48 protein-coding genes and 2 tRNA genes are annotated in these 55,386 nt (G+C 72.0%); 22 read left to right on the top strand and 28 right to left on the bottom strand.

Annotation, left to right across the window (positions count from 1 at the left end; translation table 11 throughout):
• Window positions 1-231 precede the first annotated feature (231 nt).
• Window positions 232-4,074 (top strand): S8 family serine peptidase, encoded by a 3,843-nt coding sequence (locus tag ACE3O1_RS02035; protein ID WP_374311916.1) that lies wholly within the window; start codon window positions 232-234, stop codon window positions 4,072-4,074.
• A 63-nt stretch (window positions 4,075-4,137) separates the two neighbouring features.
• Here the strand turns inward: ACE3O1_RS02035 and ACE3O1_RS02040 are convergent, their stop codons facing one another.
• The 7 genes from ACE3O1_RS02040 to ACE3O1_RS02070 are packed head-to-tail and all read right to left on the bottom strand — an operon-like array spanning window position 4,138 to window position 8,611.
• On the bottom strand, window positions 4,138-4,587 hold the full coding sequence (locus tag ACE3O1_RS02040; RefSeq protein WP_374311918.1) for a pilus assembly protein TadG-related protein: 450 nt from the start codon (window positions 4,585-4,587) through the stop codon (window positions 4,138-4,140).
• A complete protein-coding gene (locus ACE3O1_RS02045) occupies window positions 4,584-5,033 on the bottom strand; it encodes a TadE/TadG family type IV pilus assembly protein (RefSeq protein ID WP_374311920.1) in 450 nt (149 codons plus the stop codon). Before ACE3O1_RS02045 ends, ACE3O1_RS02040 begins: the two co-directional genes overlap by 4 nt.
• 4 nt (window positions 5,034-5,037) lie before the next feature.
• Entirely contained in the window at window positions 5,038-5,448 is a 411-nt protein-coding gene (locus ACE3O1_RS02050) for a TadE/TadG family type IV pilus assembly protein (protein WP_374311922.1), read from the bottom strand.
• A gap of 3 nt (window positions 5,449-5,451) precedes the next feature.
• Window positions 5,452-5,655: a hypothetical protein gene (locus ACE3O1_RS02055; protein ID WP_374311924.1), complete on the bottom strand. Its 204-nt coding sequence runs from the start codon at window positions 5,653-5,655 to the stop codon at window positions 5,452-5,454.
• 21 nt (window positions 5,656-5,676) lie between these two features.
• Window positions 5,677-6,609: a type II secretion system F family protein gene (locus ACE3O1_RS02060; protein WP_374311926.1), complete on the bottom strand. Its 933-nt coding sequence runs from the start codon at window positions 6,607-6,609 to the stop codon at window positions 5,677-5,679.
• The gene (locus ACE3O1_RS02065) at window positions 6,606-7,463 is read right to left on the bottom strand and encodes a type II secretion system F family protein (protein WP_374311928.1); all 858 of its coding nucleotides are present in this window, start codon (window positions 7,461-7,463) and stop codon (window positions 6,606-6,608) included. Before ACE3O1_RS02065 ends, ACE3O1_RS02060 begins: the two co-directional genes overlap by 4 nt.
• Window positions 7,460-8,611 carry a CpaF family protein gene (locus ACE3O1_RS02070; protein WP_374311930.1) on the bottom strand — a complete coding sequence of 384 codons (1,152 nt, stop codon included), beginning with the start codon at window positions 8,609-8,611 and terminating at the stop codon, window positions 7,460-7,462. The genes ACE3O1_RS02065 and ACE3O1_RS02070 overlap by 4 nt, the downstream gene beginning before the upstream one ends.
• A 130-nt stretch (window positions 8,612-8,741) precedes the next feature.
• Here ACE3O1_RS02070 and ACE3O1_RS02075 point away from each other — a divergent pair, with 130 nt between their 5' ends.
• The 3 genes from ACE3O1_RS02075 (at window position 8,742) to ACE3O1_RS02085 (ending at window position 9,963) form a co-directional block, all read left to right on the top strand.
• Window positions 8,742-8,954, top strand: a complete 213-nt coding sequence (locus ACE3O1_RS02075) for a PLDc N-terminal domain-containing protein (RefSeq protein ID WP_374311932.1) — start codon at window positions 8,742-8,744, stop codon at window positions 8,952-8,954.
• A 72-nt stretch (window positions 8,955-9,026) separates the two neighbouring features.
• Window positions 9,027-9,108 (top strand) — tRNA-Leu (locus ACE3O1_RS02080).
• 54 nt (window positions 9,109-9,162) lie between these two features.
• The gene (locus ACE3O1_RS02085) at window positions 9,163-9,963 is read left to right on the top strand and encodes a DedA family protein (protein ID WP_374311934.1); all 801 of its coding nucleotides are present in this window, start codon (window positions 9,163-9,165) and stop codon (window positions 9,961-9,963) included.
• A 6-nt stretch (window positions 9,964-9,969) separates the two neighbouring features.
• Here the strand turns inward: ACE3O1_RS02085 and ACE3O1_RS02090 are convergent, their stop codons facing one another.
• Complete coding sequence (locus ACE3O1_RS02090) at window positions 9,970-10,917, bottom strand: Ku protein (protein ID WP_374311936.1); 948 nt, start codon at window positions 10,915-10,917, stop codon at window positions 9,970-9,972.
• Between the two features lie 46 nt (window positions 10,918-10,963).
• Between ACE3O1_RS02090 and ligD the strand changes: the two genes are divergently transcribed.
• On the top strand, window positions 10,964-13,723 hold the full coding sequence (ligD, locus tag ACE3O1_RS02095; RefSeq protein ID WP_374311938.1) for a non-homologous end-joining DNA ligase: 2,760 nt from the start codon (window positions 10,964-10,966) through the stop codon (window positions 13,721-13,723).
• An 11-nt stretch (window positions 13,724-13,734) separates the two neighbouring features.
• Here the strand turns inward: ligD and ACE3O1_RS02100 are convergent, their stop codons facing one another.
• The 4 genes from ACE3O1_RS02100 to murI all read right to left on the bottom strand — a co-directional run bounded on the left by ACE3O1_RS02100 (window position 13,735) and on the right by murI (window position 16,970).
• Window positions 13,735-14,649 (bottom strand): cation diffusion facilitator family transporter, encoded by a 915-nt coding sequence (locus ACE3O1_RS02100; protein WP_374311940.1) that lies wholly within the window; start codon window positions 14,647-14,649, stop codon window positions 13,735-13,737.
• Window positions 14,650-14,733: 84 nt separating this feature from the next.
• Complete coding sequence (gene rdgB, locus ACE3O1_RS02105) at window positions 14,734-15,336, bottom strand: RdgB/HAM1 family non-canonical purine NTP pyrophosphatase (RefSeq protein WP_374312008.1); 603 nt, start codon at window positions 15,334-15,336, stop codon at window positions 14,734-14,736.
• Window positions 15,337-15,344: 8 nt separating this feature from the next.
• On the bottom strand, window positions 15,345-16,097 hold the full coding sequence (gene rph, locus ACE3O1_RS02110) for a ribonuclease PH (RefSeq protein ID WP_374311942.1): 753 nt from the start codon (window positions 16,095-16,097) through the stop codon (window positions 15,345-15,347).
• Between the two features lie 45 nt (window positions 16,098-16,142).
• Entirely contained in the window at window positions 16,143-16,970 is an 828-nt protein-coding gene (gene murI, locus ACE3O1_RS02115) for a glutamate racemase (protein ID WP_374311944.1), read from the bottom strand.
• Window positions 16,971-17,010: 40 nt separating this feature from the next.
• Here murI and ACE3O1_RS02120 point away from each other — a divergent pair, with 40 nt between their 5' ends.
• Window positions 17,011-18,330: a nicotinate phosphoribosyltransferase gene (locus tag ACE3O1_RS02120; protein WP_374311946.1), complete on the top strand. Its 1,320-nt coding sequence runs from the start codon at window positions 17,011-17,013 to the stop codon at window positions 18,328-18,330.
• A gap of 3 nt (window positions 18,331-18,333) precedes the next feature.
• On the opposite strand, the gene ACE3O1_RS02125 is transcribed toward ACE3O1_RS02120, so the two are convergent.
• Genes ACE3O1_RS02125 through ACE3O1_RS02135 form a run of 3 tightly spaced genes read right to left on the bottom strand, consistent with a single transcriptional unit; the run spans window position 18,334 to window position 21,434 of the window.
• Entirely contained in the window at window positions 18,334-18,600 is a 267-nt protein-coding gene (locus ACE3O1_RS02125) for a DUF3039 domain-containing protein (RefSeq protein ID WP_374311948.1), read from the bottom strand.
• Window positions 18,601-18,642: 42 nt separating this feature from the next.
• Window positions 18,643-20,211, bottom strand: a complete 1,569-nt coding sequence (locus tag ACE3O1_RS02130) for a hypothetical protein (RefSeq protein ID WP_374311950.1) — start codon at window positions 20,209-20,211, stop codon at window positions 18,643-18,645.
• Complete coding sequence (locus ACE3O1_RS02135) at window positions 20,187-21,434, bottom strand: ATP-binding cassette domain-containing protein (protein WP_374311952.1); 1,248 nt, start codon at window positions 21,432-21,434, stop codon at window positions 20,187-20,189. Before ACE3O1_RS02135 ends, ACE3O1_RS02130 begins: the two co-directional genes overlap by 25 nt.
• 209 nt (window positions 21,435-21,643) lie before the next feature.
• Here ACE3O1_RS02135 and ACE3O1_RS02140 point away from each other — a divergent pair, with 209 nt between their 5' ends.
• From ACE3O1_RS02140 to ACE3O1_RS02155, 4 genes are all read left to right on the top strand, one after another.
• Window positions 21,644-22,336 (top strand): NTP transferase domain-containing protein, encoded by a 693-nt coding sequence (locus ACE3O1_RS02140; RefSeq protein WP_374311954.1) that lies wholly within the window; start codon window positions 21,644-21,646, stop codon window positions 22,334-22,336.
• A gap of 64 nt (window positions 22,337-22,400) precedes the next feature.
• The gene (locus ACE3O1_RS02145) at window positions 22,401-23,363 is read left to right on the top strand and encodes a hypothetical protein (protein WP_374311956.1); all 963 of its coding nucleotides are present in this window, start codon (window positions 22,401-22,403) and stop codon (window positions 23,361-23,363) included.
• A 76-nt stretch (window positions 23,364-23,439) separates the two neighbouring features.
• The gene (locus tag ACE3O1_RS02150) at window positions 23,440-23,679 is read left to right on the top strand and encodes a hypothetical protein (RefSeq protein WP_374311958.1); all 240 of its coding nucleotides are present in this window, start codon (window positions 23,440-23,442) and stop codon (window positions 23,677-23,679) included.
• 37 nt (window positions 23,680-23,716) lie between these two features.
• Window positions 23,717-25,093, top strand: a complete 1,377-nt coding sequence (locus tag ACE3O1_RS02155; RefSeq protein ID WP_374311960.1) for a phosphotransferase — start codon at window positions 23,717-23,719, stop codon at window positions 25,091-25,093.
• 5 nt (window positions 25,094-25,098) lie between these two features.
• Here the strand turns inward: ACE3O1_RS02155 and ACE3O1_RS02160 are convergent, their stop codons facing one another.
• Complete coding sequence (locus ACE3O1_RS02160; RefSeq protein ID WP_374311962.1) at window positions 25,099-26,376, bottom strand: CDP-glycerol glycerophosphotransferase family protein; 1,278 nt, start codon at window positions 26,374-26,376, stop codon at window positions 25,099-25,101.
• 109 nt (window positions 26,377-26,485) lie between these two features.
• Here ACE3O1_RS02160 and ACE3O1_RS02165 point away from each other — a divergent pair, with 109 nt between their 5' ends.
• Window positions 26,486-27,511 (top strand): glycosyltransferase, encoded by a 1,026-nt coding sequence (locus tag ACE3O1_RS02165; RefSeq protein WP_374312010.1) that lies wholly within the window; start codon window positions 26,486-26,488, stop codon window positions 27,509-27,511.
• Between the two features lie 9 nt (window positions 27,512-27,520).
• On the opposite strand, the gene ACE3O1_RS02170 is transcribed toward ACE3O1_RS02165, so the two are convergent.
• The 3 genes from ACE3O1_RS02170 to ACE3O1_RS02180 form a co-directional block, all read right to left on the bottom strand.
• Window positions 27,521-28,969, bottom strand: a complete 1,449-nt coding sequence (locus ACE3O1_RS02170) for a CDP-glycerol glycerophosphotransferase family protein (protein WP_374311964.1) — start codon at window positions 28,967-28,969, stop codon at window positions 27,521-27,523.
• Window positions 28,966-30,246 (bottom strand): CDP-glycerol glycerophosphotransferase family protein, encoded by a 1,281-nt coding sequence (locus ACE3O1_RS02175; RefSeq protein WP_374311966.1) that lies wholly within the window; start codon window positions 30,244-30,246, stop codon window positions 28,966-28,968. Before ACE3O1_RS02175 ends, ACE3O1_RS02170 begins: the two co-directional genes overlap by 4 nt.
• Window positions 30,247-30,339: 93 nt before the next feature.
• Window positions 30,340-31,905: a S1C family serine protease gene (locus tag ACE3O1_RS02180; protein WP_374311968.1), complete on the bottom strand. Its 1,566-nt coding sequence runs from the start codon at window positions 31,903-31,905 to the stop codon at window positions 30,340-30,342.
• Window positions 31,906-32,022: 117 nt separating this feature from the next.
• On the opposite strand from ACE3O1_RS02180, the gene ACE3O1_RS02185 reads away from it, so the two are divergent.
• A complete protein-coding gene (locus ACE3O1_RS02185) occupies window positions 32,023-33,249 on the top strand; it encodes an aminotransferase class I/II-fold pyridoxal phosphate-dependent enzyme (protein ID WP_374311970.1) in 1,227 nt (408 codons plus the stop codon).
• Here ACE3O1_RS02185 and ACE3O1_RS02190 read toward each other — a convergent pair.
• Both ACE3O1_RS02190 and ACE3O1_RS02195 read right to left on the bottom strand, forming a co-directional pair.
• A complete protein-coding gene (locus tag ACE3O1_RS02190; RefSeq protein ID WP_374311972.1) occupies window positions 33,230-34,045 on the bottom strand; it encodes a carbon-nitrogen hydrolase family protein in 816 nt (271 codons plus the stop codon). The two genes, ACE3O1_RS02185 and ACE3O1_RS02190, sit on opposite strands and share 20 nt — an antisense overlap.
• Window positions 34,042-34,569, bottom strand: coding sequence for a DUF6328 family protein (locus tag ACE3O1_RS02195; protein WP_374311974.1), 528 nt, complete (start codon window positions 34,567-34,569; stop codon window positions 34,042-34,044). Before ACE3O1_RS02195 ends, ACE3O1_RS02190 begins: the two co-directional genes overlap by 4 nt.
• 94 nt (window positions 34,570-34,663) lie before the next feature.
• Between ACE3O1_RS02195 and ACE3O1_RS02200 the strand changes: the two genes are divergently transcribed.
• Window positions 34,664-34,737: transfer RNA gene (locus ACE3O1_RS02200), tRNA-Met, on the top strand.
• A 39-nt stretch (window positions 34,738-34,776) separates the two neighbouring features.
• On the opposite strand, the gene ACE3O1_RS02205 is transcribed toward ACE3O1_RS02200, so the two are convergent.
• Entirely contained in the window at window positions 34,777-35,244 is a 468-nt protein-coding gene (locus tag ACE3O1_RS02205; protein WP_374311976.1) for a MarR family winged helix-turn-helix transcriptional regulator, read from the bottom strand.
• Between the two features lie 83 nt (window positions 35,245-35,327).
• Here ACE3O1_RS02205 and idi point away from each other — a divergent pair, with 83 nt between their 5' ends.
• Genes idi through ACE3O1_RS02240 form a run of 7 tightly spaced genes read left to right on the top strand, consistent with a single transcriptional unit; the run spans window position 35,328 to window position 40,918 of the window.
• Window positions 35,328-35,879, top strand: coding sequence for an isopentenyl-diphosphate Delta-isomerase (gene idi / locus ACE3O1_RS02210; RefSeq protein ID WP_374311978.1), 552 nt, complete (start codon window positions 35,328-35,330; stop codon window positions 35,877-35,879).
• Complete coding sequence (locus ACE3O1_RS02215; protein WP_374311980.1) at window positions 35,876-36,931, top strand: polyprenyl synthetase family protein; 1,056 nt, start codon at window positions 35,876-35,878, stop codon at window positions 36,929-36,931. Before idi ends, ACE3O1_RS02215 begins: the two co-directional genes overlap by 4 nt.
• Window positions 36,928-37,812 carry a phytoene/squalene synthase family protein gene (locus tag ACE3O1_RS02220; protein ID WP_374311982.1) on the top strand — a complete coding sequence of 295 codons (885 nt, stop codon included), beginning with the start codon at window positions 36,928-36,930 and terminating at the stop codon, window positions 37,810-37,812. The genes ACE3O1_RS02215 and ACE3O1_RS02220 overlap by 4 nt, the downstream gene beginning before the upstream one ends.
• A complete protein-coding gene (gene crtI / locus ACE3O1_RS02225) occupies window positions 37,809-39,380 on the top strand; it encodes a phytoene desaturase family protein (protein ID WP_374311984.1) in 1,572 nt (523 codons plus the stop codon). Before ACE3O1_RS02220 ends, crtI begins: the two co-directional genes overlap by 4 nt.
• 1 nt (window position 39,381) lies before the next feature.
• Window positions 39,382-39,714 (top strand): lycopene cyclase domain-containing protein, encoded by a 333-nt coding sequence (locus ACE3O1_RS02230; RefSeq protein WP_374311986.1) that lies wholly within the window; start codon window positions 39,382-39,384, stop codon window positions 39,712-39,714.
• Window positions 39,711-40,028, top strand: coding sequence for a lycopene cyclase domain-containing protein (locus tag ACE3O1_RS02235; RefSeq protein WP_374311988.1), 318 nt, complete (start codon window positions 39,711-39,713; stop codon window positions 40,026-40,028). Before ACE3O1_RS02230 ends, ACE3O1_RS02235 begins: the two co-directional genes overlap by 4 nt.
• The gene (locus ACE3O1_RS02240; protein WP_374311990.1) at window positions 40,025-40,918 is read left to right on the top strand and encodes a prenyltransferase; all 894 of its coding nucleotides are present in this window, start codon (window positions 40,025-40,027) and stop codon (window positions 40,916-40,918) included. Before ACE3O1_RS02235 ends, ACE3O1_RS02240 begins: the two co-directional genes overlap by 4 nt.
• A gap of 42 nt (window positions 40,919-40,960) precedes the next feature.
• Here the strand turns inward: ACE3O1_RS02240 and ACE3O1_RS02245 are convergent, their stop codons facing one another.
• Together ACE3O1_RS02245 and ACE3O1_RS02250 are read right to left on the bottom strand one after the other, a co-directional pair.
• Window positions 40,961-43,864 (bottom strand): UPF0182 family protein, encoded by a 2,904-nt coding sequence (locus tag ACE3O1_RS02245; RefSeq protein ID WP_374311992.1) that lies wholly within the window; start codon window positions 43,862-43,864, stop codon window positions 40,961-40,963.
• A gap of 79 nt (window positions 43,865-43,943) precedes the next feature.
• Window positions 43,944-45,071, bottom strand: a complete 1,128-nt coding sequence (locus ACE3O1_RS02250) for a PDZ domain-containing protein (RefSeq protein WP_374311994.1) — start codon at window positions 45,069-45,071, stop codon at window positions 43,944-43,946.
• Between the two features lie 125 nt (window positions 45,072-45,196).
• On the opposite strand from ACE3O1_RS02250, the gene ACE3O1_RS02255 reads away from it, so the two are divergent.
• Complete coding sequence (locus ACE3O1_RS02255) at window positions 45,197-46,618, top strand: zinc-dependent metalloprotease (protein ID WP_374311996.1); 1,422 nt, start codon at window positions 45,197-45,199, stop codon at window positions 46,616-46,618.
• 758 nt (window positions 46,619-47,376) lie between these two features.
• Here ACE3O1_RS02255 and ACE3O1_RS02260 read toward each other — a convergent pair.
• Both ACE3O1_RS02260 and nudC read right to left on the bottom strand, forming a co-directional pair.
• Complete coding sequence (locus ACE3O1_RS02260) at window positions 47,377-49,143, bottom strand: ATP-dependent helicase (protein WP_374311998.1); 1,767 nt, start codon at window positions 49,141-49,143, stop codon at window positions 47,377-47,379.
• Complete coding sequence (gene nudC, locus ACE3O1_RS02265) at window positions 49,140-50,054, bottom strand: NAD(+) diphosphatase (protein WP_374312000.1); 915 nt, start codon at window positions 50,052-50,054, stop codon at window positions 49,140-49,142. The genes ACE3O1_RS02260 and nudC overlap by 4 nt, the downstream gene beginning before the upstream one ends.
• A gap of 81 nt (window positions 50,055-50,135) precedes the next feature.
• Between nudC and ACE3O1_RS02270 the strand changes: the two genes are divergently transcribed.
• On the top strand, window positions 50,136-51,464 hold the full coding sequence (locus tag ACE3O1_RS02270; protein WP_374312002.1) for a phosphotransferase: 1,329 nt from the start codon (window positions 50,136-50,138) through the stop codon (window positions 51,462-51,464).
• 24 nt (window positions 51,465-51,488) lie between these two features.
• On the opposite strand, the gene ACE3O1_RS02275 is transcribed toward ACE3O1_RS02270, so the two are convergent.
• Together ACE3O1_RS02275 and ACE3O1_RS02280 are read right to left on the bottom strand one after the other, a co-directional pair.
• Complete coding sequence (locus ACE3O1_RS02275) at window positions 51,489-54,812, bottom strand: UvrD-helicase domain-containing protein (protein ID WP_374312004.1); 3,324 nt, start codon at window positions 54,810-54,812, stop codon at window positions 51,489-51,491.
• Window positions 54,809-55,386: RecB family exonuclease (locus tag ACE3O1_RS02280; RefSeq protein ID WP_374312006.1), on the bottom strand; the 578-nt coding region annotated here is incomplete at its 5' end. The genes ACE3O1_RS02275 and ACE3O1_RS02280, both read right to left, overlap by 4 nt.

Here is a 55,386-nt window from a genome sequence, read left to right on the forward strand (position 1 = left end):
GAGCGCGGCCGCGATCTCGGGCAGTGACGCCGAGGACTGCTGCAGGACGAACCGGTAGACGGCGGTGTGCGCCTCGTCCAGTCCGAGCACGTCGAGCATGGCGGCCTTCCCATGTCATCGCCGCCGCCCGCTCAGTGGCGGATGGTGGCCATGTCGCTTCTCCGCCACCACTCTAGGCGAGCGGGCATGTGAGGCTTCCAAACGGATCCCCTACCCCCGAGAGGTTCACGCATGTCACGACCCCAGTCCCCACGCCGCGCTCTGCGCCCGATCGTCGCCGCCACGAGCGGCCTGGCGATCGGCATCGCGGGCATCGGCCTCACCCACCTGCCGGCCGCCGCCGACTCCGTCGACGATCCCCCCGCCCGTCACGCGGCCGCCGGCAGTTCCCACACCGTCACCCTCATCACCGGCGATCAGGTGACGGTGACCGGCCTTCCCGGAGGCACGCGCACGGTGGAGGTCGACACCGCCGTCGAGGGCGCCGGCGTGCGCACGTACGAAGTGGGCGACGAACTCCACGTGATCCCCGACGCCGCCATGCCCTACCTCGCGTCGGGAGCGCTGGACCAGGACCTGTTCAACGTCTCGCTCCTCATCGACTACGGCTACGACGACGCCTCCGTCGACGCGACGCCGATCATCGTGGAGCAGGACGGCGCGGCGGCGCGCTCGTACGCCGCCCCGGTTCCGGGCCTCGACGTGCAGACCGAGCTGGAGAGCATCGGCGCCGCGGCAGCGACGCTCGGCCACGCCGACGCGGCATCCGCGTGGCAGACCCTCACTGCACCTGACGCCCGCAGCTTCTCGGCGTCACCGCAGCTCGCCGCTGGCATCGAGGCCATCCACCTCGACGGCAAGGTGCAGGCGACGCTCGACTCGAGCGTGGACTACATCGACGCGCCCGAGGCGTGGGCCGACGGCTACACCGGCGAGGGCGTCACCGTCGCCGTCCTCGACACCGGGTACGACGACACCCACCCCGACCTGCAGGGTCGTGTGCTCGACGGCTCGAAGAGCTTCGTGCCGGGCGAGGACGTCGACGCCGACCCGAACGGCCACGGAACCCACGTCGCGTCGACGATCGCGGGCACGGGCGCGGCGAGCGACGGCACGCACCGCGGCGTCGCCGACGGTGCCGACCTCCTCGTCGGCAAGGTGCTCGGCGCCGACGGCTCCGGGCAGGACTCGTGGATCATCGAGGCGATGGAGTGGGCCGGTCAGAACGCTCCGATCGTGTCGATGAGCCTGGGCTCGCGGGAGGCGTCGGACGGCACCGACCTCATGGCCGCGTCGCTCAACGCGATCGCCGAGGAGACCGGCGCCCTGTTCGTAGTCGCGGCCGGCAACGCCGGTGCGGCCGAGACGATCGGCGCCCCCGGCTCCGCCGTCGAGGCGTTCACGGTCGGCTCGGTCGACGACCCGTCGGGCGCGCTGTCCTACTTCACCAGTCAGGGTCCGCTGTCCCGCTCGGGCGCCCTCAAGCCCGACGTCACCGGACCGGGCGCCGACGTCACCGCTGCCCGCTCCGCCGACAGCGGCGGTGAGGGCGCCTACGTCGCGATGAGCGGCACGTCGATGGCCACGCCGCACGTCGCCGGTGCCGCCGCGCTCCTTCTGGACGCGAACCCCGACCTCACGACCGACCAGCTCAAGGCGGCGCTCGCGAGCACCGCGACCGACGTCGGCTACACCGCCTACCAGGGCGGCACCGGCGTCATCGACGTCGACGCCGCGCTCGAGGCGCCCGTGGTGGCGTCCGGATCGGGCGACTTCGGCATGCTGATGTGGGGCGAGGAGCCGACTCCCGTCGAGCGGGTGGTCGAGTTCACGAACCGGACGGATGCCGAGATCACGGTGACCCTCGACGCGACGCTCGCCGACACCACGCCCGGCGCGGCCGGACCCGGCGCGCCCCCGACCGGCATCGCGTTCGACGCCCTCACGATCGACGCGGACTCCCTCACGATCGCGGCCGGCGAGACCGTCTCGGCGACGATGACCGTCGACCCGGCGAGGATCCCCGCAGGCACGCAGCTGTCGGGCGCGCTGGTCGGCTCGGTGGACGGAACCGCGGTCACGCGCACCGCCCTCGGCACGATCGCCGAGTCCGAGCGCTACGACCTCACGCTCACGGCGATCGACTTCGCAGGAGAGCCCACCTCCGCGTACGCGATGCTGTGGGATCCCGCGACGCGCTTCGCCGAGATGGTCTACGTCGAGGGCGAGACGACGCTGCGCCTGCGGGAGGGCGACTACACGGTGATGTCGTACCTCGAGCTCAACCGCACGCCCGACACGATCGCGACGGTGCTCACGGGTGACCCGACGGTCACGCTCGATCAGAACCGATCGGTCGTCTTCGACGCCCGCACGGCTGAGCAGGTCACGGTCGACGTGAATCGCGATGGACTGGCGGCGGCATACTCCCGCATGGACGTCACGGTGAACGACTTCTCCGCCAGCTACACGATGCCGGTGTGGAACGACGAGCTGTGGGCGCAGCCCATGACCGTCGACGACGCCGACTTCGGGTTCACGGCGCGCTGGCGCCTGCAGAAGCCGCTCCTGGCGGTCACCGCCGGCAAGACCTCGCTCGACCTGATCGAGCAGATCGGCGGCACCTTCGGCGACCTCGAACTGAAGACGACCGCGGTCGCGGCCGGACTCGGCAGCGCCGACGACTTCGCGAAGGTCGACGTCAAGGGCAAGGTGGCCGTGGTCACCCGATCGGCCGAGGTCTCGGCATCCGATCGCACGGCCAACGCGGCAGCGGCGGGCGCGAAGCTCCTCGTCGTCGTCAACGACGCGGACGGCGAGTTCAACGAGTGGGTCGGAGCGGCGGACTACTCGGCCTCCGCGCCGATCCCCGTCGCCGGCATCAGCGGCGTGGAGGGCCGGGCGCTGCTCGAGCAGCTCGCCCGCAAGAAGATGCCGATCTCGGCGATCGGCGTGGCCGCCAGCGACGTGCTCTACGACATCGCCGAGTACGCGGAAGGCGAGATCCCCGCCGACCTCGCCTTCGCGCCGACGGACCTGGCGCGGATCGACACGCGCTTCCACGGCCAGAAGGAGGACATGGGCGAGTTCCGCTACGACTTCGTCCCCGGCGCCACCAGCGGCAACGGCATCCCGTACCGCACCCAGCGCGGCATGGACCGCGAGGAGTGGGTCAACACCGACGGGATCCGCTGGAACCAGTGGGTCGGCATCGACTCGGTCCGGTGGGAGATGCGCGACAAGATCCGCAGCTACCAAGCCGGCGAGCGCACCGCGACGGAGTACTTCGGCGGCATCGTGCGCCCGAACATCGGCGTCGGATTCTGGGTGCCGTATCGCACGTCGGACTGGGCGCAGATCAACGTGCCGAGCTGGGCGGACGGCGGCAACGGCGACCGCACCGGCACCTTCGACACGTGGGCCGAGCCGGCGCCGGTGCAGCAGCTGACCGACATCTACATCGACGGTGAGCTGATCGCGCAGCGCGAGCGCCAGGGAGCGAACGTCTACGACCTGCCGGACGGCGAGAACCAGCTGTGGCGCGTGGTGAGCACCGCGACCCACGACGGCTCGCACCTCGCCGGGTCGACCAGGACGGTCACCGACTGGTCGTTCCGCTCCTCCGGAAAGCTCGGCGACTGGACGAACCGCCTGCTCCCGATGATCACCGCCTACTACGACGTCGACGTCAACGCCGACAACAAGGCGGGCGAGGGTCGCAAGAAGGGCTCCGGCGTCCCACTGGGTCTCGAAGTCGGCCACGTGGCCGGCACGGCTCCGGCCGGTGCGATCACCGAGGCGACGCTCGAGGCCCGCACCGCGGGCGGCGAATGGAAGAAGATCACCCTGAAGAGCGCCACGACGGATGCCCCGACCGGCGCCGTCGAGGGCGACGGGTTCATCTTCACGCCGTCGCGCGCCTGGGTGAGCGGCTTCTCGGCGCAGATCCCGGTGTCCGACAAGGGCGGCTGGGTCGACCTGCGGGTCACCGCGAAGGATGCCGAGGGCAACACGTTCTCCCAGGAGATCGAGAAGGCCTTCCAGGCGACGGCCGCCAAGGGCGTCAAGCCCTGACCTGAGAACCCCGGGAAGGCCCCCGCCCGCTCTTCAGCGGCGGGGGCCTTTCCGGTGCGGTGGTCAGCGCAGGGCCGTGCGGCTCGTGGCCGTGGCCGCGAGGGCGACCCCGTCGGGCACGAACAGCGTGAAGACCGGCGGATGCCACGTCCCGGCCACCGTCACACGCGCAGAGACCCCGTCCGGCGTCGATGCGGACACGAGCACCGTCTCTCCCCCGACCTCCGCGACGATCGCCTCCGCCTGATCGCGGACGCCGGCATCCGTGAGCACCGCCACCGCCTCGGCGCCTCGGACGTCGAACGCGAAGCCGTCCGCCGCCGCCAGCGCCGCGGCATCCGCCACTGCGTCGATGCGCTTCTGCGCGAGGTACAGGCTCGTCGCGTCCACGCACACGAAGACGGCGACGAGCGCCAGCACGGCGTAGCCGAGCGTGAGGATGAGGACGCTGCCCTCGTCGTCCGCGTTGCGCCGGTGCGTGCACCGGCACACCCGCGGGGTCGGGCGCGTCATCCGAGCCCCCACACTCGCGACACCTTCTGCAGCGCGGACGCCTCGACCGGGATGCTCGCAATGCCGTCGAGGCCAGGGATGAGGGGCACCAGCGGCAGCGCCACGGCGGTGTGCAGCGTGACGACCACCGTCGCGCCCGGACTCGGGCACGGCACCCCGGCCGGACGGCACGTCGTCGTCAGCGCGACGGCGCCGGCGTCGAGGCCGTACTCCTCGACGACGGAGGCGAGCACGAGTTCGGCCTTGCGGGCGGCGTCGTCGGCGCCTTCGGCCGTCGCGATCGCCCGGGCGATGTGCCGCGCACCCGCCTCGGCACCGAGCGACTGGCCCTGGATGGATCCGAGCGCGACGATCAGGTAGACGAGGGGAACCAGCATCAGCAGCCCGACGAAAATGAACTCGAGAGCGGCCGACCCTCGCTCGGCGCCGTCGGACGGCGGCGGCACCGGATCAGTCGAACGACTCGACGGGAGCACGAGCGGTCACCTCCAGCGCACGGGCCGGACCGAGGAGGCCCAGGAGCGGAAGCACCGCGCGCACGCGCACCTCGACGGACGGATGCCCGAGTGCGTCCGTCTCTCCCACGGTGATGTCGGCCGCGTACTCGGCGCCGACGGTGCGAGCCACGATCTCGCGCGTGCGATCCGCCCCCTCCGCGAGCGACGTGTCGGCGAGCGCCGCGTGATAGGCGCCCTCGACGGCCGCATCGTGGACGACGTTGCGCACGTACACCGCGAACCCGAACTGCAGCACGCCCACGGTCAGCACCGTGAGCAGTGCGCCGACGAGCACGAACTCCACGGGGCTGGAGCCCTCCTCACCCGACAGTGCAGCCGCCGCCCGGGGACGAATGCCGGGCATGACCTAGAAACCGGCGACGCGCGAGATGGCCTGCTCGAAGAGCGACGCGAGAGCCGGACCGGCGAGCGCCCAGATCACGACCACGAGCCCCGCGGTCATGAGCGTGATGAGGACCCAGCCGGGCACGTCGCCCCGCTCATCGTCGTGAAGGTCATGGCTGAGCGCGTGAACCCGGGCAACGGCGCGGTGGAAGGGTCGACGGATCATTTCTCTCCTTGTGGGACGGACTCAGCCCAAGCCGAGTCGGAGCATGAAGACTCCGGGGAAGACCGCGAACAGCACGCTGAGCGGGAGGATGAGGAACACCAGCGGGACGAGCATGTAGATCTCCTTGCGCCCGGCGCGCTCGATGAGCGTGCGCTTGGCGTCCTCTCGGGCGTCGAGCGCCTGGGAGTGGAGCACGTGCGACAGCGGAGCGCCGCGTTCGATCGCGGCGGCCACCTGATCGATGGCGCGCGACAGCGCGGGGATCTGGAGTCGGTCCGACAGCTTGCCGAGCGCTTCGGGCAGGGGCGTCCCGGTTCCCACGGCGACCACCACTCCGCGCAGCTCGCCGGTCAGCTCCCCCGCGCCGATGTCGCTGACCCGGCGGAGGGAATCGAGGATGCCCTCCCCCGCCGACAGGCAGAGCGCGACGAACTCGAGCACGGTCGGCAGCTCCTCCTGGATCCTCGTCACCCGCGCGCGAGCAGCGTGCGACAGCCACGCGTCCCCGCACAGCACGGCCACGACCGCGCACAGCGGCGGCAGGAGCGCGGTGGATGTCGGGGCGCGACCGAGCATCACGGCCACCACGACGATCACCCCGCCCAGCGCCAGGCCCGCGATCGCCCATGCCAGCTGACGACCGCGGAACGCTGCGGCATCCGTCGATCGTCCCGCCTGCCGCAGGCGACGGGTGACGGATGCCTCGCCGCCGAGGAGCCCGGCGAACCGCCGCTGGGCCGCGCGCCACGTGAACGACACGTCAGGGGGCGCGGCCGCGACAGGAAGCCCCGTGCCGAGCGGATCGGTGACGTCGCGGACGTACGGCGCGATGCGGCGAGCGAGCGACGGGGCGCCCCAGCGCGGCGCGCGCGAGAGGGTGAGGCACACCCCGGCGCCGAGGGCCGACCCCAGCACCACGGCGGACGCGAGGTCGTCGACCTCAAAGGGAGTCATCCGAACCACCGCCGGGGTTCGGGAAGGCGTCCGAGGCGGAGCATCACGCGATACGCGACGAACGACACCACCGCGCCGACGAGGACGAGGACGACACCTTCGGGGCTGCCGTAGGCGCGCGCCCCCTCGGGCCGCATCGCCAGCAGGGCGAGGATCACCCACGGCGCCGCGACCCCGAGCACCGCCGCCCCGCGCACCCAGGACTGCCGGGACTCCACCTCGGCGCGCAGCGCGGCATCCGCCCGCACCGACCCCGCGAGCGCCCGGAGCACCGGCGTGAGCTCGGTTCCCCCGACCTGTCGCGCCATGCGGAGCGTCTCGACGATGCGGTCGGCCACCGGATCGGACAGCGCGACCTTGAGCCGCTGGGCGCTGGAGTCGAAGTGGCCCGACGCGGCGATGTCGCGAGCGAACCCGGCGAAGGCCGGGCGCAGTTCTGCGGGCGCGGAGTCCGCGAGACTCGCGACGGCGTCGGGGAGCGACATCCCCGCGCGCACCGATGCGATGAGCAGATCGCACACGTCCGGCCACAGCCCACGGCGAGTGCGGAGCAGCCTCGAGCGCCGCGCGCGCAGCCAGACAGCGGGAGCGGATGCCGCCGCCACACCCGCGATGAGGCTCAGTGCCGGCACCGGCACGACGAGCCACGCCACCGCGGCCGCCACGACGCCGCAGCAGGCGGCGACGATCACCACCGACACGGGAGCCACCCGCGGAAGGCCGGCCGACGCCAGGAGCCGCTCCAGGCGGCCCGGCTCGGACGCCCGCACCCCCTGAGCGCGCGTAGGCCACAGCCACGGCGACACGACGAGAAGCACGCCGGCGGCGAGCACTGCACCCCACACGAACGTCACGGCACGCCCCGGTACAGCGTGCGAGCGGTGATCACGCCGTCGTCGACGCCGCTCGGCGCGGCGATCTCGGCCACCCGGCGGCGGCCGGCGGCATCCCGTTCGCAGTGCACGACGAGGTCGACGGATGCCGCGACCGCCGGCAGCACGAACGCCGCGTCGATGTTCCGCCCGGCCAGCAGCGGCAGCGCCGCCAGCTTCGCGAGCGCCTCGCGCGCGGAGTTCGCATGGATCGTGCCCGCTCCCGGCACCCCGGTGTTGAGCGCGAGCAGGAGATCGAGCGCTTCCGCGTCGCGGACCTCCCCGACCACGAGCCGGTCGGGACGCATCCGCAGCGCCTCTTTCACCAGCCGGCGGAGCGTGACCTCGCCTGTGCCTTCCAGGCTCGGCTGACGCCCCTGGAGGGCGACGAGGTCGGGGAGGGCGACGGCGAGCTCGAAGGTCTCCTCGACCGTCACGATGCGATGCTCGGGTGGACATGCGGCGATGAGCGCGCCCAGCAGGGTCGTCTTGCCGGTGTGGGTGGCGCCGGACACGAGCACGGACGAGCCGTCGGCCATGGCCGCGCGCAGCAGCTCCGCCGCGGCAGGCGTGAGCGAACCTGCTCGCACCAGCCGGTCGAGATCGCGGAACGCCGGCAGGAACTTGCGGACATTGACGGCCCAGTGGCGCCGCGTGATGTCGGGGATCACGACGTGCAGGCGCGATCCGTCGGGCAGCGAGGCATCGACGAAGGGCTGACTCAGGTCGACACGGCGCCCGCTGGACTGCAGCATCCGCTCGACGAGGTCGCGCACCGCCGAATCGGAGAGGGTCAGCGGCGTGCGCTCGGGCACACCTCCCCGAGCGACGAAGATGCGGTCGGGAGCGTTGATCCACAGCTCCTCGACCGACGGATCGTCGAGGTACGGCTGCAGCGGTCCGAACCCCGCGACCGAGGCGAGCACCTCGCGCACGCACGCGGCCTCGTCGTCGACGGGAGCCAGCCCCCGCGCGAGCGCGAAGTCGTTGTGGCGCCGCACCTCCGCCCGCGCCAGCTGCGCGGCGAACTCGGGATCGCGAGCCGGATCCGCCCGCTCGGCCCGCAGGCGCTCGCGCACACGCTCGGCGACGAGCACGGCGGGTGCGGCAGGTGCGGCGGATCCGGACACGCAAGCATCCTTGCAAGCCGGTCAGACGGCATCCCGAAGTTATCCACAGGTGCTGGAGGCAGCGCTCTCGCCCGCCCGGTGCGCCCACGCGCCCGGCAGGGCAGGATGGACAAAGACGGAAGGAGCAGAGATGACGCACACCAAGAAGGAGATCTCGCCTGCGGGCCAGGCCGCGCTGGGGGTGCTCGGCCTCGTCCAGGCCGCGTTCGCCTTCCTCGCCTTCTGGGACCTCGCCCACCGGAACGCCGCGGAGGTGCGCGGCCCGAAGCCGCTGTGGATCCCGGCCATCCTCGTCAACTGGATCGGACCGGCGAGCTACTTCCTCTTCGGCATCCGTCGCTGATCCGCGCCGCCGTCCAGCCGGGGGCCAGCCCCACAGCCCGCGTCCAGGGCCGTCAGTAGACTGAACCCACTCGCGGGAGTGGTGAAACTGGCAGACACGCAGGATTTAGGTTCCTGTGCCTCCGGGCGTGTGGGTTCAAGTCCCACCTTCCGCACGCGGCTCAGTACCACAGACACCTCGCCGACCGCCTCCAACGACGGGAACGACCTTGCACTCCATCGCCCTCATCCCCTGGCTCGACCCCGCCGCGATCATCGAATGGGCCGGGCCGTGGGCGCTCGTCGTCGTGTGCTTCATCGTCTTCGCCGAGACCGGCCTCCTCGTGGGCTTCCTGCTCCCCGGCGACACGCTGCTCGTCATCGCGGGACTGCTGTCGCACCCGCAGGATTACGCGCCGAACGGCGTCTTCGGCCTCAGCGTCTGGTGGGTCGCGCTCCTCATCGGCCTGTCCGCCTTCATCGGCGGTGAGGTCGGGTACTACATCGGCCACAAGGGCGGACCCGCCGTCTTCGAGAAGCGGGAGTCGGGCCTGTTCAGCGTCAAGAACGTGGAGCGGACGAACGCGTTCTTCGACCGGTTCGGCGGCCTGACGATCATCCTCGCCCGCTTCGTGCCGATCGTGCGCACGTTCGCCCCGGTCGCGGCCGGCGTCGGCCACATGAACAAGTGGAAGTACACGCTCTACAACTTCATCGGCGCCGTCATCTGGGGCTTCGGCCTCACGATGTTCGGCTACGCGATCGGGTTCATCCCGCCGGTCGCCGACTTCGTCGAGAACTACATCGACCTCATCCTGCTCGTCGCCGTCGGCGGCACCGCGATCGTGACGCTGTGGCACTACCTCCGCGAGCGCAGCAAGGCCAAGAAGGCCGCGGCCGCAGGCGAGGACGTCGTCACCGACCACGAGGAGGCCGAGGCGCTCGTGCTCGACGCCGAGGTGTTCGAGCGCGGCCCCGAGGGCGGTCACCACGAGGGCGGCCACCACGAGGGCGACGCCCCGCGCGCCTGATCGGCGTCAGGAGGCCTTCGCGGTCTTCTTCTTCGCCGCTGGCTTCTTCGCCTCGCCCTTGGCGGCGGGCTTGGCTGCTGACTTCCCTGTGGCCTTCGCCGGGGACTTCTTGGCTGCCGGCTTGGCGGCGGGCGCGGCATCCGCACCGGCCGACGTGCCCTCGCGCGCGGCGCGCGACTTCTCGACGCTGGCGCGCAGCGCAGCCATGAGGTCGATGACCTCGCCGCCGGACTCCTGCTCCTCCTGCTCGCCGAACGTCTCGGACGTGTCCAGCGCGTCGCCCTTCTCGAGCTTCGCGTCGATGAGGGTGCGCAGCTCCTCCTGGTACTCGTCGGCGAACTCCGACGGATCGAAGTCGCTGGCGAAGCTCTCGACGAGGGATGCCGACAGCTCGAGTTCCTTCGCCGAGATCCGCACCGACTCGTCGAGCGAGGGGAAGGTGGCCTCGCGCACCTCGTCGGCCCAGAGGAGCGTCTGGAGCACGAGCACGTCGCCCCGCACGCGCAGCGCGGCCAGGCGGGTCTTCTGCCTCAGCGAGAACCGGACGATCGCCGTGCGATCGGTCTGCTCGAGCGTCTTGCGCAGCAGCACGTACGCTTTCGGCGAGGCGGAGTCGGGCTCGAGGTAGTAGGCCTTGTCGAGAGTGAGCAGGTCGACCTGGTCGCTCGGGACGAACTCGACGACGTCGATCTCCCGACTCTTCTCGGACGGCAGCGACGCGAGGTCCTCCTTGGTGAGCACCACCGTCTTCTCGCCGTCGTCGTAAGCCTTGTCGATGTCCTGGTAGGGGACGACCTCGCCGTCGATCTCGCATATCCGCTGGTACCGGATGCGGCCCCCGTCCGTGGCGTGCACCTGGTGCAGCGACACGTCGTGGTCCTCAGTCGCCGAATACACCTTGACCGGGACGTTGACCAGCCCGAACGTCAGCGCACCCTTCCAGATCGCTCTCATCCCCCCAGTACACACCGGCCACGCCCGTCACGGCTAGCCTGAACCCATGTCAGGGGGTCCCAGCGTGGTGAGCATCGGCGGCCGGCGCCTGCGCATCACCAACCTCGACAAGGTGCTCTACCCCGAGACCGGCACGACCAAGGGCGAGGTGATCGACTACTACACCCGCGTCGCCCCGCTGCTCATCCCCCACGTGATCGGCCGCCCCGTGACCCGCAAGCGCTGGCCGGAGGGCGTGGGGACCGAGGACGATCCGGGCATGGTGTTCTTCGCGAAGGACCTCGAGCGCGGTGCGCCCTCCTGGGTGAAGCGGATGCCGATCCCCCACTCCACCGGCACCAAGGAGTATCCCCTGGTCGGCGACATCCCGACCCTCGTCTACCTCGCGCAGGTCGCGAGCCTCGAGCTGCACGTCCCGCAGTGGCGCTTCACGCCCACGGGCGAGCGCGGATCCGCCGACCGGCTCGTGCTCGACCTCGACCCCGGTCCCGGCGCCGGGCTGCCCGAGTGCGCGCTCGTGGCGGGCTGGGCCCGCGGCATCCTGTCGGACATGGGACTGGAGCCGTACCCGGTGACCAGCGGCAGCAAGGGCATCCACCTCTACACGGCGCTGCCGGAAGGACAGAGTCCCGAGCAGGCGTCCGCGATCGCGAAGGAGCTCGCCCGGGCGATCGAGGCGGATCACCCCGACCTCGTGGTCAGCAGCATGAAGAAGGCGGAGCGCCACGGTCGCGTGCTCATCGACTGGAGCCAGAACAACGGGTCGAAGACGACCATCGCCCCGTACTCCCTGCGCGGCCGCATGCAGCCCACCGTCGCGGCGCCCCGTACGTGGGACGAACTCGACGATCCGGGCCTGCGCCACCTGCGATTCGAGGAGGTGCTCGACCGCATGGAGCGGATCGGCGATCCGCTCCATGCGCTCGGGTTCCATGCCGGCGGCCGCGGGGGCGAGTCCGGACCGCTGGCCGCCTACATCGCCAAGCGCAGCGCCGCCAAGACACCCGAGCCGGTGCCGGACAATCCGCTGGGTGCGACCCCTCACGGGGACCGCCCGATGTTCGTCATCCAGGAGCACCACGCCAGCCGCCTGCACTGGGACTTCCGCCTCGAGCACGACGGCGTGCTGGTGAGCTGGGCGGTGCCCCGGGGCGTGCCGCACAGCTACAAGCGCAACAACCTCGCGGTGATGACCGAGGACCATCCGATGGAGTACGGGACGTTCGAGGGCACGATCCCCGCGGGCGAGTACGGCGGCGGCACGGTGACGATCTGGGACGACGGCCGCTACGACCTCGAGAAATGGCGCGACGACGAGATCATCGCAACCCTCGAGGGGCGCCCCGGCGGGCCGCTCGGCCGCGTGCGCCTCGCGCTCATCCGCACCGAGGGCGAGGGCGAGAAGTCGTCCTGGCTGCTCCACCGCATGAAGACGGATGCCGCGGGCCGCCCGCAGCCCGACGGCGAGCCCGTCGAACCCAGCCCGCAGGCCGACGAGCCGTCCGGCGGCGAGACCCGAGGCGAGTCCGGCCGTGAGTCCCGCGCTGAGTCCCGCGCTGAGTCCCGCGCAGACGCGGATCCCGCTGTCGTCGACCCCGTCCGGAAAACTCATGTGAGTTCACGCTCACATACCCCCGTTGCCCGGCCCGGCCAGCGTGTGAACGCGAATTCACATGAACCCGGGGCCAAGCCCGCCCGGCGTGTGAACGCGAACTCACATGCCCCGCGCGCGCAACCCGTCAAGCGTGTGAACACGAACTCACATACGAAAACCAGCAACGGGCCGCCCGCAACGCCCGCAGCCGCAGCCGCCGCCCCGGCCCCGGCCCCGACCCCAGAGCAATGGCGCCCCATGCTCGCAACCTCGTCCACGCCCGCCCTCGCCCGACAGGCAGCCGCCCGGTGGCCCGCCCCCTGGGTCGAGGGGAAGTGGGACGGAATCCGCGCGGTAGGCCTCTGGGACGGCGAGCGCCTGCGCCTCTACGCCCGCAGCGGGAATGACATCACGCACCGCTACCCGGAGCTCACCGAGGCCGACGCCGGCTTCGGCGACGCGCCGGCCGTCGTCGACGGCGAACTCGTCGCCCTCGAACCCACAGGGCGCCCGAGCTTCCCGCTCCTGCAGAACCGCATGAACCTCGAGCGCCCCGGCGACATCGCCCGTGAAGCGCGCCGCACGCCCGTGCGCTACTACCTCTTCGACGTCCTCGCCCACGACGGCCGCGACCTCACCGGACTGCCGCTCGCCGAGCGCCGCGACATCCTCGAGTCGTTCACGATGGAATCGATCGCGCCGATCACCGTGCCGCCGGTGTTCGACGACCTCGATGCCGCCCTCGAGGCGAGCGAGCGACTGCGGCTCGAGGGTGTCGTCGTGAAGGACCCCGCGTCGCGCTACCTGCGCGGCGCCCGCTCCGAGTCGTGGCTGAAGGTCAAGCACACCCGCACGCAGGAGGTCGTGATCGCGGGCATCCGCCCCGGCAACGGCGGCCGCGCCGGCACGTTCGGCTCGCTCCTGCTCGGCATCCCGGACGAGGACGGACTCCGCTACGCCGGACGCGTCGGCACCGGGTTCAGCGACAAGACACTCGCGTCCCTGCTGCGCGTGCTGACGCCTCTGCGAACGGATGAGAATCCGCTCGTCGGCGTGCCGGCGCTCGATGCCCGAGACGCGCTCTGGGTGCGGCCCGAGCTGGTCGCCGAGGTCGAGTACGGCGAGTTCACGCCCGGCGGCATCCTTCGGCATCCCCGGTGGCGGGGCCTCCGTCCCGACAAGAGCCCGGCCGAGGTGCGGCGCGAGGATTGACGACGCACCGGCTAGGCGTGCGCGTCGTGCTCGACGTGACCGGCGGGCTCGAGCTGGAACGTCGAGTGCTCCACGTCGAAATGCTGCGAGAGACAGGACTGCAGCTGACTCAGGATGCCGCTGGCCCGCCCGTCGGCCAGCGCCGCGCCGTCGACCACGACGTGGGCCGTGAACACCGGCGCGCCGCGCGTGAGCTGCCACACATGCACGTCGTGCACGTCGACCACCCCCGGCGTCTGGAGGATGTGCTCGCGGATGTCGCGCACATGCGTTCCCGCGGGAACCGACTCCGACAGCACCGACACGACCTCGCGCAGCAGGCCGATCGCCCGCGGCACGATCATCGCCGCGATCAGCAGCGAGGCGACGGCATCCGCCTGCACCCATCCCGTCACCAGGATCACGACGGCCGCCACGATCACGGCTGCCGAGCCGATCAGGTCGCCCAGCACCTCGACGTAGGCACCACGCACGTTCATGCTGCGGCGCTGCGCCGAACTGAGCAGCCACATCGCGACGGCGTTGGCCACCAGTCCCACGACGGCGACGACCAGCATCAGCCCGCCCGCCACTTCCACCGTTCCCGGATTCAGCAGCCGCTGCACGCCCTCGACCGCGATCCAGACCGACAGCACGATCAGCACCACGCCGTTGACGAGGGCGCCGAACACCTCGGCGCGCTGATACCCGAACGTGCGGCGGTCGTTCGCCGGCCGCGCGGCGACCACGGCCGCCACGAGCGCGATCACGAGCGCCGCGGCATCCGTGAACATGTGCACGGCGTCGGCGAGCAGCGCGAGCGATCCCGACAGCCACGCGCCGACGACCTGCACGATCATCACGACGCTCGTGATCGCGAGCGACGTCGCGAGCAGACGCCGGTTGCTCGCCCCGCGGATGCCGCCCTCGGGCGCGTGGTCGTGCATGAGCCCAGGGTAAGCCCGTGCCCGCCCCCGACGCCGCCGATCGCGCTAGTCGGGAATGAGTGTGATTCTCACTCCCACCGGCCGTCAGAGCTCGGTGAGCAGGGGCGCGAGCTGCGCGAAGGCGCGGGCGCGATGCGATGAGCGGTTCTTCTCGGCCGCGCTCCACTCGGCGACGGTGCGCTCGGCACCCTCGGGCTGGCCGTCGGGCACGAACACCGGGTCGTATCCGAAGCCGCCCGCGCCCGCCGCGGCCGACGCGAGACGGCCCGGCCACACGCCCTCGACGATCTGCTCACTCGAGGCGTCGCCGGGAACGACCAGCGCGATCGTCGAGACGAACTGCGCGGTTCGGTGGGGATCGCGGATGTCGGACAGCTGGTCGAGCAGCAGATTCAGGTTGGCCGCGGCATCCTTCGCATGCCCCGCCCAATACGCGGAGAAGACTCCCGGAGCCCCGCCGAGCACGTCGACGCAGATCCCCGAGTCGTCGGCGAGGGCGGGAAGCCCCGTGTGCGCGGCGGCCGCCCGCGCCTTGATGAGCGCGTTCTCGGCGAACGTCACGCCGTCCTCGACGGGCTCGGGCCCGTCGTACGCGATCACCTGGAGATCCGGCCGCGTCTCGGCGACGATCGCCTGGAACTCCTCGACCTTGTGCGGGTTGTGCGTCGCCAGGACGATCTTGCGCAGAACGTCGGTCACTGCTGTGCGCCGTCCGCCGGGGTGAGCGCGACGAGCTGCTGCTCGCGCAGCGACGCGCAGCCGGCGACGCCGAGCTCGAGCAGCGCATCGAGCTCGCGCTTGTCGAACGGCGCGCCCTCGGCTGTTCCCTGCACCTCGACGAACAGGCCGCGGCCGGTGACGACGACGTTCATGTCGGTCTCGGCGCGCACATCCTCGACATAGGCGAGATCGAGCAGCGGCTCCCCGTCGACGATTCCCACCGAGACCGCAGCAACCGAGTCCAGCAGCACCTGGGAGCGCTGACCGATGAACTTCTTCTCGCGGCCCCACTCGATCGCATCCGCCAGCGCGACGTAGGCTCCGGTGATCGCCGCGGTGCGGGTGCCGCCGTCGGCCTGCAGCACGTCGCAGTCGATGACGATGGTGTTCTCCCCCAGCGCCTTGGTGTCGACCACGGCGCGCAGGGCGCGGCCGATGAGCCGCGAGATCTCGTGAGTGCGGCCGCCGATCTTCCCCTTGACGCTCTCGCGGTCGTTGCGGCTGTTCGTCGCGCGCGGGAGCATCGCGTACTCCGCCGTGACCCAGCCCTTGCCCTTGCCGGTCAGCCAGCGCGGGACGCCGTTCGTGAACGACGCGGTGCACAGCACCTTCGTCCCGCCGAACGAGATGAGCGCCGAGCCCTCGGCCTGGCTGCTCCACCCCCGCTCGATCGTGACGGGACGCAGCTGGTCGGCGGATCGGCCGTCGGCGCGGACGGAATCGGTCATCGAGGAACTCCTCAGTTCAGGGTGCGGATCAGCTCGGAGGTGGGGTCAACTCTGCCGGGTGGGGAGGTCGATCGCGCCCGTCTGCACCAGACGGACGTCGGTCACCTCGCGGCCCATGAGGCGGTGCGCCAGGCGCAGGAAGTCGTCGGCCGAGGCGCCGGTGGCCTCGTACTCGTGGCGGGACGAGGCATCCGGCCCCGCCAGCAGGTCGCGGGAGACCAGCTGACGATAGACGTCCTTCGCCGTCTCGGTGTCGCTCGAGACCAGCGATACCTCGGAGCCCATCACGTAGCTGATCGCGCCCTCCAGGAAGGGATAGTGCGTGCAGCCGAGAACGAGGGTGTCGACCCCGGCGAGCCGCAGCGGTGCGAGGTACTCCTCAGCGACGGCGAGCACTTCCGGGGAGTCGGTCACGCCGGCCTCGACGAACTCGACGAAGCGCGGGCACGCCTGCGCGAACACGGTCAGGCGTTCGTTGACCTCGAGCATGTCCTGGTACGCGCCGGAAGAGATCGTGCCCGCCGTGCCGATCACGCCGATGCGGCCGTTGCGGGTCGTCGACATCGCGGTGCGCACGGCCGGTCCGATGACCTCGACGACCGGAACGTCGTAGCGCTCGCGGGCATCGCGCAGCATGGCGGCCGATGCCGTGTTGCATGCGATCACGAGCATCTTCACGCCCTGGTCGACGAGCGTGTCGAGGATCTCCAGCGAGTAACGGCGCACATCGGCGATCGGCTTCGGACCGTACGGCGAGCGCGCCGTGTCGCCGATGTAGAGGATCGATTCCCGCGGCAGCTGGGCCGAGACGGCACGGGCCACGGTGAGTCCGCCGACACCGGAGTCGAAGATTCCGATGGGCGCGTCGTTCACGATGGTCCAGCCTACGCCAGCCCTCAGTAGGCTGACCCGCATGAGCACGGCACTGCACACGGACCGCTACGAGCTCACGATGCTGGACGCGGCCCTCCGCGACGGCACGGCCGACCGCCGGTGCGTCTTCGAGCTCTTCGGACGCCGCCTTTCCGGCGGCCGTCGATTCGGGGTCGTCGCCGGGACCGGGCGCCTTCTCGGCCTCCTGCGCGACTTCCGATTCGGTCCGGACGAGCTGCGCTGGCTGCGCGACGAGAAGGTGGTGGATGCCGCGACCCTCGACTACCTGGAGGGCTACCGCTTCACCGGATCGATCACCGGCTACCGCGAGGGCGAGCTCTACTTCCCGGGCTCCCCGATCCTCACCGTGGAGGGCACCTTCGCGGAGGCCGTGGTGCTCGAGACGCTCGCGCTGAGCGTCCTCAACCACGACTCGGCCGTCGCCACTGCGGCTGCCCGCATGAGCGTGGCAGCCGGCGATCGCCCGCTGGCGGAGATGGGCTCACGTCGCGCCGGTGAGTCGTCGGCGATCGCCGCAGCCCGCGCGGCGTACATCGCCGGCTTCGGCGCGACGTCGAACCTCGAGGCCGGCCGCGCGTGGGGCATCCCGACCATGGGCACCGCGGCGCACGCCTGGACGCTGCTGCACGACACCGAGGAGGACGCGTTCCGCTCGCAGATCGACGCGCTCGGCGTGGACACCACGCTGCTCGTCGACACGTACGACACGCGGGCCGGCGTCGAGACCGCCGTCCGGGTGGCCGGCACCGGCCTCGGCGGCGTCCGCATCGACTCCGGCGACCTCCCGCTCGTGGCGGCCGAGGTGCGCGCGCAACTGGACGAGCTCGGGGCCACCGCGACGCGGATCACCGTCACGAGCGACCTCGACGAGTACGCGATCGCGGCGCTCGCGGCATCCCCCGTCGACGCCTACGGTGTGGGGACGTCCGTCGTCACCGGATCGGGCACGCCCACCGCCGGCATGGTCTACAAGCTCGTCGCCCGGCAGGACGACGCAGGCGGCTGGGTCGCCGTCGCGAAGGCCTCGGCCGACAAAGGCTCCAAGGGAGGACGCAAGGCCGCCTTCCGGACGCTCGACCGGGGAACAGCGACCAGCGAGCTGATCGTGGTGTCGGACGGATTCGAAGCCGTCGACACGGCCAGCGCCCACCCTGAGGCGCGGGCGCTGCAGGTGACGCTCGTCACCGACGGCGAACCTGATGCCGCGTACGAAGGCCGCGCGGGCGTGGAGGCCGCACGCGAGCACCACGCCCTGGCGCGTGAGGAGCTGCCGGTGCGGGGACTCGCACTGAGCAAGTCCGACCCCGCCATCCCGACCGTCTACCGCGACGCGTCGTGACCCTCAGCCCGCAAGGGACTCGTAGATCTCCTTGCACGTGGGGCACACCGGGAACTTGTCGGGATCGCGTCCCGGGGTCCACTTCTTTCCGCACAGCGCGCGCACCGGCTTCCCGGTGAGCGCCGACTCGAGGATCTTGTCCTTCTTCACGTAGTGCGCGAAGCGCTCGTGGTCGCCGGGCTCGATGTTCTCTTCGCGGATGAGCTCTTCGAGCTCTCGGTCGAGGGTGGCCAGGCCGCCCTGGTCCGGGCCTTCGAGAGGGGTGCTCATGGGACCTCAGTTTAGCCCGCCGATCGAATGCCGGCTCGGGTGTCAGGTCGACTCCGCGAACTCCATGAGGCGGCCGCCGCGGCGCGTGAAGATCATCGACCCGGCGGTGACGCCGATCAGCAGCACACCGAAGCCCGCCGCGAGCCCGGCCCACAGCGCGGGCAGGGCGGCGTCGATGTCGCGCGTGAGGGCGATCCACCCGCTCCACAGTGCCGGGACGCTGACGGCCACCGCCCCCAGCAAGACCAGGCTCTGCGCGATCGCGCCTCCCGAGCCGGTGCGCTGCGGCTGCCGGAAGGGACTCTCGCCCGGAGGCGACACCGGGTAGGGCGCGACGACCGACGACACGCTCGACAGGCCGAGACCCGCGAAGAAGAGCGAAAAGCACACGCCCGCCATGGCCGGGAGGAGCGCCCACCGTCCGTGGATCGAGATCGCCACGGGCACGGCGACGGCCAGGAGCGCGATCCCGATGATCAGCACGGGGACGAGACGACCGACGCGGTCCGACACCCCCTTCATCCCGCTGGCGATGTGCATCCACACCGCGGTCGAGTCGTAGGCCAGGTCGTTGTGGGGAAGCCAGCCGAGCAGCAGCGCGGCGAACGGCACCGGCACGAGCACCGCGAGCTCGAGGGGCACGCCCGCGATCACCAGCGGCACGACCGTGAAGACGGCCGCGAACGGGATCACGAGGACGTTGACGATGTAGCGGCGGTCGCGGAACCAGTACACGAGGCTGCGCGCGGCCACGGCACCGCCCGGGGTGCCCGGCGCGACGGCGAACCAACCGAGTCCGGCGCGCTCGCGCACGGTGAGGGGGCGCTCGGTCGTGGTGAGGAGCCGCTTGACGACCCAGACCCAGAGCAGGGCGAGCACCGCGAGGGTCGCGAGCGCGACGAGGAGCGACATCCCCGCAGCCGCCGCATCCCGCGCGAAGAGACCGGGGAACGCCCACGCCGCCCCGATCGGGGTCAGCGCCAGCGCCGAGACGGCCTCGCCGAGCTGCGTCGGAACGGTGCCCGCCCACTCGAGCGATGCGAGGAAGACCCCGACGGGAACGACCACGACCACGATCGCGAGGAGGAACAGCCCTGACAGCTCCCGCGATCGGCGCTCGCGCAGGAACAGCGACGCGAGCGCCATGCAGACCCGCGCGAGCAGGGCGCACGTGAGCACGCCGAGGAGCACTCCTCCGGCGGCGGCCGGCCATGACACGCCATGCTCACCCCACACGACGGCAGCGGTGACGGCGATGGCGAGGAGGGCGAAGATCGGCACGCTGATGAGGCCGGCGACCGCGAGCACGGCGGTCAGCGGAAGCCGCGGCAGCGGCACGAGCGCGAAGCGGCGCGGGTCGAGGGGGTCGTCGGCGGCGCCGATGAGCGGTGCGAGCGCGAAGCCCAGCGTGACGGCCGAGCCGCCGAGCACCGTGACGGCGAGCACGACATCGGTCTCGGCATCCCCCAGCGTCAGCAGGGCGACGCACGCAGCGGTCGTCGCCGCCGCCACGGCGACCAGGGCGAGCACCGTGCGCACCACGTGGCCGCGATCGCCGCGGAGGGCGCCGACCAGCAGCGCGATCCTCAGTCGGAGAACGTGTGCAACCACTCGAGGCCCTCCACGTCGCTGAGTCCGCCGGCGAGCTCGATGAACCGCTGCTCGAGACTCAGCTCGCCGCGCACCTCGTCGACGGTTCCCTCCGCGAGGACCTGGCCCGCCACGATGACCGCGACGCGCGAGCAGACCCGCTCGACCAGTTCCATCCCGTGGCTGGACAGGATCACGGTGCCGCCGTGGGCGACGTAGGTGGAGAGGATGTCGAGGATGATCGCGCTCGAGACCGGGTCGACGGCCTCGAACGGCTCGTCCAGCACCAGCACCCGCGGAGAGTGGATGAGCGCGCCCGCGAGCATGACCTTCTTGACCATGCCGGCGGAGTAGTCCGACACCACTCGACCGAGCGCGTCGGTGAGGTCGAAGGCGCGGGCGAGGTCCGCGGTGCGGCTCTCGACCACGGCGGGCGCGAGCCCGCGCAGCACGCCGTAGTAGTAGAGGAGCTGGCGGCCGGTCAGCCGGTCGAACGTGCGCAGACGGTCGGGCAGGACGCCCATGAGCCGCTTGGCGGCCACGGGATCGGATGCCGCGTCCACGTCACCCACCCGGATCGACCCGCGATCGGGCTCGAGCAGACCCGCGATCATCGAGAGCGTCGTGGTCTTGCCGGCGCCGTTGGGGCCGACGAGACCGTAGAACGTGCCGGCCGGGACGGTGAGGTCGATGCCGTCGACGGCGTGCGTGTCTCCGAAGCGCTTGGAGACGCCGCGCAGCACCAGCACATCGCCGGCCGCGACCGGCGGGGCGAGCACCGAGGGCGGCGGGGCAGTCTCGTTCGCCGGCTCGGGTGCGATTTCGGGCTGGAGCGCGACCTCGGGCTCGGGCGTGATCTCGGGCTCCGGCGCGACCTGGGGTGCGATCTCGGGCTCCGGCTCGGGCTCGGTCGCGATCTCGGGTGCGACCTCGGGCTCGGCTTCGCCCTGGGCTTCGCCCTCATCGGGCAGCGGAGGCTTGGGCGGGATGACGAGATCGACGGCCGCGCGCTCGGCGGTCTCGAGATCGGACAGCGGTGGCGGCGCGGCCGGATCGTCCGCCGCATCGGACTGGAGCGCGGGCTCGCCCGTGGGCTCGGGTGCGGCCTTCCGGGGCTTGCGGGCGGGCGTCTTTCCGCCGCGCGGCGGAGGCGGGCTCGCCGGCAATGCCACGACGGACGCACCCTCGTGACGGTCCGGCTCTTCCGGATCGATGTCGTTCGACACCGGGAGGGAGGCTGTCACCGGTCCAACGTATCAAGCGCTCACGCCCACCGGGGAAACGCGCGGCGGGGCTTGACACAACCGGTACACCGCGCGGCGCCATTGTCACGAAACGGCAACGGGCGGCCGTCTTCCTGCACGTTCCCAGGTGCTCTCGCTACCATGGTCCCGGCACGAAGGGGTGTCGAGTCGGTGAACCGACAGTGAATCACGCACTTCAGGAGCAGACCTTGACCCTTCAGACCGTCATCCTCGCAGCCGGCATGGGCTCGCGCCTCGGCCGCAGCCTGCCCAAGCCGCTGACCGAGCTCGGCGACGGCCGCAGCATCATGCAGCAGCAGCACGACAACATCCGCGCGGCGTTCGGCGACGAGGCGAAGATCACCACCGTCGTGGGCTACCGGGCCGAGACCATCGTCGAGGCGTTCCCGTCGGTCGACTACGTCTACAACGACCGCTACGACCAGACCAACACCTCCAAGAGCCTCCTGCGCGCCCTGAACAAGACCGGCAAGGGCGGCGTCCTCTGGATGAACGGCGACGTCGTCTTCGACCCACGCGTGCTCGGCCGCGCCATCGAGCTCATCGAGCGCGACCAGTCGTTCGTCACCGTCAACACCTCCAAGGTGAGCGACGAAGAGGTCAAGTACACCGTCACGTCCGAAGGCTTCATCGACGAGCTGTCCAAGACGGTCGCGGGCGGCATCGGCGAGGCCGTCGGCATCAACTTCATCTCGAGCCGCGACAAGAAGGCGTTCATCCGCCAGCTCACGCGCGTCGACGACCAGGACTACTTCGAGCGCGGCCTCGAGCTCGCGATCGCCGAGGACGGCGTCCTGCTCGAGCCGCTCGACATCTCCGACCTGTACGCGGTCGAGGTCGACTTCGCCGAGGACCTCGAGCGGGCCAACCTCTTCGTCTGACTCCCGGCGACCGTCCTGTCAACCCGGAGCACTCCCCCAGGGTCGGCCGCATAGGATCGGCCCGATGGTCGAGAAGGTGCACCGCATTCACTCCCTGCCCGGGGACTCCCCGTGGCAGGGTGGTCTGCCGCCCGCCGGGTCGGACGAGCATCCGACCACGATCCGTGCGCTCGACCGCGTGCTCGCGATCCAGCGCCCCGTGGTGCTCGCGCATCTGCGGAGCATCCGACTGCGGCATCCGGATGCCTCGCCCGCCGAGATCGTCCGCATCCTCGAGCGCCGCTACCTCGCCGCGGTGACGACGGGCGGTGCCGCCGTCGGTGCGACGGCCGTCGTCCCGGGCATCGGCACGGGCGTGACTCTCGCCCTCAGCGGCGTCGAGACGCTCGGCTTCCTCGAGGCGACGACGCTCTTCGCGCAGTCGGTCGCCGAGGTCCACGGCGTCGCCGTCGCCGATCCGGACCGCGCGCGGGCGCTCGTGCTCACGCTGATGCTGGGCAAGGAGGGCGTCGACCTGGTGTCGCAGCTCGCCCGTCAAGCCGTCGGACGCGGACCGACCCGCGACCGCTACTGGGGCGAGCTCGTCACCAAGACGATCCCCCGCGCGGCGATGGGACCGATCGTCGACCGGCTGAAGGCGACGTTCATCCACCAGTTCGCCGTGCGCGGCGGCGCGTCGTGGATCGGCAAGGCCCTGCCCTTCGGGATCGGCGCCGCGATCGGCGGTGCGGGAAACAACATCCTGGGCCGCCGCGTGCTCGTGAACTCGCGCCGGGCGTTCGGTCAGCCGCCCGCCACGCTGCCCGCGGAGCTCGAGCCCCGCCCGGGCGCGACACCGCTCGAACGGGCCGCGACCCGCACGATCCGGCGCGCCGGCAGCGCCATCGTCGGCGGCGTGGCGCGCGGCGCGTCGACCGTCGGCGGAGCCGCTCGCCGCGTCAGCACCCGTCGCAAAGCCATCGAACCCGCGCCGGGCACGGCCGACGACGCGGCGGACCACCTCGCCGGCGACATCGGCGACGACTGACGCGCGCGCTCGCGGAGCGCGTGACCTCGGCCGCTCCGACGAGAGATCTGGGGGCGTTCGGGCGCACAATGGTGCGATGGGAATGTTCATGCAGCGCCCCGAGCAGAACGAGGAGTGGGCCGGCCTGCCGTCCGAGCCCGCGCGTCCCGAGGCCGAGGCCGAACGCCTCGCGGACGCCGCACCGGCGGTCGATGCCCTCGGCTTCGGCGCCGCGGAGTCCATCGTGATCCCGATCGCCCCGACGGTCGAGGTCGCGCAGCCCGCGCAGTCCGACGCCGACCCCGAACCAGGCCCGGACACCTCCCCCGCGCCCTGATCGACACGCCGGCGCGCGGGGGCCTACGCTCAGTCTCATGGACAGCACCCTGGCGTGCCTGGCGGCGTGGATGCCCCGGCAGCGGTGGTACGCCGCGAAGGGGCGACCGCCCAGCCTGCGACTGGTCTCGTGGTGGGACCTGCCGGCGACGGAAGAGGACCGCGGCGCCCGTATCCGCACGTTCCTCGTGGCCGATGAGGGATCCCTGCCCGCGGTGCTGTACCAGCTGCCGGTCGTCTCGCGCGCGACGGAGACGGTGGATGCCGCCCCCGACGACATCATCGGCAGCCCGGAGCCCGGCACCACGTTCATCGACGGTCCCCGCGATCCCGCCTACACCAGGGCGCTGTACGAGCTGGTCACGGTGGGCGGCCGCGGCGAGGGACCGCAGACGATCGCGAGAGGCCGCCCCGGCCGCCGCGCTCCGCGCTCCGCCGCGCCGCGGGCGACGGTGATGAGCGGCGAGCAGTCCAACACCTCGCTCATCTACCGCGCCGAGGGTATGCCGGTGATCTGCAAGGTGTACCGGCAGCTGCACGCCGGGCTCAACCCCGACATCGAGCTGCCCACCGCGCTGGCCGAGGCGGGCTCGGTGCACGTGCCGCGCGCCGTCGGCTGGGTCGAGGGTACGTGGCCCGACCTCGCGACCGCGCAGGGCACGGTGACGGGCTCACTCGCGTCCGCCCAGGAGTTCCTCCCCGGGGTCGAGGATGCGTGGCGCGTGGCGCTGCACGCCGCCGCGCGCGGTGAGGACTTCCGCGGCCCCGCCCGCGCGCTGGGCGCCGCGACCGCCGAGGTGCACGTGTCGCTGGCCGAACTGTTCCCCACGCGCCAGACGGCGGCGGAAGACCGCGAGGCGACCGCGTCGTCGTGGCGGCGCCGCCTCACCATCGCGATCGCCGAGGTGCCCGAGATCGCGGAGCGGCGGGAGGCGATCGAGAGCGTCTACGCCCGCGCGGCCGACGCGCCGTGGCCGGACCAGCAGCGCATCCACGGCGACTACCACCTCGGCCAGGTCATCCACGTGCCGGGTCGCGGCTGGGTGCTGCTGGACTTCGAGGGCGAGCCGCTGCGTCCCATGAACGAGCGCACCCGCGCCGACCTCGCCCTGCGCGACGTCGCCGGCATGCTGCGCTCGTTCGACTACGTCGCGGGATCGATCCGGCTCGACGATCCCGAGCGTTCCCCGCAGGCGGCCGGCGATTGGGCGCGCGCCGCGCGCGAGGGCTTCCTCGAGGGCTACGCCATGGCCTCGGGCGCCGACCTCGATGCCGAGGGTGCCGTCCTCGCTGCTCTCGAGCTCGACAAGGCCGTCTACGAGGCGATCTACGAAGCGCGCAACCGCCCGACGTGGGTCACCATCCCGCTGCGCGCCATCACGCGACTGGTCGAGCGACCCGCGCCCGTCGCCTGACGCCGTCAGGCTTCCTCGGCATCGTCGAGCTCGGCCTCTTCCGGCTCGTCGGTCTCCTCGATCGACCGCGCGTACCAGCGGTCCCATTCCTCCATCAGGTGACGGATCGCGGCGTGGAAGCGCGCCGTCGCCGCCCCGGGCGCCGCGTCGCCGAAGTAGTGCCGGACCCACTGGTCGAGCCGCGTGACCGCCTCGGGATCGCCGAGGACGCGCTCGGTCTCGGCGACGATCGAGCCGGCAGCCGAGGCATCCAGCCATTCGCATGCCGACAGATAGCCGTGCGTGTCGATGGCGGCGGCGGGGTCGGACGGACGCGTGATCAGGAGGGGCTTGTCGGCGGCGAGCCGGTCGTAGACCATCGCGGAGATGTCGACGACCGCCACGTCGGCCGCCGAGAGCTGCCACCCGAGGTCGGGCCCGCCGTCGTAGACGTGGCGGGCTGCAGGGTCGGCGGCGTTGGCGGCGGCGATCGCGGCGATGATCCGGCGGTTCGCCGCGCCGTACTCCGGGTTCACCACGCCGGAGCGGGGATGCGGCCGGTAGATCAGGCGATGCCGCGGCGAGGCGAGCAGCGCGCGCGCGAGTGCCTCGCCGTGGGAGATCACCGAGCCGTAGTGCGCCGAGGGCCGGTCGCCTTCCCACGTCGGCGCGTAGAGCACGACCGTCCGGTCGTCCGGCGTGTACGGCAGCGTGCCCGAGTAGTGATCGGCCTGCGGGCGGCCGATGGAGATCGCGCGGTGGTCGAGGTCGTAGTCCCACAGCACCCGCGACAGGCGCTCGCGCGCGGCGTCGCCCGCGATGAACGCGAAGTCGTACGCCTTGTACTGGTTCGTCGTCATGTACATCTTGTCGGACTCGCCGTGGTTGATGAACACGTGCCACCGGCGCCCGTAGCGGAACATCTGGAAGTTGCGGGTGTTCTGGTTCACGTACAGCACGACGCGGATGTCCTGGGTCGCGAGGAAGCCCTCCAGGTCCCGCACCGTGGGAACGAAGGCCACCGGCGGAGCGTCCTCGGCCAGCAGCGCCCGCGCGCCCGTCGCGGCACGGCTGAGCACCACGACCGGCCACGTCTTGGCGAGCTCCGCCAGCGGCTTGTACCACTGCCGCATCTGGTACATGTTCACCTCGCCGTCGGCGAAGTACACGGCCACCCGGTAGTGGAAACGGGGATGCTGCGGCCCGGCCGCGAGGGTGCGCCGGACGTCGCTCGCGGCGCGCCGGTTCCTGACGGCCTTGCCGATCAGCGCGACGGCCTTCTTCCCATCCGAGACCAGACCCACGCTTCCAGAGTACCCAGCCGACCCGTGACATGATCGACGCGTGCAGGTCGATCAGCGCGAGCGCAGGGACGCTCCGGATGTCCCTCCCCGCGCCGGGGTGACCTTCGTGATGCCCGTCCTCAACGAGGTCGACTACCTGGAGCGGGCGGTCGAGACGGTGCTCGCACAGGACGTGGACGGTCCGACCGAGCTCATCCTGGCGCTCGCGCCGTCGACGGACGGCACGACCGAGCTCGCGCGACGCCTGTCCGCCGGGGATGACCGCATCGTGCTGGTCGACAATCCTCGCGCCGACATCCCGGTGGGTCTCAATCTGGCCATCCGAGCCGGGCGCTACCCCACGATCGTGCGCGTCGACGCGCACTCCGAGCTGGAGACGGACTACGCGCGCCGCGCGCTGACCACGCTCGAGCGCGTACGGGCGGCGAACGTGGGCGGCGTGATGAGGGCGGACGGCCGATCCCCGTTCCAGCGCGCGGTCGCCCGCGCCTACAACTCCCCGATCGGGCTGGGAGGCGGCGCCTATCACGGCGGCACCCAGGAGGGCGAAGCCGAGTCCGCGTATCTCGGCGTCATCCGGCGTGCGGTGCTGGACGAGGTCGGCCTCTTCGACGAGTCCATCCGGCGCGGCGAGGACTGGGAGCTCAATCTGCGGATCCGGCGCGCGGGCTACCGCGTGTGGTTCGACCCGGCACTGTCGGTCACGTACTGGCCGCGCGAGAGCTGGCCGCGACTGGTGAGGCAGTTCTCGGCGACCGGCCGCTGGCGCGGCGAGCTCGTGCGCCGCTTCGGCCGCGGCAACTCGCTGCGCTTCTTCGCCCCGCCGCTCCTCGTGGTCGACATCCTGCTCGCGCTCGTCGTCGGCGTCCTTCAACTGACGGGTGTGCTCGGCGGCTGGTGGTCGGTGGCGGCATCCGTCGTCTACCTCCCCGTCGCGGTGTATGCGGTGCTCATCCTCGCGGTCGCCGTGGGTCCCGGCGGCGGGCACGGCTGGCGCGACAAGCTGTGGACAGCGGCCGTGCTGCCCACGATGCACCTCGCGTGGGGGTGGGGATTCCTCGTGGGGGTCGCCCGCGGCGCGCACGACACCGTCGACACGTCGCGGCTCGGCTCGCGCAACACCCCGCTCCCCTGAGCGCTGGCGTCAGTCCCGGTCGAGGAAGCCCTGATCGAGGATCCGCGTCACCACGCGCTCGGCGGCGCGGCCGTCGTCGCGGGCGTTGAACTTCTCGCGCCAGGCGGCGTACCGGTCGGCGTGATCGGCGGGGTCCCCCGAGAGGGCGTCGACGAGCTCCTCCTGCGACCGGACCACGGGTCCGGGAGCGTGGGCGGCGAGGTCGAAGTAGAACCCGCGGAGCTCGCCGCGGTAGTGCTCCATGTCGGGGACGAGGAAGTACATCGGCTTGCCGGTCACCGAGAAGTCGAACATCACCGAGGAGTAGTCCGTGATGAGCGCATCGGCCGCCAGCAGCAGCAGCGACGTGTCGGGGAACCCCGTCACGTCGACGACGCGCGGGCCTTCGGCATCCTTCCCCGGCAGCAGCGTCCGGGAATGCCCGCGCACCAGCACGACGGCATCGGCGGCGGCGGCGAGCGCGGCGGGATCGACGAAATCGACCATCTCATTGCGGTCGTCGCGCCATGTCGGGGCGTACAGCAGCACCCGCTCGCCGGGACGGATGCCGAGTGCCTCCCGTGTGGCGGCACCGTCGCCGGTAACGAGCACGTCGTTGCGCGGGTAGCCCTCGACCCACACCGGCCGCGAGAGGAACGCGTAAGCCTTTCCGAGGATCCGCGCCGCGTACGCGTTCTGCGCGAGGAGCACATTCCACCGGCGGGATTCGCGCACCACGGCCGCCATACGTCGGGGGTCGAATCCCGGACGGTGCAGCGCGAGTCGCTTGAGGGGGGTGCCGTGCCAGGTCTGCAGGACCACCTGCTGGGGGTGCCGGGAGAACCGGCGGCGCAGCCAGTCGTTCACGACGAGCAGTCGCGCCGCGCCGCGCGCACGCCACCACTCCGGGCTGCCCTCGACGATCGCGATCGCGCCCTCGGGGACGGCGACCGACAGGTCCACGACGCTCCAGTAGCGGGTCACGCCGGGTGCGCGACGGGCCAGCTCACGGTCGATCGCGAGCGGATTGCAGCTGGCGTTGCGCCCGTAGAAGCTCTCGAAGAAGACCGCGTTCTCGGGGCGCGCCGAGCGGTGGGCGTAGCGGCGCTCGAGGGCGTCCTGCCCCTCACCGGAGTCGTAGGCCGGATCGATGGGCGGACCGACGCGCAGGGTCCAGCCGGACAGCTCCGCGCGGACCGTGCCCAGCTGCGTCAGCCGCACCGGGCCCGGCTCGGCGACGTCGGCGCCGTCGGCGGGGACCACGCGCACGTCGTACTCGCCACCGGGCAGCGGGAGCTCGGGGCCGCCCCAGCGCGACGCGCGCAGCGGGAGCACCGCCTTCCACGTCTTGCCGCGTCCGGTCATCGCCGCCGGGACCCGTGCCCGCCGGCCGATGAGCTCGACGGATGCCGGACGGGCTCCGGAACCGGAGAGGACGAGCGCCGCACCGCCGTCGATCGTGAAGCGGGCGTCGGTCATCGTCGTCCTTTCCTGGCGGCGCCGGCCGCACGTGTCGATCCGGCCACGATCGCACGGTACACCCGCTGCGAGCTCGCGCCGTCCCGGAACTCGTGCACACGCGCGCTCAGCGCGCGGGCCCGCGCGAGGCGGACCTGGCGCTCGGCGTCGTCGGAGAGCACGGCCACGAGCTGCGCGAGGGCGCCGGTCCAATCCGTCGCCCAGTCCTCACCGGCGACGTCCGCGTACCGCCCGTAGAAGCCGCGGCGACGGGCGTAGTCCGCCACGTCGGGCGCGAGGAACACGACCGGAAGCGGAACGAGGGCGGAGTCGAAGGCGAGCGAGGAGTAGTCGGTCACGAGCACGTCGACGCCGGGCAGCAGCGGAGTGACGTCGGCGGCGAGATCGCTCCCCAGCGGCCGCACCCGATCGGTGGGCACCGGGGGGCGGTACTCCCCCGCCCCGAGCGGGTGCGAGCGCACCAGCAGGACGGCGTCGAGCTGTTCCAGCGTCTGCACGAGCGCGGCCCATTCGTCGGCGGAAGGCACCGCGGGATCCGGGGCCCCGTCCCGCCACGTCGGCGCGTAGAGCACGAGCCGGGCCGTGGACCCGACCGTCCCGGCCACGCGCTCGATCTCGGCGCGGGCGAGGATGCGGCGGTCCTCCGCGGTGCCGCGCGAGAGCACGTCCACGCGCGGCTCACCGGTGACCGGCACCCGGTCGTCGGGCAGGCCGAACGCCGACTCGAGCCGCCCGCGCACCGCGTGCGACGCCGCGGGCACGATGCGGATGCGGCGGGCCGCGCCGCGGAACATGGCCCCGAGGAGCGTGCGCACCGGCTTCGCCGCCCGCGATCGGGCCAGGGCCCCGGGAAGCCGCAGGGTCTCGGGCGAGTCCAGCCCGATGCGCTTGAGCGGGATCCCGTGCCAGAGCTGCACGAGGAAGGACCCCGAGACCGCGTACCGGTTGACATCGCCGAACCCGTGCGTGACCACGATCACCCGGGCGCGCGCGGTGCGCCACAGGCCCCGGAGCGAGGACTTGGGGAGGGTCCGGATGCCGCGGGCCGCAGCATCCGCCGTCTCACGCGCCGAGCCGACCAGCCACACGGCCTTGCGGCCGTCGGCCGCGGCGAGCTGCCACAGCGCGAGTGCGCCGTCTCCGATGCCGGCCCCGCAGCCGAAGACCCACTCATCGCGGGAACGCGGCACGAAGAGCGTGAGCATGCGCCCGGCGGCATAGAGCGGGAGCGATGCGAGCTTTCGCGCATTCCCCGCGCCGAACGAGAAGGACGCCACCCCGCGAGCCTAGCGCCCGCGTGTGCGGGTCCGGATCGTGGGGCGGCGTCCTCGCGCTCGGGAGAGCGGCGACCGGGCGTGCCGGTGGGAGGGTTACGGCTCGAGCGTGCCGAGCGTGACGTCGACGGTCTGCGTCTCGCCGTCGCGCACGAACGTCACGGTGGCCTCGCTTCCCGCCGCCGCGGCGCGCACCTGCGCGGTGAGGTCGACGGAGTCGGTGACCGGGACGCCGTTGAACGCCGTCACGACGTCGCCCTTGCGCAGACCGGCTGCAGCGGCAGCGCCGCCCTCGACGGCCTCCTCGATGTACGCGCCCGAGATCGTCGAGCCCTCGACCTGAGCGGCCGACAGCACGTTCGCGCCGAGCAGGCCGTGGGTGGCCTCGCCGTTCTCGATGATCTCGTCCGTGATGCGCTGGGCGATGTCGGACGGGATCGCGAAGCCGACGCCGATGGAGCCGGCGCCGCCGGACGAGCCGCCCGCAGTCGCGATGGCGACGTTGATGCCGATCAGCTTGCCCTCGGAGTCCACGAGCGCGCCGCCGGAGTTGCCGGGGTTGATCGCGGCATCGGTCTGGATCACCGCGATCTTGATCGACTCGCCGGAGGCCTGCGGGGCCTGACCCTGACCGAAGTCGAACTGGAACGGGCTGCCCTGCTCCTGCGGGTCCTGCTGCTGATCCTCGTCGGCGTCGCCCGACTCGGGCGCAGCGGACGAGGCGATCTCGATCGAGCGGTTCAGGGCGCTCACGATGCCGGTGGTGACCGTGTTGGCCAGGCCCAGGGGGGCGCCCACCGCGATCGTCTCATCGCCCACGTTGAGGTCGGCCGACGAGGCGAACTCGACGGGCGTGAGGCCCTCGGCGTCCACCAGCTTGATCACGGCGAGGTCGTAGGTCGGGTCGGTGCCGACGACCTCGGCATCGAAGACGCGGCCGTCCGAGGTGGTCACGCGGATGGTCGCGTCCCCGGTGGCGCCGTCGAGGGTGACGACGTGCGTGTTCGTGACCACGTAGCCGTCCTCGGTGAGCACGACGCCCGATCCGGTGCCGCTGCCGCTGTCGCCCGTGGCGGCGATCGTGACGACGCTCGGCACGACCTTCGCGGCGATCGCCGTGGTCTGGTTGACCGAGTCGGTGTCGTTCACGGTCACGCTCGACGGGCCGGCCGCGGGGGTCGTCCCCTCGGGTGCGAACAGGTTGACGCCCGCGTAGGCGCCGCCGAGGCCGGCGGAGCCGCCCACGATGGCGGCCGCGAGGATGAGCCCGACGACCTTGCCGGCGCCGGTGGCCTTCTTCGGCTTGCGCGGGGCGGCGACGGTCGGGGTCGTGCCGGTGGCGGCCGGGCCGAATGCGGCGCCCTGAGCCTGCGGCTGACCCGCGTACGCCTGGGGGTACGGGGCGGTCTGGCCGGCGTAGCCCTGGGGCCGGGCGTAGGCCTGGGCGTGCGTCGGATAACCGGCCGGCGGAGCCGGCTGCGGGTTCTGCGGCGCCTGCTGGGCCGCCTGCCAGGCCGCGGTCGCCGGCGGTGCCGGCGGGACGGGCGCGGTGGGCGCCGTGTGCTGCGCCGGCTGGGTGGTCTCGGGCGCGACGTCGGGCGTGCTCGCGGTCGCGTCCGCGGGGGTGTGGTCTGCGGGGCCGTTGCCCTGGTTGTCGCTCATGTGATTGCTCCTTCTGCCAAGCACTGACCACACTGCCCACCGATGCTGTGCGTTTCTTATGCCGTGAATGGGACTCGACTATGCAATCCGCCTGAGGTGGTCGAGTACCGTGAACCGATGCGAGACATCCCCGGAGCATGGCGCCGCACCGCTGCCGGTGCCGGACTCATCGGTGCCGACGGGTCCACCCACCCCACCATCTTCGCCGAGATGTCGGCCCTCGCGGCCGAAACCGGCGCGATCAATCTCGGCCAGGGCTTCCCCGACGAGGACGGACCGGCCGAGGTGCTCGAGGCGGCGCGCGCCGCGATCGCCGCCGGAGCGAACCAGTATCCGCCGGGCCGCGGCATCCGGGACCTGCTCGAGGCGGTCGCCGAGCATCAGGCGCGCTTCTACGGCCTGCATCCCGATCCGGCACGCGAGGTGCTCGTGACGGCCGGCGCGACCGAGGCCCTCGCCGCGACGCTCCTGGCGCTCGTGGACGGACCGGAGGACGAAGTCGTCGTGTTCGAGCCGTACTACGACTCCTACGCCGCGGTGGCCGCGCTCGCCGGTGCGCGCCTGGTGACGGTGCCGCTGCGGTGGCCCGACTTCCAGCCCGATCTCGACGAGCTGCGCCGCGCCGTCGGCGACCGTACCCGGGCGATCCTGGTGAACGACCCGCACAACCCCACCGGCGCGGTGTTCTCGGCGGAGGTCCGCGACGAGATCGTGCGTCTGGCCGAGCGCCACGACGCCGTGATCGTGACCGACGAGGTGTACGAGCACCTCGTGTTCGACGGCCCGCACGTGCCGATCGCGACGCTTCCCGGGGCGTGGGACCGCACCCTGACCATCTCGTCCGGCGGCAAGACGTTCTCGACCACCGGATGGAAGATCGGCTGGGTCAGCGGCCCCGCTGACCTGGTGGATGCCGTGCTCGCCGTCAAGCAGTTCCTCACCTACGTGAACGGCAGTGCGTTCCAGCCGGCGATCGCGGTCGGCCTGCGGCTGGGCGACGGCTTCTTCCGTGGCATCGCCGACACGCTGCGCGCCAAGCGGGACCTGCTCGGCGACGGGCTGAGGTCCGCAGGCTTCGAGGTCTCCACGCCTGCCGGGTCGTACTTCACCGTCGCCGACGCCCGAGCGCTGGGGGCGACCGACGCCGGGGAGTTCTGCCGCGACCTCCCGCGACGGGCGGGCGTCGTGGCGATCCCGCTCACCGCGTTCGCGACGCCGGGCCGCCGATCCGAGTACGCGACGCTCGTGCGCTTCGCGGCGTGCAAGCGCGCCGACGTGCTCGCAGAGGCGGCGGCGCGCCTCGCGGCCGCGCGGGACGGGGAAATCAATCCACCCGGGGCGTGACGCCGAACCGGCGCAGGCGCAGCGCGGGGTTGACCCGCCGCACGCGCGCCACGGCCGAGGGATCGAGGTGTGCCACTGCGACGTCGGTGGCCGTGCCGACCGCGGCGAGCTCGACGCCCTGCGGATCGACGATCGTCGAGCAGCCGACGCCGAGCGGCGGCGGGTGGTCGGCCGCCGCCACGAACACGGTGTTCTCGATGGCCCGTGCATGCAGGAGCGTGCGCCAGTGGTGCTCCTTCAGCGGCCCGCGCACCCACTCGGCGGGCACCGCGAAGACGTCGGCGCCGGCGTCGACGAGCGTCCGCCCGACCTCCGGGAACCTCAGGTCGTAGCAGGTCATGAGCCCGAAAGTGAGTCCTCCGACCGCGAAGGTCTGCGGTGCGACGATGGCGCCGGGCTCGACCCAGTCCGACTCACGCTGCCCGAACGCGTCGTACAGGTGCAGCTTGCGGTAGCTCGCCTGAAGTCCGGAGCCGTCGACGGCGACCACGGTGTTGCGCACGCGGCGGCCGTCCCCCGCCTCCTCCAGCAGACCGGCCACGATGTGGAGGTCGTGCGCTGCGGCGATGCGCGTGATCGCCGTCACGAAGGGCCCGTCGATCCTCTCGGCGTTTTCGGCGAGCGACGCGTCGAACGGGTCGACGAAGTAGCTCGAGTACTCCGGGAACACCACGACCCGCGCCCCTCGAGCGGATGCCGCAGCGGCGAGCTGCCCGATGGTGTGGATATTCGCCGCTCGGTCGGCCGACGGCGCGAACTGCGCCACCGCCACTCCGAGCGCGTCGGCGGCCGTCATCGGTCATCCCCGTTCCCGCGACGCGCGCGGATGACCGCGGGCGCCACCAGCCACAGCAGGATGATCACGGACGTGAGGATCGCCAGCGCCCACCAGGCGGCGGCGTCTCCGACCACGACGTCGAACACGAACGCCACGACGCCCACGATGAGCACCGAGACCGTGAACAGCGCGGTGATGAGTGCCGCATGCCCGTAGGAGACGACCTCGGCCTTGGCGCGCTGCTGGAACAGCACGCGATGCAGCGCGACCGGGGCCAGGGCGATGATCGCGCTGAGCGCCGACATCACCACGAGCAGGAGGTAGATCGTGCGCTGTCCGTCGGTGAGGTCCGCGAAGGCCGGCTGGAACGCGAGCGCGAGCAGGAACCCGGTCAGGATCTGCGTGCCCGTCTGCAGGACCCGCAGCTCTTGCAGGACCTCGTTCCAATTGCGGTCCGCGCGCTCTTCGGGCGTCTCGTCGCGGCCGTCGGCACGGTCGTCCTGCCGATCGTCGTCCGGTTCGCGGTGGGGCTCTGTCGGCATACGCTCATCCTCGCCGGTGGCGGGAGTGCGCGGCAAGCGGAGGGTGCACGCGTCGCGACCCCGTTCAGAACCGTGCTAGGCTGAGTTCTCGTGCCGCGGGGTGGAGCAGCTCGGTAGCTCGCTGGGCTCATAACCCAGAGGTCGCAGGTTCAAATCCTGTCCCCGCAACAAAACGAAGAGGGTCCCCGCATCGCGGGGGCCCTCTTCTCATTCCGCCAGGACGTCCCCGAGCTCGCCCAGGAAGCGGCGAATCGCGGCGAGCTCGTCGTCGCTGTAGCGGTCCGCGACGCCCCGCATCGCCTGCAGCCGCTCACTGAAGTGCTCGGAGAACGTCCGCCGCGAGTGCGGCGTGAGCACGATGATGCGCGCCCTGCCGTCGGTGGGATGAGGAAGCCGCTCGACGTGCCCGGCCTCCGTCAGGCGATCGAGCAGCTTCGTCGTGGAGGCCGTCGAGATCCTCAGGTGGTTCGCGAGATCGTGCGGGCTCACCACCTCTCCGCCCTGCTCGCGCATGATGAGCATGCGCAGGGCCGAGAGGTCGGAGACGTTCATGTCCATCTCGTCCTTCATGCCGCCGTACATGCGGTCCATGGCGTCACTGAAGGCGCGCACGGCGAGGAGCACCTGCAGGACCGCGTGGTCATGCGGCGACTCCGGCGACCAGGGTTGGGCCATTGTGGACACTCCCTCCCTACCCTTGTATCATCGGACGAACGATATCGCTAGATAAACTAGCGAATACCTCCGGGAGGAAGCCGATGACTGATGCCGACCACGTAGTCCTCCTCGACGACGAGGGACGGGCGATCGGCACGGCCCCCAAGAGCAGCGTGCACGGCACCGACACCGCCCTTCACCTGGCGTTCTCGTGCCACGTCGTCAACGAGGCGGGACAGGTGCTCGTCACGCGCCGCGCCCTGGACAAGAAGACGTGGCCCGGGGTGTGGAGCAACTCGTTCTGCGGTCACCCCAAGCCCGCCGAGCCGGTGCTGACCGCCGTCCACCGGCGTGCCGAGTTCGAGCTCGGACTCACCCTCCACGACATCGAGCTGGCCCTCCCCCTCTTCCGCTACCGGGCCACCGACGCGAACGGCATCGTCGAGCACGAAGTCTGCCCCGTCTACACGGCGCTCGCCTACGACGAGCCCGAGCTCAATCCGCGGGAGGTCGTCGACGCAAGGTGGGTCGACCCGGCGGAGCTTGCCGCCTCGCTGCAGACCACCCCGTGGGCGTTCAGCCCGTGGCTCGTGCTCCAGGCGCAGCAGCTCCACCTCTTCGACACCGTGTCCCAGCGACGACGCGCCTCATGATCGCGTTGCCCTCCTCGCCCGGCATCGACGCCGCGATCGACGGCGCCGTCGCCGGCATCGTCGTGCGCGCCGCACGGCTCGGGCCGCGGTTCGCGGCGCTCGGCGAGGCGGTCTCGCGCGCAACGCGCGGGGGCAAGCGGTTCCGGCCGGCCCTGGTGGCGGCATCCTTCCGCTCCTTCGGTGGCGATGCCGATGCGACCCCGGCGCTGTACCCGGTCGCCGCGGCGTTCGAGCTCCTCCACACGGCCTTCGTCGTCCACGACGACGTGATCGACCACGACACCGTGCGCCGTGGCGTCCCCAACGTCGCCGGCGAGTTCCGCGAGCGCGCCGCCGCGCGGGGGGCGGATGCCGCGGGCGCGGCCCTGCTCGGTGATGCAGCCGGCATTCTCGCCGGGGATCTGCTGCTTCACGAGGCGCTGCGCCTGGTCGCGTTCGCCGACGTCGACCCGGTCGCCCGCGAGCGCCTCCACGCCCTCGTCGACGACTCGGTGTACGTGTCGGCCGCGGGTGAGCTCGCCGACGTCGAGAACAGCGTCGCGTCGCACCACGCCAGCCCCGAGGACGCGTTCGACACGGCGTTCAACAAGACCGCGGTGTACTCCTTCCGCGCTCCCCTCCAGGCCGGAGCCGTGCTGGCGGGCGCGTCCGACCGGGCCATGGACGTGCTCGCCGTCGCGGGAGGAAGCCTCGGGCTCGCCTTCCAGCTCGTCGACGATCTCATCGGCGCGTTCGGCACCGAGGCCCAGGCCGGGCGCGAGACCGGCGGCGACCTGCGGGAGTCCAAGCGGACGCCGCTGGTCGCACTGGCGAGCCAGACCCCGTCCTGGAGCCGCGTGAGCGACGCCCTCGCCGTCGCGCACACCGGCCCGATCGCGGTGCGCGAAGCGCAGGCGGCCCTCGAGCAGAGCGGCGCGCCGGTGCGCCTGCGGGCCTTCATCGAGCAGACCCTCGACGAGGTGCGCACCGCCTCGCTCGAGCCGTCCCTGACGCCGGCCGCTGGTGCGCTCCTGCGCGATCTCGCCGACGGCATGGCGGGACGCATCCCGTGACCGCGGCCAAACGCGACCGCGTGGCCACCGGCCTCGACCTCTACGACCGCACCGCGCAGGACGCCGCCGCCACCGTCATCGCCCGCTACTCGACATCGTTCGCTCTCGCCTGCCGGCTGCTCGGACCGCGCCCGCGACCGCACGTGCGCGTCATCTACGCTCTCGTGCGCGTAGCCGACGAGATCGTCGACGGCCCCGCCGCCGCCGCCGGGCTCTCGGCGTCCGAGGCCGGGCGCGTGCTCGACGAGCTCGAGAGCGAGACGCTCACCGCCGTGGCGCGCGGCTTCAGCGCCAACCTCGTCGTGCACGCCTTCGCGCGCACCGCGCGCGAATGCGGCATCGGCGAGGAGCTCATCCGTCCGTTCTTCGCATCGATGCGCACGGACCTGTCGACGAGCCGCCACGACGACGCCTCGCACGATGCCTATGTCTACGGCTCTGCGGAGGTGGTCGGGCTGATGTGCCTGCAGGTGTTCGTCAACGCCGGGGCGCGGCATCCGAAGACCCCAGCGCCCGATCTCGTCGACGGCGCACGGCGGCTCGGCGCGGCGTTCCAGGACGTGAACTTCCTGCGCGACCTCGACCACGACGCCGACGCGCTGGGACGCGACTATCTCGGACTGGCGTCGGGCGCCGCCACCCGGGAGAGCGTGCTGGACCGCATCGACTCCGACCTCGCCGCCGCGGCCGCCGCCATCCCCCATCTGCCCGCGGACTGCCGTCGCGCCGTCACCGTCGCGCACGACCTGTTCGGCGAGCTCGCGGCGCGACTGCGCTCGGCGACCGACCGCTCGCAGCGCGTGCGGGTTCCCGACCTCGTCAAGGCCCGCCTCGCGGCGCGCGCGTGGCTGGGACTCTCGCCGCGGGACTCCCGCACATGACCGCGCGGACCCCGCGCGCGCCCGGACGCGCGGCGATCATCGGCGGAGGCATCGCGGGCCTCGCCACGGCGGCTCTGCTCGGCAACGAGGGCTGGTCGGTCACCGTCTTCGAGGCGCGCGACGAGCTGGGCGGCCGCGCGGGCTCGTGGGAGCAGGACGGCTTCCGCTTCGACACCGGGCCCAGCTGGTACCTCATGCCCGAGGTGTTCGAGCACTTCTTCCGCCTGCTCGGCACGACGGCGTCCGAACAGCTCGACCTCGTGCGACTCGACCCCGCCTACCGCGTCTACTCCGATCCGGCGACCGGTCGCGCGCCGCTGGACGTGCGATCGGGACGGGATGCCGCGACCGCCCTGTTCGAGTCCGTCGAACCGGGTGCCGGCGCACGCCTGTCCGACTATCTGGACTCCGCGGGCGATGCCTACGTCCTCGCGGTCACGCGCTTCCTCTACGACACGTACGAGACCACCGCCGGACTGCGGGACCCGGCGCTCCTGCGCCGCCTCCCCCAGCTCGCACCGCTGCTCACCCGCAGCCTGGCCTCGCACGTCGACAGGCGATTCACCGATCCCCGGCTGCGACAGATCCTCGGCTACCCCGCCGTGTTCCTGGGCGGCTCTCCGTACGGCGTCCCGAGCCTCTACCACCTGATGAGCCATCTCGACCTCGACGACGCGGTGTACTACCCCCGGGGTGGGTTCACCGAGATCATCGCGGCGATCGCACGCCTCGCCGAGGCATCCGGCGCCCGCATCGAGACCGGCGCACGGGTCGCGTCGATCGCGACGGAGTCGGGGACCGCGACGGGCGTCGTGCTGGCGGACGGCCGGCACGTGGACGCGGACCTCGTCGTCGCGGCGGCCGACCTGCACCACACCGAGACCACGCTGCTCCCTCGCGAGCTGCAGAGCTATCCCGAAGAGTGGTGGAAGAAGCGCTCACCGAGCCCCGGTGCGCTGCTCCTCCTCCTCGGAGTCGAGGGCGAACTGCCGCAGCTCGCGCACCACACACTGCTCTTCACCGACGACTGGCGGGCGAACTTCGACGACATCTTCGGCGCGCGGCCGCGCGTGCCCGACCCCGCGTCGCTGTACGTGTGCCGTCCCAGCGCGACCGACCCGACGGTCGCTCCGGCGGGCCACGAGAACCTGTTCGTGCTCGTCCCCGTGCCCGCCGATCCAGGGCTGGGCCGCGGCGGCGTCGACGGCGGCGGGGACGCGGCGATCGAGACGGCCGCCGACCGCGTGATCGCCCAGCTCTCGTCATGGTGCGGTGTTCCCGACCTCGCGGAGCGCATCGTCGTGCGAAGGACGATCGCCCCGGGCGACTTCGCCGCCGACCTCGGAGCGTGGCGCGGCAACGCCCTGGGGCTGGCGCACACCCTCGGCCAGAGCGCCATGTTCCGGCCGCGCAACGCGTCGCGGAAGGTCGACGGACTCGCATACGCCGGCGCGTCCACCCTTCCGGGGATCGGCCTGCCGATGTGCCTCATCTCCGCGGAGCTCGTGCTCAAGCGCCTGCGCGGCGACAACTCGACCGGCCCGGTCGCCGAGCCGCCGAGGGTGTGACGTGCCGGGTCTCTACCTCGCCGCGATCCTGCTGTCCGCCGTCGGAGTCGCCCTGCTCGACCGCCGGTGGCGTCTCGCGGCCTGGGCGTCCCCCGGGCGCGCCGCGGCCGCGGTCGCGATCGGCACGGTCTTCTTCCTCGCGTGGGACGCCGTGGGGATCGCGACGGGCGTGTTCGTCAAGGGCGACAGCGCTCTCCTGCTCGGCGTCGACCTCGCGCCGCACCTGCCGCTCGAGGAGCCCTTCTTCCTGGCGTTCCTGTCGTATCTCGCCCTGGTCGCGTGGGGAGCCGCTCGACTCCTCCTGAGCCGCCCGCGGAAGGCGGATGCCCCGTGACCTACGCTCTCATCGTGGTGCCTTTCGCCCTGCTGACCCTGATCGTGGTCCTCGCGACGGTGCGCCGCCCCCGTTTCGGGCCGCGCATGGCGGCCTCGGGCATCGCTGCCGGCGTGCTCGTCATTCTCACCGCGGTCTTCGACAACGTCATGATCGCGGCGGGCCTGTTCACCTACCCTTCGGAGCACCTCAGCGGACTGCGCGTCGGCCTGGCACCCGTCGAGGACTTCTCCTACGCGGTGTGCGCGGCCTTCCTCGTGCCCGCGGTGTTCGTGCTGCTGACGCCGCGCGCGGCGACGGACGCGACCGCATGACCGCCACCCCGCCCCTCCGCGCAGGCGCGGTGACGCGGCAGCTGCTGCTGTCCTCGCGCCCGGTGAGCTGGATCAACACCGCCTACCCCTTCGCGGCGGCGTACGTGATGACGGTGCGGGAGATCGACGCGACCCTCATCGTCGGCACGCTCTTCTTCCTCATCCCGTACAACCTCGCGATGTACGGCATCAACGACGTCTTCGACTACGAGTCCGACCTGCGCAATCCGCGCAAGGGCGGCGCGCACGGGGCGGTGCTCGACCGCCGGCTGCACGCCGTGACGCTGTGGGCGGCCGGGATCTCGTGCGCGCCCTTCGTGGTGTACCTCGCGATCGTCGGCTCGCCGGCGTCGTGGGCGGTCCTGGCGGCGAGCCTGTTCTTCGTCGTGTTCTACAGCGCGCCGCCGCTGCGGCTGAAGGAGGTGCCGTTCGCAGACTCGGTGACCAGCAGCATCCACTTCTTCTCTCCCGCCGTCTACGGGCTCGTGCTGGCCGGCGCGGACTGGACGTGGCAGCTGGCCGCCGTCATCGCCGCCTTCGCGCTGTGGGGCGTCGCATCGCACGCCTTCGGCGCGGTGCAGGATGTCGCGGCGGACCGGGAAGCGGGGATCGCGTCGATCGCGACGGCGCGCGGCGCCCGCTGGACGGTGCGCTTCGCCCTGGCCTGCTACGCGGCGGCGGGGCTCGTCATGCTCACGACCGCCTGGCCGGGCCCCCTCGCGGCTCTCGTGGCCATCCCCTACCTGCTGACGGTGTGGCCGTTCCGCGACATCACCGACGAGACGGCCGTCACCGCGACCCGCGGGTGGGACCGATTCCTGTGGCTCAACCAGCTCGCCGGCTTCCTGGTGACCCTGCTGCTGATCTGGTACTGGTTCCTCACGAGCTGATCCCGGCCCCTCGGAAGGGACCGGGATCACGCGTCACCTGGATTACTCTCCCTGGGTGCCCAGCTCGATGAGCTTCTCGACCGCCGCAGTCAGGCGCTCGTCGGCCTCCGCGAACGCGGTCAGGTCGCCGGCCTGCAATGCGGCGTCGCGCTCGATCATCGCCTCCTGCGCGTCCTCGAGCGCCGCCTGGTACTCGTCGGACGGAACCGTCGGCTCACCGCCGGGATCGGTCGGCTCCGGAGTCGGTGTCGGACCCGGTGTCGGCTCCACGTCGTCGTCGCCTGCGCTCGCACCGGAGTCCCCGCCGAACAGCGTGTCGAGCGCCTCGTTCAGGGTGTCTTCGAACGCGATGTCGTCACCGAACGCGACGAGCACCTTCTGCAGCTTCGGCAGCTTGGTCGCACCCGACGACTGCACGAACACCGGCTGGACGTAGAGCAGGCCACCGCCGACGGGGAGCGTCAGCAGGTTGCCGTTCTGCACCTCGGACTGCCCCTGCTTCAGCAGGTTGATCTGCGAGGAGACCTGCTGATCCGAGTTGAACGTGTTCTGCACCTGCCCTGGACCGGGAACCGTCGTGTCGGCGTCGATCACCAGCATCCGCAGCTTGCCGTAGTCCTCGCGTCTCTCGCCCGCTTCACTGCCCGCGTTGGAGTCCACCGCGAGGTAGCCCATCAGCACGTTGCGCGCGTTGCCCGTCGTCGAGGACGGGATGAACGACGTGAACATCGAATACGTCGGGGAATCCTGACCGGGCATCTGCATCGTCAGGTAGTACGGCGGCTGCAGCTGCGTGTCGGCCTGGGGGTCGTTCGGCGTCTGCCAGCGGTTGTCGCTCTGGTAGAACGAGTTGGCGTCGTCGACGTGGTAGACGCCCAGCACCGTGCGCTGCACCTTGAACAGATCCGTCGGATACCGCACGTGGCTCATGAGCTCGCCGGACATCTCGCTGATCGGCAGCACGGTCGAGGGGTACACGTTCTGCCAGGCCTCCAGCAGCGGGTCCTCCTCGTCCCACGCGTAGAGCTTGACCGAGCCGTCGTAGGCGTCGACCGTGGCCTTCACGGAGTTGCGGATGTAGTTGATGTCGTCCAGCGCGAACCGCGGCGCAGGGTTGCTCGAGTCCGAGATCGCCGAGGCGAGGCTCACCGTCGAGGAGTAGGGGTAGTTGGCGCTCAGCGTGTAGCCGTCGATGATCCACACCACGCGGCCATCCACGACGCTCGGGTACGGGTCGCTGTCGAGCGTGAGGTAGGGCGCGACCTTCTGCACGCGGGCGCTCGGGTCGCGGTCGTAGAGGATCTGCGAGTCCTCGTTCACGTAGTCCGAGAAGAGGATCTGCTCGGCCTGGAACTTCAGCGCGTAGATCAGGCGGTTGAACACGCTCCCGAGGCTCGGCCCGCCGTCGCCTTCGAAGGTCGTCTTCGTCTCGCCGCCGGAGTCGCCGCCCACCGGGTAGTCCAGCTCGACCGGGTCGGTGCCCTCGGGCGCGCCCACGATCGAGTACGTCGGCGAGTACTCGCCGAAGTAGACGCGCGGCTGGAAGTCCTCCTCCTCCGACAGGAAGCCGGAGGCGGGGATGCCGCGTTCGAGGAAGACGGGATCGCCGTCGCCGGTGCGGTCGTTGCCCTTGGCCACGACCAGGCCGTAGCCGTGCGTGTAGACGACCGCGGTGTTCTGCCAGTCGGCCGCGGCGCCGAGCTCGTCGAGGTCCAGCTCGCGCACCGACACCACCGTGTCCTGCGAGACGCCGTCGATGTCGTAGCGGTCGACATCGAGCGGATCGGCGAACTGGTAGTACCCGCGGAACTGCTCGAGCTGGCGCACGTTGGGCGAGATGATCGCCGGATCCATGATGCGCACCTGGGCGGTCGTGGCCGCGTCCTCGCGCAGCTGGCCGGCCTCGGCATCCGTCACCGCCTGGAAGTCCTGCTTGTCGAGTCCGGCGATGCCGTACGCCTCGTGGGTCATGTCGACGTTGCGCTGATAGTAGGGCTGCTCGAGCGCGAAGCGGTTCGGCTGCACCTGGAACGTGTTGACGACCCAGGGGTAGCCGATGCCGAGGACGATCGCCGAGACCACCAGGAGCGCCGTGCCGATGAGCGGGAACCGCCAGCGGCCGATGACCGCCGTGACGAAGAACAGCAGCGCGACGAACACGGCGGCGATCGCGAGGATCGTCTGGCCGGGGATGATCGCGTTGACGCCGGTGTAGCCCGGACCGGTGATGCGGTCTCCCGGCTCCACGAGGGTCTTGTAGCGGTCCAGCCACAGGCTCGCGCCCTGCACGAGCAGATAGAGCCCGGCGATGACGGCGAGCTGGATGCGCGCGGCCTTCGAGATGCGCAGCTCGCGCTGGCCGATGCGGACGGACCCGTAGAGGTAGGCCACCAGCGCCGTGACGAGCAGGCACACCAGCAGCACCGCCGACAGGAAGCCCACCAGCGCGCTGTAGAAGGGCATCGCGAAGAGGTAGAAGCCGGTGTCGAGCCCGAACTCGGGGTCGGTGACGGTGGTGGTCACTCCGTTGAACCACAGCCAGGTGGTCTCCCACTGGGCCGATGCCGCGAAGCCGGCGAAGAAGCCGAAGAAGATCGGGATGCCCCACATGGCGAGGCGACGCAGCGGCTCGACGACCTCCTGGTAGCGGTCCAGCTGCGAGCTCAGGCGCGCATAGACCGGTCGCAGCCGGTAAGCCAGCTGGATCGCCAGCCACACCGGAACCGCCATGCCGAGGAATCCGACGACGAACATCACGACGCGCGCGATCCACTGCGTCAGCAGCACCGAGTCGAAGCCGAGCTGGTCGTACCAGAGGAAGTCGGCGTACAGGTTCGCGAACACGAAGAACGCGGCCACGAGGGCCGCGATGATCGCGAGCGAGATCGCAATGACGCGTCGGGAGCGAGAGGGTGTGGCCGGGGTCGGCGCAGCGGTCGTGGTCACCGTTCCATCCTAGGTGCGCGGTACTGAGCGCCCGCCGAGTCCGCCCTGGGCGAAATCCGCGAGAAATCGCGCCTCGGACTCATGCCGAGGCGGAGCACGTGGGGAGGGCGTCGACGTCGCCGCCGTCGCGCACGGCCTCGAGGGCGGCGAGGGCGTCGTCGAGCGTCTCGACGGCGAAGACCTGCAGCCCGTCGGGGACGTGGCCGACGACCTCGTCGCAGTTGGACTCGGGGGCCAGGAACCACTCGGCGCCGGCCTCCTGGGCGCCCCACAGCTTCTGGCGGATGCCGCCGATCGGGCCGACGGTCCCGTCCGCGGTGATCGTGCCGGTGCCGGCGACGTTCTCACCGCCGTTGAGCTCCTCGGGAGTGAGCGTGTCGATGATCCCGAGGGCGAACATCATTCCCGCGCTCGGGCCGCCGACGTTGTTGAGCTGGATCGAGACGTCGATCGGGAAGTCGTACTGCGTCATGAGCGTGATGCCGAGCAGCAGCGTCGTCTCGCCGTCGACCTCGGTCTCCTTCGGGGTGACCGGGACCGTCAGCTCCTCGCCGTCGCGCTCGATCACGAGCTCGACGGGGTCGCCGCCGCCCTCGTTGACGATCTCGCGGAGGGACGCGGCATCCATCACCTCCGCGCCGTCCGCCGAGAGGATGGCGTCGCCCTCGACGAGCACCCCGGCGGCGGCCGAATCCTCGACGAAGGAGTGCACCGTGAGCGTCGCGCCGACGTCGTAGCCGAGCTCGGTGAGGGCGGCGGCGGTCGCCTCCTGCTGCGAGTCGACCATCATCGCCGCGCTCTCGCTGTTGCGCTCCTCGGTGCTGGTCCCCTCGGGGAAGACGGCGTCGATGGGAAGGACCGCCCTCGTCGGATCGAACCACGCCAGCGCGAGCTCGAACCACGAGGGCGTCCGCTCGCGGTTGCCCACGACCTGCACCGTGAGGAGGTCCAGCGCGCCGTCGGTCGGATACGTCTGGGCCCCCGCGACCGAGATGAGAGGCACCTGCTCGCCCTCGGCCGACGCCGCGGTGCCGAGGGTGTTGTACACCGGACCCGGCCGCTGGATCACGTACGAGGTGGGCAGGAACGTGATGACCAGCAGCACGATCAGGGCGACGGCGAGGGCCCAGACGCCGACGAGCGCTCCGCGCGACATGCGTCGCCGTGGCGCGGGCGTGAGAGTGACGTTCTCGTCGAACAGGGCCACGCGGGACCTCTTTCTGCCGGTCGTTCGCGACCGGCGTAAGGCGTTCGGGGCTCTGCCGGGGAGTGCGATGGATGCTGCGACTAGCGTAGAGCGCACTCCCATGAACCGGCTGAAAGGCGGCAGAAGTGGCCGACGACGATCGCAGTCCCGAAGACGAGTTCCAAGAGCTGATCCGACAGCTCTTCGGCGGCGGCGCGGGCGACATCGATCCCGAGCAGCTCTCCCGTCTGTCCGGCATGAACATCGACCCGGCGATGATGCAGACCGTCATGCGCCATCTGCAGGGGGCGTTCGCGGGCGCCGACAGCGGCGGGATCTCCTGGGAGCTCGCGCAGCGCCAGGCCCTCCACATCGCCAACCAGGACGGTCTCGGAGTGACCACCGGCCAGCGCACCGACCTCGACCAGGCGTTCGCGCTCGCGGCGCTGTGGCTCGGCGAGGCGACGACCATCTCCGAGCTCGCGAGCCCTCCGAGGACGCTCACGCGCGGCGGCTGGGTCGAGGCGACGCTGCCGGTGTGGCAGCAGCTCGCGGAGCCCGTCGCGACGAGCATCGCCGACGCCCTCACCTCGGCGCTCAGCGAGCAGGCCCCCGACGACATGCAGGGCCTCGTGCAGGGGGCCGGACGCCTCATGCGCACGGTCGGCGGGTCGCTCTTCGCCTCGCAGCTCGGGCAGGTCGTCGGCAATCTCTCGAAGGAGGTCGTCAGCGGCGGCGACGTCGGCATCCCGCTCATGCCCGACGGCGAGGCCGCGATCCTCCCGCAGAACTTCGCCGACTTCGGGCGGGACCTCGAGGTGCCCGAGGACCAGCTCGCCCTCTACGTCGCCACGCGCGAACTGGCGCACGCCCGGCTCTTCCGCCACGCCCGCTGGCTGCGCCTGCACGTCATCTCGCAGATCACCGACTTCGCCCGCGGCGTGCACGTCGACACCGACGCGCTCGAGGAGCTCGCCTCCCGCTTCGATCCGTCCGAACCAGAGGAGCTGCGCCGCGCGCTCGAGAGCGGAGCGCTCCTGCCCGCGCGGTCCGAGGCGCAGGACGCCGCGCTCGCGCGCCTCGAGAACCTCCTCGCGACGATCGAGGGATGGGTCGAGGTCGTCACGGCCGATGCCACGTCGCGCCTCCCCTCCGCCGATCGCATCGCCGAGGCGGTCCGCCGGCGGCGTGCCGTGGGCGGTCCCGCGGAGCGTGCGCTGGGCTCGCTCGTGGGCCTCGAGCTCCGCCCGCGCCGCATGCGGGAGGCCGCGGCGATGTGGCGGGCGGTGACGGATGCTGTCGGCCCCGCCGCGCGGGATGCGCTGTGGGACTACCCCGACCTCATGCCGGGCGCCGACGACATCGACGACCCCGCGGCGCTCGTCGCGCGGCTGGAAGCACGTGCGCGGGGCGAGGAGCCGGCGCCGGACGAGTTCGACGACGCGCTCGCCAAGCTGCTCGCCGGTGACGCGCCCGACGACCGGACCGGGCCGGACGAGCCCGGCGACGAGCCCGGCCCGGACGAATCCGGCGAGGGCGGCGCGCCCGACGACCACCGACCGGTCTAGCCTCCTCCACAGCGCGGGCAGGCGGCACGGCAGCCCCGCGGTCGCTGTGGAGAACGGGAGAGAGCGCCGGGCCGCAGCCAAACTCTGTGTCATGCGCATCGACCCCGCACACCCGCCGCTGTGGCGATCCGCGACCTCTCTCCAGTTCGGGGTGGATGCGGTCGCGGTGGTGGCCGATCCCAGCGCGTGGCAGCAGCGGCTCGTGCGGGAGCTCGAGCACGGCCTTCCCGATGGGGCTGCCGTGCCGTTTGCGGTCGCCGCCGGGGCCTCCGCACGGTCCGCAGAGGCGTTTCTCGCCCTCATCGATCCGGCGATGGCCGACGCCCACGAGGGAGCCCCCGCCCTCGACCTCCAGGCGGCAGGGGCCGTGCCCGCCCCGCACCTCGACGTCGTGCGGGCGGCGCTGATCGCCGCCGGCTGCACGGTGCGTCCGGCTCATCCGTTCGACCCGCCGGGCGGCGGGCGCGCCGATGCCGCGCCCGTCGTCCTCGTGGCGCACCACGTCGTCCCACCGGGCTTCGCCGCCGCCCTCATGGCCGATGACCGTCCCCACCTGCCCATCGTGCTCTCCCCTGGCGGCGCCGAGATCGGCCCGCTCGTCACCCCGGGCGCCACGGCCTGCCTCGCGTGCCTCGCGGCCGCCCGTCGCGACGCCGATCCGGCGTGGCCGGCGCTCGCGGCTCAGCTCATCGGCCGCCCCGTCGACGATGTCGACGCGTCGGTGCTGTGGGAGGCCGGGATCGTGGCCGGCCGCATGCTCACGACGAGCGCGCGCCACCCGACTGAGGACCACGACCGGTCGCTGACCGTGCACGCCGGTTCGCTCCACCGTGACCTGAGGAGGCACCGACCGCACGAAGACTGCCGTTGCCGATCTCTCGCAGGAACCGCGACGGCTGCCGCTCCCGCACCCCTCGCGCCCACGACAGCGCGAGCGTACGCGCGGCCCGCGTGATGCCGACGTAGGCGAGTCGGCGCTCCTCGTCCACCTGCTCGAACGTGGTCGCATACGCGATCGGCAGCAGTCCTTCCGCCAGCCCCACGAGATGCACGTGATCCCACTCGAGCCCCTTCGCAGCGTGGATCGTCGCAAGGGTCACGGTGCGCAGAGCCGGCTCGTCGTGCGCCTTCGCACGCGCCGTCAGCTCGTCGGTGAAGGCTCGCAGGGTGGTGCCGGACGGAGCCTCCTCCGCGAGGCGCAGGAGCGCTGCGCGAAGCTCCCACGCGTCGCGCAGCGCCCCGCCTGCCTGCGGAGGCTCGTCGGTGAGACCGAGCGAGCGCAGCACGTCGCGCACCGTGTCGACGAATCCGCTCTCGATGGGAGCGACGGATGCCGCGCGCAGCGCCATGATCCCCTGCCGCACCTCGGGCAGGTCGAAGAACCGGCGCCCGCCGAGCACGGTCGATGCGATGCCGGCGTCCGCGAGTGCCCGCACGAGCTCCGCGGACTGGGCGTGCGAGCGGTACAGCACGGCGATCCGGCGGGGGTCGATGCCCGCGGCGATCTGCGCCGAGATGCGGTGCGCGACGCCGCGCGCCTCGGCCTCGTCGTCGTCGTAGGCCGTCACCGTCGGCACGTCGTCCGCCGCGCGCCGGTGCGGCTCGGCGACGAGGTGCAGCGCGCCGGGTCGATTGCGCATGAGCTCGTTCGCCACGGCGAGGACCGAGGCATCCGATCGGTAGTTCGTCTCGAGCCGCACCACGCGGGCGTCCTCGTGACGGGCCGCGAACTCCAGCAGGTAGCGTGCGTCGGCTCCCGCGAACGAGTAGATCGTCTGGCTCGCGTCTCCGACCACGCACAGGTCGCGCCGATCACCGAGCCAGAGCTCGAGGAGCCGGTGCTGGAGCGGGGAGACATCCTGGAACTCGTCCACCGTGAAGTGCCGGTACTGCTCGTGCACCGCGCGCGCGACGCGCGGCTCCGCCTCCAGCATGCCGGCGCAGGCGAGGAGCACATCCTCGAAGTCGAGCTGGCGGCGCTCGTCCTTGAGCTTCTCGTAGGCGCGCTGCAGGTCGACGACCCGCTCCACCGGCAACCGTCCGATGCCCTGGGGGCGAGCAGCCGCATACGCCTCGATGCCGAGCATCGACACCTTGCGCCACTCGATCCCGCTGGCGACGTCGCGCAGCGTCGCGGTGTCGGGATCCATGCCGATGCCGTCGGCGGCATGGGCGAGCAGACGCACTTTGTTGTCGACGATGCCCGGGGCGGTGTCGCCGGCGAGCGTCGGCCAGAAGTAGTTGAGCTGGGCCAGCGCCGCGGCGTGGAAGGTGCGGGCGGACACGCCGTCGACCCCCAGCGCGCGCAGCCGGCCCCGCATCTCACCCGCCGCCTTCGCCGTGAAGGTGACCGCCATCACGCGTCCGGGCGAGTACGCGCCGGTGTCGACGCCGTGCGCGATGCGGTGCGTGATGACCCGGGTCTTCCCGGTCCCCGCACCGGCGAGGACGGCGACGGGACCGCGCAGCGCCCGCACCGCTTCGAGCTGCTGTTCGTCCAGGCCCATGAGGGCGCGCCCGCTCACACGCGCCCCGCATGCCAGTCGCCGATGAGCCGGTGCGCGATCGACGCCGGCCCCGGAAGGCCGAGCTCGCTCGTCCCCGCCAGCCCCGCGCCGATCTCGTCACGGGTGAACCAGCGCACCGCCACGATCTCCTCGCCGTCGGGGCGCGCCGCGGCGTCGTCCGCCGCCGCCGCGAGGAATCCCACCATGAGGGATCTCGGGTACGGCCAGGCCTGGGATCCGCGGTATCGCACGTCGGTCACCTGCACGCCCGACTCCTCGGCGACCTCCCGGATCACCGCCGCCTCGAGCGACTCCCCGGCCTCGACGAAGCCGGCGAAGCACGAGAACCGGTTCTCGCCCCACAGCGCGTTGGAGCCGAGCAGGAGCCGGTCGGGGTCGTGCGCGCTGGTGATCGCGACGATCACCGCTGGATCGGTCCGCGGGAAGTGCTGCCGGCCGCAGGACGGACAGCGTCGCGACCAGCCGGCGTCGAGAAGCAGGGTGAGACCGCCGCACGCCGGACAGTGCGACTGCTCGCGCAGCCACCTGGCGAGGCTCAGCGCCTCGACGAACGCCGCGGCGTCGTGGCCACCGAGCGATCCTCCGACGGCACGCAGCCCGCCCCACCCCGCCGGGGCCGGGAGCGGCTCGGCGTCATCGGCATCCAGCACCGCCGCCAGGAGCGCCTGTCCCGATGCGCCCCGGCCGAGAAAGGCCCACTCCGCCTGCGCGGGCACATCACCGGGCGAGACCCAGTGCAGTGCGTCGTCCGACGCAAGCGGTGCGCGGTCGCCCGCGATCACGAGCACGCGGGTCGCGGCATCCACCCTCGTGGCATCCAGCAGACCCGTCGTCGCGCGCTCGTCGGCCGAGCGATCGAGGCCGGTGCCCGCCAGGGGCGGAAGCCTCGAGCTGTCGGGCGCCGTCATCGAGGATCTCCGCTTTCTCCGAGAGGACGAGCCAGGGCGTGGCGCGGGGGTGGACGAGCGACGCCGACCTACCCTGGGCACATGGCACGCTCACCCTTCACTCTAGCCGCGTCGGTCACGTCGGCTCTCCCCCGGGTCGGCGTCGTCGGAGTGGGCGCACTCACCGAGGGGATCGCGGGTCGCTACGACTCGGCGGTCGCCGAGCTGGACGACGGCCGCCGGGTCGTCGTGCGGGTGCCCGCCGACGCCGCCGTGCTGCCCGAGCTCGCCGCACAGGTGCGCGCGCTGCGTGCGCTCACGCCCGGCGTGCGCGGCCTCCTGCCCTTCCGCGCACCCGAGGTGCTCGGGGAAGCGGGCCTCGGCGACACGCGCGCGGTCGTGGTCGACTTCCTCCCCGGCTACCGCGTCGATCCCGCCCATCTGCCCGCCGGGCGGGGCGCGGCGACGTCGGTGGGTGCGGCACTGGCCGCCCTCCACTCCCTGCCCCTGTCGATCGTGCGCACCGAGGGCCTTCCGGTGCGCACTCCGCAGCAGGTGCGCACCGATGCCTCCCGCCTGCTCGACCGGGCGACGGCGACGAGGCGGGTTCCGGTCGCGCTCGCCGACCGGTGGCGTCGCGCCCTCGAGGCCGACGAGCTGTGGCGCTTCGAGTCGGCCGTCGTGCTCGGCGGCGCGGGAGCGGCATCCTTCCTCTTCGAGGACGTCCACGGCGCACCGTCCGTGACGGGACTGCTGGACTGGCACGGTCTGTCGGTGGGCGATCCGGCGACGGACCTGCAGTGGCTCGCGTCGGCGCCCGCCGCGGCCGACGACGTGTACGCCGCCTACGTGGCAGGAAGCAGCCGCGCGCCCGATGGCCGCGCCCGTGAGCGCGCCCGCCTCTACGCGGAGCTGGAGTTCGCGTCGTGGCTCGTCCACGGCCACGAGACCGGCCGTGCCGACGTGATCGACGACGCCGTGGGCCTCCTCGAGACGCTGGCGGCGGGTGTTGCCGACGAGGATCTCATCGCGGATGCCCCGCTCGACGTCGATGACGCGCTGGCGCTCCTCGACCGCATGCCCGAGGCATCGGCAGGCGCCGTGGACACCTCCATGCAGACCGACGCCTACGATCCCGAAGAGCTGTCGCAGTGGATGGCCGCGGACGCCGCGAGCCAGGACGACGCGACCCCGGGCGACGCGACCCGGGCCGACGTGGCCCAGGACACCGCGGCGATCGACCTGGTGGACCTCGAGACGTCGCCGATCGACCTCGCCGACGTCCGTGCCGCCAAGGAGGCGGAGCGGGCCGAGATCGCCGATCCGTCCGAGCGGAGCGGGTTCGGCGACGGTGGGCTGCACGACGGCGACGCCGTCGCGGAAGCCGAGCGCGCATCCGAGGCGGCACTGCGGCGCTGGCTGGCCGAGTAGCCCCGACCGAGCTGCCCCGACCGATCAGCCCCGCAGGATCACGTCCTCCGCCACGTAGTAGAGCGCGACGTCGATCTCGTCGAGCGGGACGCCGTTCTTGGCATGGTAGGCGCGGCGGTACAGCTCGAGCTGCAGCATCCGCTCCTCTCGCTCGGCGGGCGTGCGCGGCGCGGCCCCGGTCTTCCAGTCGACGATCTCGATGCGGTCACCGCGGTCGTGCCGGCGGTACACCGCGTCGAGTTTGCAGATGACGACGTGCGGGCGCCCGTCGAGGTCGGTGAGGGTGAAGTCGATCTCGGTCTCGACTTCGAGCGGGCGCAGCGGCGCCCACTCCGAGGCGAGGAACCGGGTGCGCAGCGCGTCGAGCGCCTCCGCGTCCTCGACCGACGAGGTCGTTCCCGGCACGTCGTCGTCGATCTCCCACAGTGCGTCGTCGATCGACCCGCCGATCCCCGGGCGCCCGGCGCGCTGCTCGACCCAGGCATGGAACAGCGTGCCCAGCCGGGTCTGCCGGAAGGGCCTCTCGGGGAGCGGGCGCGCGATCGCGGCGACTGTCCCGGCATAGTCGGAGACGAACTCCTTGTAGCGGGACGCCGCGATCCGCGTCGGGGCGGCGCGGTCCGGCGCCGCACGGCGCGCCGCGCGCTCGGCAAGGAGCAGTGCGACGTCCGGATCGGGCTCGCTGCGAGGAGCCGCGAGCGCGTCGGACGCGAGCGCCGCCGCCCGCTCGACGGCCGGCCGGCGGGCGCCGAGGGGGTCGATCGGCCACTGCAGCAGGCGCCGCTCGCCAAGATAGGGGTTCTCTCCCGCGTCGCCCTCGGCGAGCGGAACTCCGAGCGCCTCGGCGATCTCGCCGTAGAACACGCTGCGCTCACGCGGGCGCTTCGTGCCCGACCAGGTCGATCCGGTCAGCAGCAGGCGGTCACGCGCGCGGGTGACCGCGACGTACGCCAGGCGACGGTCCTCGTCGAGCTGGCGGGCCCGGTTGGCGGCGACGAAGTCGTCGAGTGCCGCCTTCAGCTCCTGCTGCGTCTGCGCCGACCGCCATGCGAGCGACGGCAGCCACGCCGAGTCGCCGCGGAAGGCGAAGGGGAGCACGCCGAAGCCCAGCCACGCCTTGGTGTCGCGGGGCGCGCTCGGAAGCTCGTCCTTCACCAGGCGCACCACCGCCACCGCGTCCCACTCGAGACCCTTCGATCCGTGGATCGTCAGCAGCTGCACGACGTCGTCCTCGGGCGGCTCGGTGCGCGGGGCGAACTCGTCGAGCTGCTCGGCGTGGTCGAGCCACGCCAGCAGGCTCGGGAGCGACCCGGACTCGTCGGCGGCGAGGAACGCGTGCAGCTCGTCCACGAAAGCGCGCAGCTGGGCGGAGGCGATGCGTGCGGGACCGCGCGCCTCGTTCGAGGCGAGCTCCACGTCGAGCCGCAGTTCGACCTCGATCAGCCGCACGAGTTCGGGGATCGGCATTCCCACCGCCTGACGCAGGCCCGCGAACACCGCCCCCGCCTCACGCAGTCGCACGCGGGCCTCGCCGGTGAACCCCGCCAGCCAGCCGTGGTCGGGTGCGTGGCGCAGCACGAAGTCCAGAGCGTCCACGAGCGAGCCGTCGTCGTCTCCCGCCCCGGAGCGGATCCGCTCGACGACCTCGGGCGAGAGCGGCTGCAGTGCCGCGTCGTGGCGCGCGATGCGGCGCGCGAGCGCCGCCAGCTCTCGCAGGTCGGGCAGCCCGATCGACCAGCGCGGCCCGGCCAGCAGGCGTATGAGCGCCGAACCGGCGCTCGGGTCGCTGACGACCCGCAGCGCGCTCACGACGTCGACCACTTCGGGCGTGGACAGCAGACCGCCGAGCCCCAGGATGCGGTGGGGAATGCCACGACGGCCGAGCGCGTCCCCGAAGCGCACCATGTGCTTCTTGCTGCGGAACAGGATCGCGCCGGTCGTCGTGAGCCCACTGCGCCGCCGCTCGGCTCGGACGGTCTCGAACCACGCCGCGACGCGGTCGGTCTCGGCGTCGAGGTCGGCCTCGAACGCGCACTCGACCACGCCCTCCGGCGCACTGGGACGGGCGCGCAGCTCCTGCACGGGGACGGCGGCGGATGCCGCGAGCGGCGCGAGCACCGCGTTCGCGGCGGTCAGCACGCCGGCGCTGTTGCGCCAGCTGGTCAGGAGCGCGTACCGGGCGCACTCCCCGTCGGGGGCGAACGCCCGGGGGAACCCGCCGAGGTTGCCGGCGCTGGCTCCTCGCCAGCCGTAGATGGCCTGGTGCGGATCGCCCACGGCCATCACGGCGGTGCCACCGAAGAGCGTCGCGAGCAGATCGGTCTGGACCACGGAGGTGTCCTGGTACTCGTCCAGGAGCACGACGCGGTACCGATCGCGGACCTCCTGCGCCACGGCGTCGTGGCTGCGCACGACCTCCAGCGCTCCCGCGACCTGATCGGAGAAGTCGAGCACGCCGATGCGGCGCTTCTCGGCCGCGTACGCCCGCGCGAGGTCGGCGAGCATCGCGAGCGCTCCGACCTTGTCGACGGCTTCGGCCACGTCCGCGTAGACGACCGTCCGCGCGTTCGTCGACGGAAGGTCACGCACGCGCGCGAAGGCCTCGGGGAAGGCCGCCAGGTCATCGAGGTCGACGAGGTTGTCCACCCCGTCGCGGGCGATCCGCAGAGCGCCGTCGATGATCGTGCGAACCGCCTCGCCGCGCACCTCGAGGCGGGGATCGTCCGAGGCGAATACGACGCGGCGCATCAGCAGCCACGCCGCGGACTCCGAGAGCACGGCGGCCTCGGCATCCCTCCCGATCCGCACGGCATGCTCGCGCACGATCTGGTCGGCGAAGCTGTTGTAGGTCGACACGGTCGGACGGTGAAGGAGCGCGTCGTCGTCGGCCTCCTGCGGCGCGGCACCGACCGCTCGGGCCAGCGCGTCCATCGCGTCGGCGCGAGCCCTCGCCACGGCCGCGCCCTCGGCGCCGGATCGCTCGAGCTCGCCGAACACACCGAGCAGGCCGTCGTCGTGCAGACGCGGCAGGGCCGCGAGGAGGCCGCGTCGCTCGAACTCCGCGAGGCGGGCCAGCCGCCGCTGGATGCGCTCGGCGAGCTCGCCGGCGGCCTTGCGGGTGAAGGTGAGCCCGAGGACCTCGTCGCGGCGGACCAGACCGTTGGCGACCAGCCACACCACGCGCGAGGCCATCGTCTCGGTCTTGCCACTGCCGGCGCCGGCGACCACGAGCGCAGGGCCGAGCGGCGCCTCGATGACCGCCGCCTGCTCGTCGGTGGGCGGGAACTGCCCGAGCGCCTCGGCGATGACCCGCGCCGAGAGCACCGCGGGAGGGGCGGAGACCGTCATGACCCGCTCACCGCGCCGATCGTGTGGATGCGGCACAGTCCGTAGGAGTGATCGTCGCGGCAGTGCTCCTCGTAGGGCGCGGCGAACGAGACTCCTCGCATCGTGGTGACCGCCGAGCGGATGCGGGCGAGGAAGGCCGCGCGGACCTCGTCGTCGAACGGCGGCTGCCAGGGCGTCGCATAGTCGGCACGGGTGGCCGTGGGCCGGAGCACGAGCAGCTTCGCGCCGCCGGCGGGATGCCCCACCGCATCGGGGATCGCGCCGGCCTCGAACGCGAGCTGGTAGGCGCCGAGCTGCGGATTGTCGACGACCTTCGCGTCGGTCTGCGGCTCGCGCTTGCCGGTCTTCAGGTCCATGATGACGACGGTGCCCTCGGGGGTGAGCTCGACCCGGTCGATGTAGCCCGACAGGATCGCGCCGTGCTCGAACGACTCCGCGTCCTCGAGCGGGATCGCGACCTCGAAGTGCGGCTCGGCGCCGATGAGCGCCCCGCCGGCGTCCTCGAACCGCCGCAGGTACAGGTGCAGCCGGCGCACGAGGTCGCGCGCGCGCGTCTTCTCGGCGCGCTCACGCC

This window comes from Microbacterium sp. (assembly GCF_041909575.1).
GTDB lineage: Bacteria > Actinomycetota > Actinomycetes > Actinomycetales > Microbacteriaceae > Microbacterium.

Coding starts and splice junctions, on each gene's coding strand:
- ACE3O1_RS02035 (WP_374311916.1), top strand. CDS start 232: ATGTCACGACCCCAGTCCCCACGCCGCGCTCTGCGCCCGATCGTCGCC.
- ACE3O1_RS02040 (WP_374311918.1), bottom strand. CDS start 4,587: ATGACGCGCCCGACCCCGCGGGTGTGCCGGTGCACGCACCGGCGCAAC.
- ACE3O1_RS02050 (WP_374311922.1), bottom strand. CDS start 5,448: ATGCCCGGCATTCGTCCCCGGGCGGCGGCTGCACTGTCGGGTGAGGAG.
- ACE3O1_RS02055 (WP_374311924.1), bottom strand. CDS start 5,655: ATGATCCGTCGACCCTTCCACCGCGCCGTTGCCCGGGTTCACGCGCTC.
- ACE3O1_RS02060 (WP_374311926.1), bottom strand. CDS start 6,609: ATGACTCCCTTTGAGGTCGACGACCTCGCGTCCGCCGTGGTGCTGGGG.
- ACE3O1_RS02075 (WP_374311932.1), top strand. CDS start 8,742: ATGACGCACACCAAGAAGGAGATCTCGCCTGCGGGCCAGGCCGCGCTG.
- ACE3O1_RS02090 (WP_374311936.1), bottom strand. CDS start 10,917: ATGAGAGCGATCTGGAAGGGTGCGCTGACGTTCGGGCTGGTCAACGTC.
- ligD (WP_374311938.1), top strand. CDS start 10,964: ATGTCAGGGGGTCCCAGCGTGGTGAGCATCGGCGGCCGGCGCCTGCGC.
- ACE3O1_RS02100 (WP_374311940.1), bottom strand. CDS start 14,649: ATGCACGACCACGCGCCCGAGGGCGGCATCCGCGGGGCGAGCAACCGG.
- rph (WP_374311942.1), bottom strand. CDS start 16,097: ATGACCGATTCCGTCCGCGCCGACGGCCGATCCGCCGACCAGCTGCGT.
- ACE3O1_RS02120 (WP_374311946.1), top strand. CDS start 17,011: ATGAGCACGGCACTGCACACGGACCGCTACGAGCTCACGATGCTGGAC.
- ACE3O1_RS02125 (WP_374311948.1), bottom strand. CDS start 18,600: ATGAGCACCCCTCTCGAAGGCCCGGACCAGGGCGGCCTGGCCACCCTC.
- ACE3O1_RS02145 (WP_374311956.1), top strand. CDS start 22,401: ATGGTCGAGAAGGTGCACCGCATTCACTCCCTGCCCGGGGACTCCCCG.
- ACE3O1_RS02150 (WP_374311958.1), top strand. CDS start 23,440: ATGGGAATGTTCATGCAGCGCCCCGAGCAGAACGAGGAGTGGGCCGGC.
- ACE3O1_RS02155 (WP_374311960.1), top strand. CDS start 23,717: ATGGACAGCACCCTGGCGTGCCTGGCGGCGTGGATGCCCCGGCAGCGG.
- ACE3O1_RS02165 (WP_374312010.1), top strand. CDS start 26,486: ATGCCCGTCCTCAACGAGGTCGACTACCTGGAGCGGGCGGTCGAGACG.
- ACE3O1_RS02170 (WP_374311964.1), bottom strand. CDS start 28,969: ATGACCGACGCCCGCTTCACGATCGACGGCGGTGCGGCGCTCGTCCTC.
- ACE3O1_RS02180 (WP_374311968.1), bottom strand. CDS start 31,905: ATGAGCGACAACCAGGGCAACGGCCCCGCAGACCACACCCCCGCGGAC.
- ACE3O1_RS02185 (WP_374311970.1), top strand. CDS start 32,023: ATGCGAGACATCCCCGGAGCATGGCGCCGCACCGCTGCCGGTGCCGGA.
- ACE3O1_RS02190 (WP_374311972.1), bottom strand. CDS start 34,045: ATGACGGCCGCCGACGCGCTCGGAGTGGCGGTGGCGCAGTTCGCGCCG.
- ACE3O1_RS02195 (WP_374311974.1), bottom strand. CDS start 34,569: ATGCCGACAGAGCCCCACCGCGAACCGGACGACGATCGGCAGGACGAC.
- ACE3O1_RS02205 (WP_374311976.1), bottom strand. CDS start 35,244: ATGGCCCAACCCTGGTCGCCGGAGTCGCCGCATGACCACGCGGTCCTG.
- idi (WP_374311978.1), top strand. CDS start 35,328: ATGACTGATGCCGACCACGTAGTCCTCCTCGACGACGAGGGACGGGCG.
- ACE3O1_RS02215 (WP_374311980.1), top strand. CDS start 35,876: ATGATCGCGTTGCCCTCCTCGCCCGGCATCGACGCCGCGATCGACGGC.
- crtI (WP_374311984.1), top strand. CDS start 37,809: ATGACCGCGCGGACCCCGCGCGCGCCCGGACGCGCGGCGATCATCGGC.
- ACE3O1_RS02240 (WP_374311990.1), top strand. CDS start 40,025: ATGACCGCCACCCCGCCCCTCCGCGCAGGCGCGGTGACGCGGCAGCTG.
- nudC (WP_374312000.1), bottom strand. CDS start 50,054: ATGACGGCGCCCGACAGCTCGAGGCTTCCGCCCCTGGCGGGCACCGGC.
- ACE3O1_RS02270 (WP_374312002.1), top strand. CDS start 50,136: ATGGCACGCTCACCCTTCACTCTAGCCGCGTCGGTCACGTCGGCTCTC.
- ACE3O1_RS02275 (WP_374312004.1), bottom strand. CDS start 54,812: ATGACGGTCTCCGCCCCTCCCGCGGTGCTCTCGGCGCGGGTCATCGCC.